Origin of the sequence: Methanobrevibacter sp. (genome assembly GCF_045646205.1) — an archaeon.
Classification (GTDB): Archaea; Methanobacteriota; Methanobacteria; order Methanobacteriales; family Methanobacteriaceae; genus Methanocatella.
Genome location: NZ_JAZRKF010000062.1, coordinates 57,672 through 101,061, shown reverse-complemented (window position 1 = coordinate 101,061; position 43,390 = coordinate 57,672). Strand labels below are relative to the sequence as shown.

General features: G+C 34.3%; 47 protein-coding genes (1 of these 47 running past the window's edge). 23 read left to right on the top strand and 24 right to left on the bottom strand.

Annotated elements, in window-relative coordinates:
• The first annotated feature begins 524 nt into the window (after positions 1–524).
• The gene (gene mmp10 / locus ACKI44_RS10975; RefSeq protein ID WP_407424323.1) at positions 525–1,769 is read left to right on the top strand and encodes a methyl coenzyme M reductase-arginine methyltransferase Mmp10; all 1,245 of its coding nucleotides are present in this window, start codon (positions 525–527) and stop codon (positions 1,767–1,769) included.
• Between the two features lie 12 nt (positions 1,770–1,781).
• Here the strand turns inward: mmp10 and ACKI44_RS10970 are convergent, their stop codons facing one another.
• Both ACKI44_RS10970 and ACKI44_RS10965 read right to left on the bottom strand, forming a co-directional pair.
• Complete coding sequence (locus tag ACKI44_RS10970) at positions 1,782–2,699, bottom strand: methanogenesis marker 7 protein (RefSeq protein WP_407424321.1); 918 nt, start codon at positions 2,697–2,699, stop codon at positions 1,782–1,784.
• A gap of 50 nt (positions 2,700–2,749) precedes the next feature.
• Positions 2,750–3,271: a hypothetical protein gene (locus ACKI44_RS10965; protein WP_407424319.1), complete on the bottom strand. Its 522-nt coding sequence runs from the start codon at positions 3,269–3,271 to the stop codon at positions 2,750–2,752.
• A gap of 39 nt (positions 3,272–3,310) precedes the next feature.
• On the opposite strand from ACKI44_RS10965, the gene comB reads away from it, so the two are divergent.
• The 7 genes from comB (at position 3,311) to ACKI44_RS10930 (ending at position 9,100) form a co-directional block, all read left to right on the top strand.
• A complete protein-coding gene (comB, locus tag ACKI44_RS10960) occupies positions 3,311–4,003 on the top strand; it encodes a 2-phosphosulfolactate phosphatase (protein WP_407424317.1) in 693 nt (230 codons plus the stop codon).
• Positions 4,004–4,053: 50 nt separating this feature from the next.
• Positions 4,054–5,214, top strand: coding sequence for a TraB/GumN family protein (locus ACKI44_RS10955; RefSeq protein ID WP_407424315.1), 1,161 nt, complete (start codon positions 4,054–4,056; stop codon positions 5,212–5,214).
• A gap of 111 nt (positions 5,215–5,325) precedes the next feature.
• Positions 5,326–6,204 (top strand): hypothetical protein, encoded by an 879-nt coding sequence (locus ACKI44_RS10950; protein WP_407424313.1) that lies wholly within the window; start codon positions 5,326–5,328, stop codon positions 6,202–6,204.
• 77 nt (positions 6,205–6,281) lie between these two features.
• Complete coding sequence (locus ACKI44_RS10945; RefSeq protein ID WP_407424311.1) at positions 6,282–6,449, top strand: hypothetical protein; 168 nt, start codon at positions 6,282–6,284, stop codon at positions 6,447–6,449.
• Positions 6,450–6,593: 144 nt separating this feature from the next.
• Complete coding sequence (locus tag ACKI44_RS10940; protein WP_303737240.1) at positions 6,594–6,806, top strand: DUF1922 domain-containing protein; 213 nt, start codon at positions 6,594–6,596, stop codon at positions 6,804–6,806.
• 17 nt (positions 6,807–6,823) lie between these two features.
• Entirely contained in the window at positions 6,824–8,152 is a 1,329-nt protein-coding gene (locus tag ACKI44_RS10935; RefSeq protein WP_407424309.1) for a hemolysin family protein, read from the top strand.
• The gene (locus ACKI44_RS10930; protein ID WP_407424307.1) at positions 8,153–9,100 is read left to right on the top strand and encodes a calcium/sodium antiporter; all 948 of its coding nucleotides are present in this window, start codon (positions 8,153–8,155) and stop codon (positions 9,098–9,100) included.
• On the opposite strand, the gene ACKI44_RS10925 is transcribed toward ACKI44_RS10930, so the two are convergent.
• Both ACKI44_RS10925 and ACKI44_RS10920 read right to left on the bottom strand, forming a co-directional pair.
• Complete coding sequence (locus ACKI44_RS10925; protein ID WP_407424305.1) at positions 9,089–9,937, bottom strand: TIGR00269 family protein; 849 nt, start codon at positions 9,935–9,937, stop codon at positions 9,089–9,091. The genes ACKI44_RS10930 and ACKI44_RS10925 overlap by 12 nt on opposite strands.
• A 123-nt stretch (positions 9,938–10,060) precedes the next feature.
• Complete coding sequence (locus tag ACKI44_RS10920) at positions 10,061–11,167, bottom strand: DegT/DnrJ/EryC1/StrS family aminotransferase (RefSeq protein ID WP_407424303.1); 1,107 nt, start codon at positions 11,165–11,167, stop codon at positions 10,061–10,063.
• Between the two features lie 82 nt (positions 11,168–11,249).
• Here ACKI44_RS10920 and ACKI44_RS10915 point away from each other — a divergent pair, with 82 nt between their 5' ends.
• From ACKI44_RS10915 to cofG, 5 genes are all read left to right on the top strand, one after another.
• A complete protein-coding gene (locus ACKI44_RS10915; RefSeq protein WP_407424301.1) occupies positions 11,250–12,410 on the top strand; it encodes a tRNA (guanine(10)-N(2))-dimethyltransferase in 1,161 nt (386 codons plus the stop codon).
• 224 nt (positions 12,411–12,634) lie between these two features.
• Positions 12,635–13,111: an Lrp/AsnC family transcriptional regulator gene (locus ACKI44_RS10910; RefSeq protein ID WP_407424299.1), complete on the top strand. Its 477-nt coding sequence runs from the start codon at positions 12,635–12,637 to the stop codon at positions 13,109–13,111.
• Positions 13,112–13,249: 138 nt separating this feature from the next.
• Positions 13,250–14,188 carry a GTP cyclohydrolase MptA gene (gene mptA / locus ACKI44_RS10905; protein ID WP_407424297.1) on the top strand — a complete coding sequence of 313 codons (939 nt, stop codon included), beginning with the start codon at positions 13,250–13,252 and terminating at the stop codon, positions 14,186–14,188.
• 12 nt (positions 14,189–14,200) lie between these two features.
• Entirely contained in the window at positions 14,201–14,641 is a 441-nt protein-coding gene (locus ACKI44_RS10900) for a DUF2120 family protein (RefSeq protein WP_407424295.1), read from the top strand.
• 3 nt (positions 14,642–14,644) lie between these two features.
• The gene (gene cofG / locus ACKI44_RS10895) at positions 14,645–15,742 is read left to right on the top strand and encodes a 7,8-didemethyl-8-hydroxy-5-deazariboflavin synthase subunit CofG (protein WP_407424293.1); all 1,098 of its coding nucleotides are present in this window, start codon (positions 14,645–14,647) and stop codon (positions 15,740–15,742) included.
• Here the strand turns inward: cofG and ACKI44_RS10890 are convergent.
• On the bottom strand, positions 15,720–16,442 hold the full coding sequence (locus ACKI44_RS10890) for a class I SAM-dependent methyltransferase (protein ID WP_407424291.1): 723 nt from the start codon (positions 16,440–16,442) through the stop codon (positions 15,720–15,722). The two genes, cofG and ACKI44_RS10890, sit on opposite strands and share 23 nt — an antisense overlap.
• Positions 16,443–16,660: 218 nt before the next feature.
• Here ACKI44_RS10890 and psmB point away from each other — a divergent pair, with 218 nt between their 5' ends.
• The 6 genes from psmB to ACKI44_RS10860 all read left to right on the top strand — a co-directional run bounded on the left by psmB (position 16,661) and on the right by ACKI44_RS10860 (position 22,423).
• The gene (gene psmB, locus ACKI44_RS10885) at positions 16,661–17,275 is read left to right on the top strand and encodes an archaeal proteasome endopeptidase complex subunit beta (protein ID WP_407424289.1); all 615 of its coding nucleotides are present in this window, start codon (positions 16,661–16,663) and stop codon (positions 17,273–17,275) included.
• A gap of 134 nt (positions 17,276–17,409) precedes the next feature.
• Entirely contained in the window at positions 17,410–19,323 is a 1,914-nt protein-coding gene (locus ACKI44_RS10880) for a beta-CASP ribonuclease aCPSF1 (protein ID WP_407424287.1), read from the top strand.
• A gap of 79 nt (positions 19,324–19,402) precedes the next feature.
• The gene (gene purM, locus ACKI44_RS10875) at positions 19,403–20,422 is read left to right on the top strand and encodes a phosphoribosylformylglycinamidine cyclo-ligase (protein ID WP_407424285.1); all 1,020 of its coding nucleotides are present in this window, start codon (positions 19,403–19,405) and stop codon (positions 20,420–20,422) included.
• 10 nt (positions 20,423–20,432) lie between these two features.
• Positions 20,433–21,464 (top strand): L-sulfolactate dehydrogenase, encoded by a 1,032-nt coding sequence (comC, locus tag ACKI44_RS10870; RefSeq protein ID WP_407424283.1) that lies wholly within the window; start codon positions 20,433–20,435, stop codon positions 21,462–21,464.
• Positions 21,465–21,469: 5 nt separating this feature from the next.
• Positions 21,470–21,829 (top strand): hypothetical protein, encoded by a 360-nt coding sequence (locus tag ACKI44_RS10865; RefSeq protein ID WP_407424281.1) that lies wholly within the window; start codon positions 21,470–21,472, stop codon positions 21,827–21,829.
• A gap of 108 nt (positions 21,830–21,937) precedes the next feature.
• A complete protein-coding gene (locus ACKI44_RS10860) occupies positions 21,938–22,423 on the top strand; it encodes a hypothetical protein (protein WP_407424279.1) in 486 nt (161 codons plus the stop codon).
• Between the two features lie 44 nt (positions 22,424–22,467).
• Here ACKI44_RS10860 and ACKI44_RS10855 read toward each other — a convergent pair whose 3' ends face one another.
• From ACKI44_RS10855 to ACKI44_RS10830, 6 genes are all read right to left on the bottom strand, one after another.
• Positions 22,468–23,922, bottom strand: coding sequence for a sodium-dependent transporter (locus tag ACKI44_RS10855; protein WP_407424277.1), 1,455 nt, complete (start codon positions 23,920–23,922; stop codon positions 22,468–22,470).
• Positions 23,923–24,239: 317 nt separating this feature from the next.
• Positions 24,240–26,024: a DNA polymerase domain-containing protein gene (locus tag ACKI44_RS10850; RefSeq protein WP_407424275.1), complete on the bottom strand. Its 1,785-nt coding sequence runs from the start codon at positions 26,022–26,024 to the stop codon at positions 24,240–24,242.
• A complete protein-coding gene (locus tag ACKI44_RS10845) occupies positions 26,024–27,037 on the bottom strand; it encodes an AI-2E family transporter (protein ID WP_407424273.1) in 1,014 nt (337 codons plus the stop codon). The genes ACKI44_RS10850 and ACKI44_RS10845 overlap by 1 nt, the downstream gene beginning before the upstream one ends.
• A gap of 12 nt (positions 27,038–27,049) precedes the next feature.
• Entirely contained in the window at positions 27,050–27,835 is a 786-nt protein-coding gene (locus ACKI44_RS10840; RefSeq protein ID WP_407424271.1) for a dihydroorotate dehydrogenase electron transfer subunit, read from the bottom strand.
• A 1-nt stretch (position 27,836) separates the two neighbouring features.
• A complete protein-coding gene (locus tag ACKI44_RS10835; protein ID WP_407424269.1) occupies positions 27,837–28,748 on the bottom strand; it encodes a dihydroorotate dehydrogenase in 912 nt (303 codons plus the stop codon).
• A gap of 85 nt (positions 28,749–28,833) precedes the next feature.
• The gene (locus ACKI44_RS10830; RefSeq protein WP_407424267.1) at positions 28,834–29,367 is read right to left on the bottom strand and encodes a glycosyl transferase; all 534 of its coding nucleotides are present in this window, start codon (positions 29,365–29,367) and stop codon (positions 28,834–28,836) included.
• Positions 29,368–29,448: 81 nt separating this feature from the next.
• Here ACKI44_RS10830 and ACKI44_RS10825 point away from each other — a divergent pair, with 81 nt between their 5' ends.
• Positions 29,449–30,582 carry an NOP5/NOP56 family protein gene (locus ACKI44_RS10825; protein ID WP_407424265.1) on the top strand — a complete coding sequence of 378 codons (1,134 nt, stop codon included), beginning with the start codon at positions 29,449–29,451 and terminating at the stop codon, positions 30,580–30,582.
• A gap of 2 nt (positions 30,583–30,584) precedes the next feature.
• Positions 30,585–31,226, top strand: a complete 642-nt coding sequence (locus ACKI44_RS10820; RefSeq protein ID WP_407424263.1) for a fibrillarin-like rRNA/tRNA 2'-O-methyltransferase — start codon at positions 30,585–30,587, stop codon at positions 31,224–31,226.
• A gap of 602 nt (positions 31,227–31,828) precedes the next feature.
• Here the strand turns inward: ACKI44_RS10820 and ACKI44_RS10815 are convergent.
• From ACKI44_RS10815 to ACKI44_RS10765, 11 genes are all read right to left on the bottom strand, one after another.
• A complete protein-coding gene (locus ACKI44_RS10815; RefSeq protein ID WP_407424260.1) occupies positions 31,829–32,488 on the bottom strand; it encodes a phosphopantothenoylcysteine decarboxylase in 660 nt (219 codons plus the stop codon).
• Positions 32,485–32,994: a flavoprotein gene (locus tag ACKI44_RS10810; protein WP_407424258.1), complete on the bottom strand. Its 510-nt coding sequence runs from the start codon at positions 32,992–32,994 to the stop codon at positions 32,485–32,487. The genes ACKI44_RS10815 and ACKI44_RS10810 overlap by 4 nt, the downstream gene beginning before the upstream one ends.
• A 25-nt stretch (positions 32,995–33,019) precedes the next feature.
• Entirely contained in the window at positions 33,020–33,601 is a 582-nt protein-coding gene (locus ACKI44_RS10805) for a PsbP-related protein (protein ID WP_407424256.1), read from the bottom strand.
• A 33-nt stretch (positions 33,602–33,634) separates the two neighbouring features.
• Positions 33,635–34,300 (bottom strand): endoglucanase, encoded by a 666-nt coding sequence (locus tag ACKI44_RS10800; protein WP_407424254.1) that lies wholly within the window; start codon positions 34,298–34,300, stop codon positions 33,635–33,637.
• Between the two features lie 59 nt (positions 34,301–34,359).
• Positions 34,360–35,169 (bottom strand): prephenate dehydratase, encoded by an 810-nt coding sequence (gene pheA, locus ACKI44_RS10795; protein WP_407424252.1) that lies wholly within the window; start codon positions 35,167–35,169, stop codon positions 34,360–34,362.
• 50 nt (positions 35,170–35,219) lie between these two features.
• Positions 35,220–36,020, bottom strand: a complete 801-nt coding sequence (locus ACKI44_RS10790; RefSeq protein WP_407424250.1) for a CBS domain-containing protein — start codon at positions 36,018–36,020, stop codon at positions 35,220–35,222.
• Between the two features lie 18 nt (positions 36,021–36,038).
• On the bottom strand, positions 36,039–36,905 hold the full coding sequence (locus ACKI44_RS10785) for a CBS domain-containing protein (RefSeq protein ID WP_407424248.1): 867 nt from the start codon (positions 36,903–36,905) through the stop codon (positions 36,039–36,041).
• A gap of 43 nt (positions 36,906–36,948) precedes the next feature.
• Positions 36,949–37,647 (bottom strand): 7-carboxy-7-deazaguanine synthase QueE, encoded by a 699-nt coding sequence (locus tag ACKI44_RS10780; protein ID WP_407424246.1) that lies wholly within the window; start codon positions 37,645–37,647, stop codon positions 36,949–36,951.
• A gap of 2 nt (positions 37,648–37,649) precedes the next feature.
• Positions 37,650–38,171 (bottom strand): 6-carboxytetrahydropterin synthase, encoded by a 522-nt coding sequence (locus ACKI44_RS10775; RefSeq protein WP_407424244.1) that lies wholly within the window; start codon positions 38,169–38,171, stop codon positions 37,650–37,652.
• Entirely contained in the window at positions 38,168–38,755 is a 588-nt protein-coding gene (locus ACKI44_RS10770) for a DUF366 family protein (RefSeq protein WP_407424242.1), read from the bottom strand. Before ACKI44_RS10770 ends, ACKI44_RS10775 begins: the two co-directional genes overlap by 4 nt.
• A gap of 196 nt (positions 38,756–38,951) precedes the next feature.
• Entirely contained in the window at positions 38,952–40,187 is a 1,236-nt protein-coding gene (locus tag ACKI44_RS10765) for an RNA-guided endonuclease InsQ/TnpB family protein (protein ID WP_407424240.1), read from the bottom strand.
• A gap of 333 nt (positions 40,188–40,520) precedes the next feature.
• Here ACKI44_RS10765 and ACKI44_RS10760 point away from each other — a divergent pair, with 333 nt between their 5' ends.
• Positions 40,521–41,591 (top strand): DNA polymerase subunit beta, encoded by a 1,071-nt coding sequence (locus ACKI44_RS10760; RefSeq protein WP_407424238.1) that lies wholly within the window; start codon positions 40,521–40,523, stop codon positions 41,589–41,591.
• Between the two features lie 157 nt (positions 41,592–41,748).
• On the top strand, positions 41,749–42,543 hold the full coding sequence (locus ACKI44_RS10755) for a Dna2/Cas4 domain-containing protein (protein ID WP_407424236.1): 795 nt from the start codon (positions 41,749–41,751) through the stop codon (positions 42,541–42,543).
• 20 nt (positions 42,544–42,563) lie between these two features.
• On the opposite strand, the gene ACKI44_RS10750 is transcribed toward ACKI44_RS10755, so the two are convergent.
• Together ACKI44_RS10750 and ACKI44_RS10745 are read right to left on the bottom strand one after the other, a co-directional pair.
• Positions 42,564–43,247, bottom strand: a complete 684-nt coding sequence (locus ACKI44_RS10750; RefSeq protein ID WP_407424234.1) for an amino acid ABC transporter ATP-binding protein — start codon at positions 43,245–43,247, stop codon at positions 42,564–42,566.
• A gap of 10 nt (positions 43,248–43,257) precedes the next feature.
• A protein-coding gene (locus tag ACKI44_RS10745) for an amino acid ABC transporter permease (RefSeq protein WP_407424232.1) crosses the window boundary here: on the bottom strand, positions 43,258–43,390 show its final stretch. Its footprint extends 518 nt past the window's final position; the window shows 133 of its 651 coding nt (coding positions 519–651); its start codon lies off the right edge, out of view; the stop codon is at positions 43,258–43,260.

Genomic DNA, 43,390 nt, shown 5'->3' with positions numbered 1-43,390 from the left:
TTGCCTCTATCATCGAATAAATCGATTTTATCATCAAACTTTGCCATTTTTTCCCTCCTAAATAAATAGAGTTTAACTAATATACCACATCAATGGTAAAAACTTTTTTTTACCAAATTGAGTATAAGCTACAAAGCAAGTTTTTGCAAATAGCCAGCCATATGGTATACAAATTTATCTTTAATTAAGATATAATATAAATATTACCCCTAGAAATTTTTAGAAAAGTTTATAAAGAATAATATAATAATTTGTTTTTAAGAAAAAACTACTCGAAAGTAATACTTTTGAAAATAGATTTAAACTAGTTAAACTAAATAAAAAAACTGAATTTAAATTTAATTAATTAAAAATTAATGGTCATAAATAGAATTTAATTTTAAAAAGGAAATTATATTTTTTAGGCAAAACAAATAAATTTAACAAATTAATACTTTTTTCAATTCCAGTAATAAATAATACTTTTTTTAATACTTTTTTTTGACAAATCCATTTATATAATAATAAACACAAAATTTAAAACTATGCATATTGTAGCAGATGTTGGAGGAATACCTGGAAAAGATTGTAACGGTTTTTGCAAATACTGTTACTTCAGAAAGGTAAAGGAGATTAAAGTTTTTGGCTGTGCACACTGTCTTCCAAACAAAATCGGCTGTGAAAGATGCTCAAAAGGAGTGGCTGACGCTCAAAGTGAATTCAAAAGTCCCTTTGAAGTATTGAATACTGTTCAAAATACACTTATGATGAACATGGCAAGGGGAGAAATAATAGCCGATATAAGTGGTGGAGGCGATATTAGCTGCTATCCTCACCTGGAATCACTGACAGCGCAGTTTCACCAGATGTCAATAAAGTCACACCTGGGATACAGCTGCGGAAAGGGAATAACAGACAGTTCAATAGCTTCAAGACTGATTGATAACGGTGTTGAAGAGGCCACATTCACCGTTTTTTCAACAGATGCGAAGCTCAGACAGCAGTGGGTGCGTGACAAATACCCCGAAGAGGCGCTGGCTGCGTGCAGGACATTCTGTGAAAACATCGAGCTTACAGGTGCAAGCGTAATAATTCCCGGCGTTAATGACGGAGACGTTTTGAGAAAAACATGCGACGATTTGGAAAGCTGGGGCGCAAAAGGATTCATTTTAATGAGATTTGCAAATACCTTTAACGAGGGACTGATTCTTGGAAACGAACCGATACTCAAAGGCCATGAATCCCAGCCAGTAGAGGAATTTGCACAAATGGTTAAGGATTTAAACAAGGAATACGGCTTCAGAATAACCGGAACACCACTCTGTGACCCGAAAACCGGAGGTCCATTTGCAATAGCAAAGGATGAAAATGAAATATTTCTCCAGTTCATAAAGCCGGTTACAGGCGAGGCAACGCTCATCACTTCAAAAATAGCTGCACCATTCATACAGAAGATATTCGACAAGCTTGAAGTCGAAAGCGTTAATGTAGTTGCCGTTGAAAAGGAAATAGCCTGCCTTATTACAAAAGAGGACCTGGAAGCACTTGACTTAAGCGAAATCAAAGATGCCGTAATATTACCGGGAAGGTCATTTGTTCACCAGCTTGACGCTGAAAGAATCTTAAGTAGAGACGGCGTTGATCGCATCATCGGACGTGGACCCGACACGTTAACGGTGGATGGAGAATTGAGTATAGATATGACCGATGAAAATGTAATCGAAAGGGAACTGGAAGACTTTAATGACCTGGTGGATGCGATTAATTTCTTCGGAATGAGATTAATTTAAAAAAAAGAGAGTTCAGTTCTCAATAAGAGAACTTTCACTGTTGATTTTAACCAGAATATAATCATACATTTTAGACTTTTTAATATCAGCGATTTCAGACAGTTTTTTACCGTCAATTACGATATTTTCAATCACTTCATGATATTTATCATAATCGAGTTTTACACGAACACCATCAAGCTGAGTTGTGAGAGGGGCTGGAGAGATTGCATCCTTGATTTCAGGAAGCTGATTTTCTATAGCATTTTTAACGACGATTGAAGGAACGAGCGGTGGATCTAAATTCATTTCACGTTTTTTATTTTTCAATATCTCTTCAATGGTTTTAACCAGCCTATCCAATGCCCTGACATCAGGACCTCTTCTTAACCTTCTAGGAATTCTTCCCAAATCTCCAACGTAAGCGTCGGCTCCAGGAAGCTCTTCTACAGGAATGTCAGGAGCTCCGGTTACGATTACAGGAATGTCAATGTCATCATATAGGAATGCCTTGTTTTTAATACAGGTTTCAAAGCTTCCAAGTGCAAAAACGGCAATGTCATGTTCCTCAATGAGTTGCTTTTCCTCTTCGGAAATTCCTGCAGTTCCTTTACCGTCACCTCTTGCAAGACCTATCATGTTGTCCTTTGCACCGAATTCACGTAAATATTCTGATATGTCACATGCAGCGTGTGGCAAGTGATGTCTTGCAAGTGTAGGAGAGACAATAGCTATTTCAGAACCTGCCATAGGCGCTACGGTCAATTCCCCCAAGAGTTCCTTAGATTTTTCTTCAATTTTGTCCATATCATCGAGAGGAACGGCCATGTTCAGTACCAATTCCATCTGTATAATGTTTTCCTGAAAAATGAATCCACCTAAATCTTCAATTAATTCCTTAATCTCTTCACTTTTGTGAACTCCACCAGTAAATGTTAATGTTTCATACATTTTTATCTCTCACAATAAGTCTATAGTAATAATAATTTATCAATTTATATCTATATTAATTTTTCCAAAATCCCGTATCTTGCCTCGATTCTTTCAAAGGGATTTTTAGAAACAAAAGTGTGTGAGGGAATTTCTACGCATTCACAAACTTCATTCAATACATTTTCCTTCAAATAATCAGGATAGATGACATAATCGTAATCCTCATCATTTATTTCAAAGCCTATATTTATTATAATATCCCTTAGGAAATTTGATAAAACACGGACTTTGACGTGGCTGTTATCATGATCTTTCAGGTATTTTAAAGCAAGTTCATATCCTTTAAAAAATTCTAAAATTTCTTCATCATCCAGTTCTCTTTCCGTTAATTTGGAAACCTCCTTAATGCTTTCAAATAACTGTTTTGGAGTATTGAGCTTAATGGCAAGACTGTCCATTTCCACTTTGCTTTCAGACAGAAGTATTGCCAGGTCCCCTTCTTCCAAATCGGGATTCTTATTTACCTTATATTCTTTTATTCCGGCAAGTCTTACGACTTCCTCACACATCAGTGTTGTGACAATTTTCATATATAATATTATATAACTGCCGGCAATATATACTAAACTATGAAAATAACATTGAGTTTTGAGGAAAGTATAAGCGACGACGTTTCGATAATGGTGGATGTCTTAAGGGCAAGCACCACAATAACCGCCGCCTTGGATAAATTTACACAAATCATTCCGTGTTTTACTCCCGAAGATGCATTTAAACTCAGAGACGAAACGGGAGGAGTCATTGCAGGGGAGCGAAAGGGAGCTAAAGTGGAAGGCTTTGACATTGGAAACTCCCCCAACAGTCTAAAGGAATTCGACTGCGATACGGATACATTAATTTTAACTACAAGTAACGGCACGAGAATACTTGAAAATATGAAATCAACCGTGCTGATAGGATGTTTAAACAATGCCGAATCAGTAGCCCAGGCAGGCCTTGATATTGCCACAGAACACATCGATCTTGTAATGGCAGGAGTCTGGGGAAAATTTGCAATTGAGGACTTTCTTGCCGCAGGAGAGATTATATATGAAATATCAAAAAGATGCGAAGACTGTGAAATAAGTGAGTATGCAAAGTCTGCAGTTTTGGCAAGAGGCGATTATGAAGCGGTCAAAAAGGCATTTCATGAATCAACATCCGGAAACAAACTTAAAAATCTCGGCTATGAAAATGACATCGAATACAGTTTATGCAAAAATTCCTCAAAAAATGTCGGACTCTATAGGGATGGCACTATAAATAAGATTAACTTTAAATAATTGTAATTAGTAAACTACATTATAATATATTTTTAACGAGTGTTTTATTAATGAGACGTGAATGCCTAACAATCATTGGAACAGCCCACGTATCTGCTGAAAGTGTTGAAGAAGTAAAAGATGCGATTTATGAAATACAACCGGATAGAGTGGCTATTGAACTTGATTTTGCAAGATATACTAAAATCAAGAATAGAATGAACGGTATAGAAGAAGACGATACCATATCCGTTACAAAAATCATAAAGGAAAACAAGGTCGGCTTATTTTTAGTCACCACAGTATTGAGTTACTTCCAGTCAAAAATCGGTGATGAAGTGGATGTTGCTCCGGGCTCAGAAATGGTCGGCGCAATTGAAGCTGCTGAAGATTTGGGAATTCCAATAGCTTTGATTGACCGTAACATCAACACCACATTAGAGCGCGCATTGAATAAAATGTCTTTCATTGATAAAATCAAATTCCTCTACGGAATACTGGTCACCGATACCGATGATGAGGAAATCGATATTGAAGATTTGAAAAATCCGGACAAGCTTGACGATTTGCTTGAAATGTTTAAGGATGAAGCTCCTGGAATCTATGAAGTACTGGTTCATGAAAGGGACGCTTATCTTGCAGGAAGCCTTTTAAGAATTCCTGAAGACAAGGTTGTTGCAGTTGTAGGTGCAGGCCACCAGCCAGGTATAAACAGATACCTTGATGACCCGCAGTCAATTCCCCCCCTTGAAGAGCTAAATAAAATTGAAGATAAAAAAGGAATTCCATGGACTAAAATAATTCTTGCATTGATTCCGATTCTCTTTGTTGTGATATTTTTTCTGGCTTATTTTAGCGGGATAAACATTACATACAACATTTACCAGTTCATTGGGATAAGTATGCTGATGGGATTTTTAGGTTCAATATTATCAGGATCAAAAATCCAGTCCGCAATCGTCGGAGGACTTGTTGCTCCGTTAACTATCATTCACCCATTGCTTGCTGCAGGATGGTTTTCAGGATTAACCGAAGCCAAATACAGAAAAGTAAGACAAAGCGACATTGCTGGTTTAGCTCACTTTGAAGGATTTAAGGATTTATGGCACAACAACATTTTCAGAATATTGTTGGTTGTTATCGGTACAAATATTGCAGTCAGCATAGCTACACTTGTGATTTTGCCTTCACAGGTATTCATTCCATTATTCATGCAGCTTTTTGGCGGATAACCACATCATCATAAAATTGCTTTAAGCGAGTTATATTGTATGAAAAGGTAAAATTGACCTTGATTTGTAAAAAGAAAAGATTTAAATACTTTATTTTTCAAATTAATTGGCATGAATTCCTTAAGTTACATCTCCAAGCAAAAACGCAACTATTATCAATATAATGATTATATCTTTAAACAAACTGTGCAGAGACGAGCAAATGGTGTTTTAAAGCTACTTGGAATACCCTATACAATCAATAACATCATATTATCCGAAATAACAGATTTGGGACCTAAAATACACAGACTGGATTTTGCAGGAGAAACAGTTAAAAACGGTGAAGACATCTGTTTTGTTCTTGAATGCCAATCTCAGTTACCTACAGACGATGACATATTAAGATTTTTTCAATACGTGTCTTCATTGCTTGTTTTGAAAAAGAAGAAAGTTGAACTCTACATTCTCTGTATGCAAAAGGCACCCTATGACAAAAAGGAGTTTGTATTGAATGATGACTGCACATATACGATGCACGTGATTTCTCTAAAAGACATCAAAGCAAATGATATATTTAAAAGGATGGAAGACAAAAGATATAATCATATAAGTGATGAAGATATCGCTGCATTACAATTGATAGCATACACCGATTATAGTGAAACAACACTGGAAATTCTAAAAAAAGCACACTATACCGTTGAAAAATTAGACATTGCCAATCCTAACGAAAAAGAAGCAATACTTTACATTTTAAACATATTAAGCGTCAACATGCTCGATGAAAATGACTATAATGAATTTATGGAGGAAACAGAAATGATATTAAACCCCAGAGACAGATATCTTACCGAAAAAATTAGAAAAGAAGAAAAAGAAAAATACAAACAAAAACTAAAAGAAGAAACCGAAGACAAAGAAAAATACAAAGAAAAAATAAAAAAATACGAAGAAAAAATAAAAGAATACAAACAAAAACTAAAACAAGAAAATATTCAAACAACATAACCAAAGACTAGAGAAAAAGAAACAGTAATGCAAAAACCCATTAACTAAAATATATTAACACCACGAGGGGGACAAAAATGATATTAAACCCAAGAGACAGATATTTCGCCGAAAAAATTAGAAAAGAAGAAAAAGAAAAATTTATAGAAGAAAAAGAAAAATACGAAGAAAAAATAAAAGAATACAGACAGAAACTAAAAGAATACGAAGAAAAAATAAAAGAGAAAAATATTCAAACAACATAACCAAAAAAACAACAGAAGAAACATGCCGGATTCAAAAAAATTAAAATAAAAAAATTTATTACCATGCACTATAATTTTTAACAAAAAGTTTTTTATACTTCTAATAAATAATGTTTATATAATCTAAATTTTAGGAAAACTATCATGTATTTTATATTTCGTTGCGATTGTGGAAGAGTTTTATATGCTAAAGAAGGCGTTGCCACCAGAAAATGCGTATGTGGTAAAACTTTAAAAGTTAAAGGTCGTAGAATCTTTAAAAAAGTAGAAACAAGAGAAGAAGCCTCTTATGCAGTACAGCAAATGCAAGATGAAATATATGGAAACACTGGTTTCATGAAAGCCAGTGATTTATGATTTAAGGTCTGTTAGAAATGGCTGGCGAAATAATTGAAATAATTATTATATTAGTTTTAATAATACTTACAGGTTACTTATCAATGGCGGAACTTGCTGTTGTGTCGATTAGAAAAGCAAAAATGCAGAAATACTTGGAAGACGGGGACGAAAGAGCCCAAATTGTTTTTGATTTATTGGAAGATCCAAATGAATTCCTATCAACAGTGCAGATTGGAATTTCCCTTATTGGTGTATTAACTGGGGCTTTCGGAGGGGTTACTCTTGCCGAACCGCTTTCAAAGTTAATTTCATTCGTTCCATACAACCAACCAATAAGTGTTGCAATCGTCGTTATCATTACCACTTACCTGACACTGGTTGTCGGAGAAATTGTTCCAAAGGTTATTGCTTTAAACGAACCGGAAAAAGTCTCTCTTAGAGTTGCAAGAAGTATGGTCATTCTTTCCAAAATATCAAAACCTGTCAGTTTTATTCTTGCAAAATCAAGCAGTTTTCTTTTATGGCTGATGAGAATTGAAAACAGGACAGACGACACTGTTACTGAAGAAGAAATTGAACTGATGATTAAGGAAGGAAGAGAAGACGGAACAATCGAACAAGAGGAAGAAGACATCATTAAAAGGGTCTTTAAGCTTGATGACCAGAAAGTCGAATCAATCATGACTCCAAGAAATGAAATTATTTGGATTGACCTGGAAGACCCTAGAGAAGTCAATAAGGTTAAAATCATTGAAAGTAAAAGGTCAATTTTCCCAATAGCTAGTGGAGAGCTGGATGATTTCATTGGTGTTGTTCAGGCAAAGGATATTCTATCCGTAATGTTCACAGATGAGGAATTTGACATCCATAAAATCGTCAAGGAGCCTTTGGTTGTTTCTGAGAATTTGGAAACCCTGGAACTTCTAAAGGAATTTAAAGAAAATCAGGGATATGTCCATATGTCCCTTGTTGTTGATGAATTTGGAAGTGTTGAAGGTTTAATTACCTTAAACGATTTACTTGAAGGAATTGTCGGAGATATTCCGGGCATTGATGAAGACGATGACCCTATAGCTACCCAAAGAGATGACGGAACCTGGTTAATCGACGGAAGATTTGGAATTGACCGGTTTAAAGAACTCTTTGACATTGATGAGACTTTCCCTGATGAGGAGGAAGACGGCTATACAACCCTTGCAGGATTTATTTTAAGCATAAGCGGTACAGTACCTGACGTTAATGACAAATACCAATGGGAAAGATTCTGCTTTGAAATCGTTGATTTGGACGGACATCAGATAGACAAGATTCTTGTCACTGACTTGGGCGAAGATTACAATAAGGATGAAGAAGAGGAAGATTAAATGGATTTCGTTAGTATAGGAATACAATTTGCATTGCTGATTGTCGGTTTTGTCTTATTGATTAAGGGATCAGACTTTTTTGTTGACGGTGCCAGCAGTGTCGCATCACTGTTGAAAATCCCTGCATTAATCGTAGGTCTTACCATTGTCGCTTTCGGTACAAGCGCTCCCGAAGCGGCCGTAAGTATTACATCATCCCTTAGCGGAAGCAATGCATTGGCAGTAAGTAACGTTATCGGAAGTAATCTATTTAACATGATGCTTATTGTAGGTTTATGTGCTCTTTTAAATGAACTTAAAATTGGCCGTGATGTTGTAAATAAGGATTTGCCGTTTTTAGTCGTAATAACCATAATTCTAACTGCAATAATATTGATCGGATGGAACATTTCACAGATTGAAGGTATTATTTTACTTATTATAATCGCAGCTTATATTTCATATCTTGTTTATAATGCCAGAAAATCAAAAGAATCCGAAATTGTTGAAAAACCGAAAATGAGCCTTTTAAGAAGTATTATCTACATTGTTTTAGGTATGGCCGGAATCATAATCGGTGCGGATTTTGTTGTAGACAGTGCATCATATATAGCAATGGCATTCGGAATGAGTGAAACTTTAGTCGGTTTGACCATTGTTGCTATAGGTACCTCTTTACCTGAACTTGTCACTTCACTTACCGCTTTAAAGAAAGATGAAAATCAGATAGTAATAGGAAATGTTATAGGTTCAAACATTTTCAATATTTTATTCGTACTTGGGGCAAGCAGTGCAATAAGTCCAATGATAATCAATCCAAACATGCTAACAGACATCATGTTAATGCTTGGAGTCACAGTATTGTTCTTCATATTCGGTAAAACACAGGACAAATATGATAAAAGAGAAGGAGCAATACTTGTCGGATTATTCATCGCATATATGGCATTTGCAATCCTAAGAAACTAAATCCTTTTTGATTTCACAGGCCTTGCAGATATTTGATGAAGTCGGCTCACCGCAAAGTTCACATTCATTTAAATTAGTGGAAATATCGTTTTCAAAGGTGAGAATCTTTTGAAATGATTCCATGATATTCTTTTTTAAGCCAGGATAGGCATCCTCATTGACATTTAAAAACTCCTTAATTTTAGCTCTTAAAGAGAGATGTGAATAAGGGCATTCATCAAGGTGAATTTCAATATTGTTTAAGATAGCCCACGTTCCCACATCCTTTTCGGGAGTATTCCACAAAGGCTTGATTCTTGGAACGAGTTTCGGATGAATAACGTCAAGTTCCGGACCGAATTTGGAGAATTTAATAGTGTCACCACGAGCAAAACTCATTAAAAAAGACTGGATTTCATCATCAAGATTGTGTCCTGTAGCAATTTTGGATGCTCCCACTTCATAAGCAGTTTTATTTAATATATTTCTTCTAAAAACACCGCAGGGAATGCATGCGCTTTTAAATTCCTGATAAATATCATCCAGAGCAAAACCTTCATCTTCAAGAAATGATTTTTGAATCAGTTCAATTCCCAGTTCACGAGCGTTATTAACGGCAGCGTCAATTCCATGAGCCCTATATCCTTTAATGCCTTCATCTACACTGATAGCTACCAGATCAAAATCCAGAAATTCCTGATATCCCTTTAAAGCGTGCAATGTCAAAACACTGTCCTTTCCGCCGGACAATGCAACGGCTATAAGCTCATTTTCCTTAATTAACTTATGTTCACTTATTAAATTATTGATTCTTGTAAAAATCATCTCATTATATTCATTTACATCAAGTTTTGCCATATCAAATGATTTATAATTAAATTAATAAATAATTTTTTGGTGTATGACATATCAGGTTAAGTTTTTTAACATATCAAAAAGTAATTTTGACAAAAAAAGTATATTAAAAGTCAATAATGACTTTTAAGCTAATTTTTCAGAAGCCTTTTTAACGGCTTCAATGACTAAATCCAAATCATCATCGGTTAATGATGGGTGGACAGGCAGTGAAATAACACCGTTTGCTGCAGTTTCAGCATTCGGACAGCTGCCGGTGAATCCTAATTTTTGATAAATAGGCTGATTGTACAATGGTACCGGGTAGTGAACACCAGTGCCTATTCCTTCTTCAGTTAAAACGTCAATCCAGTCATCACGGCTGCCTTTTTCAACACGGATGGTGTATTGGTGATATACATGTGTTGAGCCTTCTCTTGCATAAGGAGTAATTACTCCGTCAACGTCAGCCAAACCGTCATTTAAGTATGAAGCATTCTCCGCCCTTTTCTTATTGAATTCATCGATTACATTCAATTGTGCAAGACCAATTGCTGCTGAAATGTCAGTCATTCTGAAGTTATATCCAATGTCATCATGATGATACTTCACACGGGATCCGTGAGCCCTGAAAATATGGGCTTCCCCAACAAGCTCTTCGTTACTGGTAGTAATCATACCTCCTTCGGAAGTGGTCATGTTTTTGGTCGGATAGAAACTGAAACAGGCCATATCCCCTAAACTGCCAACTTTTTTTCCGTTGAAAGTGGATCCGTGAGCCTGGGCGGCATCCTCGATTACAATCAAATCATTATCTTCAGCAATGTCACAAATCGCACCCATGTCAGCGGACTGACCATATAACTGCACAGGCATTATTGCTTTTGTATTCTCTGTTATTAATGATTCAATGCATTCGGGATCCAATGTATAAGTTTTTAAATCGATGTCTGCAAAGACCGGCTTTGCTCCGGTATAAACAATTGAATTTCCACTTGCAATGAAAGTGAATGGAGTTGTAATGACCTCATCTCCGGCACCTATTCCTGCCGAAAGCAATGCAACATGCAATGCCGCAGTACCGGAGTTTGTTGCAACACCATAATCTGCATCAACCCATGATGCAAATTCCTTTTCAAATTCTGAAACTTTTGGTCCTTGAGCAATCATTCCAGATTTCAAAACCTCAACTACATTATCTATTTCTTCTTGTCCAATAATCGGTTTTGCTATGGGAACTTTAATATCTGACACAATATCACCTTTTCAAACTATACTAATATTTAAATTTAATAATATTTAAAATAATAGTAAGTACTAATTAAAAGTGATTATTTTGGATGATTATAAACTTAAAACAATTGAAGAAGGATTAACAAAAATAGAATTCCCCGAATATGAAAAAGTTTCATCAGACGCTCCGGTCTTTTATAATCCACACATGGAACTGAACAGGGACATCTCAATTTTGGCTCTTCAGACATATCAAAAGGAACAGGACCGGGAAATTAACATCTGCGATCTGTTTGGAGGAAGCGGCATAAGGGGAGTGCGCTATAAAAACGAAATTGACGGAGTCGGACACGTATCAATAAATGACATAAGCGAACTGGCCAATGAATTTGAAAGGCATAATGTTGAGCTGAACGGTCTTGAAGACATTTCAATCCACAATCATGACGCAAGCATATTCTTAAGGCAGAACCGTGGAGAGTTTGATGTGATTGATATCGATCCGTTTGGAACCCCTTCACCGTTTTTGGACTCTGCCGGATACTGTGCGAGAAGAGAATCCCTTCTGTGCGTAACCGCAACGGATACATCAGCACTATGCGGAACCTATAAGGAGCCATGCATACGCAAATACAATGCAAAACCATATAAAAGCGAATACTGCCATGAAACGGGAATAAGAATTCTTGCAGGTTTTTGCGCACTGACATTATCCAAATATGCAAAATGCATTGAGGTATTAATGTCACACAGTACTGAACATTATATGAGATTATACCTGAAAGTTAAAAAAGGTTCCAAAAGAAGTGACGAATCCCTGAAAAATATCGGTTATATCAGCCACTGCAAAGAATGTCTATACCGAGAATTTAACAAAGGACTGGCTACACCGATTCCAGATATATGTCCCGAATGTGGTGAAAAACTAATTCAGGCAGGACCGTTATGGCTTGGAGAAATCCAAAATAGAGAATTTATTTCCAAAATGATTGAAGAGTCAGAAAACAAGAAATTAAACAGTGAAAAACAGCTGCTGAAACTGTTGAATGCATGCTTGACTGAAGCCGATAGTCCTGCCACATTTTACGATGTACACTCCATATGTCGTTCATTAAAGATTAGCGCACCAAAATTGGACTTGATTTTTGATGAAATTAGAAATAAAGGATTTGAAGCTGAAAAAACCCATTTTACTCCTACCGGAATTAAGACAAATGCACCGATAAATGATGTAAAAAATATATTCATAAGATTAAATGAATAAATGAAAAGTGTTCTTATCTCTAAACATGTACATAAAAAAGCATCAATAAAAACAAACGTTCGGATATATAATAAATAAAACTAAAAAAATAATAGTATAATATGGATACAAGATATGTTTTAATTGAAAAAAATATAATACATTCTAAAAAAGATACAAAATGTTTAAATAATTTATAATACATATTTGTATTAAGGATTAACTTCATAAGGAGGAAAAAATAAATGGTGAAGGAAAAAGATAATATAGTTAAACTAGATGATACAGACGTAAAAATATTAAAAATCATCAATAAAGATGTTAGAACATCTTACAGACAAATATCCAGAGACTTAGATGTATCTGTTGGAACTATCCACAACCGTATCGATAAAATGGTTAAAACTGGAGTTATCAAAAAATTCTCACCTGTTATCGATCACGAAAAATTAGGATTTGTTCTTACAACAATCATCGGAGTTAGAGTCAAAGGGGGAAAACTCAAAAACTGGGAAGAAAAAACATTCTTCAATAAAAATGTTGTTGGAATATACGACGTTACTGGAGAATATGATGCATTTTTAATTGCTAAGTTTAGAAATACGAATGAGTTAAACTCATTTATTAAAGAATTACTAAAAGACCCAATTATTGAAAGAACATACACACAAACCGTTCTTGACGTAATTAAAGAAGATATGGGTTCTTCTAATATTTTATAATACGGTAGTTATCTACTGTATACTTATTTTTATTTTATTGCCTAAAATTACATATCAAAAAATTGCTTTTTTTACTACCTATTTAAATATCTTAAAAACAATAGGTATATTATTAAAAATTAATTAGAGGTTATGAAATTGGCAATTTGTTTACCTGATACTCAAGATGATGCGCCAAATATTCCTATTAAATTAACTAGAGTAGGAGTAACCGGTGTTAAAAAACTCTTGCAACTGGAAAGACCAAATAAAAGGCCTATTATTCTATTACCAACATTTGACGCATTTGTGGATTTACCAAATAATCAGAAAGGAGTCCACATGTCAAGAAATCCTGAAGCTATCAGTGAAGTATTGGAAACTGTATCTCAGGACAATACCGTTGGTGTAGAATCATTATGTGCTCGGATTGTTGAAAAGATGATGGACAAACACGAATATGCCAGACGTGTTGAAATTTCCATGACAACTGACTATATGTTCATGCATGAGTCTCCTGTAACCAAACATCAAACTCAGGAGATGGCAAACCTTAAAGCAAAAGCTGTTGGTTTGAGAGATGAAGAAGGAAACGTGGAAATCAGAAAAAGTATAGGGGCAGAATTAATTGGAATGACCGTTTGTCCATGTGCACAGGAATCCGTGAGAGAATCCGATAAAATCAAATTATTAGAATTCTTAGATGAAGAAACTACACAAAAAGTGATTGATACCGTTACATTTGCATCCCACAACCAAAGAGGTGTTGGGACATTATTAATTGAAGTTCCAGAAGGATGGGAAGTGAAAGGAGAAGATATAATTGACATTATAGAAAAATCAATGTCCTCACCGGTATGCGAACTTCTCAAAAGACCTGATGAAAATGCGACTGTAATGAACGCACACAGAAATCCTGTTTTCGTTGAAGATTGTGTTAGAAACATGATGGAAATGATTGCAGAAAAATACTCAGATTTACCTGATGACACATTAATTACTTCACGTCAAGAAAATCAAGAAAGTATTCACAGACACAACGCATTTGCAGAAAAAGTAACTACAATGGGCGAATTAAAATCAGAATTAAACTTATAAGGACTTGATGTAATGCAAAAGAAATATGAAATAGCAGGAAGTGTTATGGGCTTTTTTGATTCATTCAAAGGATCCCGTCCAGCTATTGACAATGATAAGATATTGATTGTCAGAAGCCGTACAAGAAAAATCATTCCTATAAATGAACTTGAAGATAAAGTCTTGGAAATTGGAGAGGAGCTCGGCGGTGTTGAAGTACCTGCAACCTCCAGTAAAATAGAAGACATCTTAAAATCAGGCGATAAGCACATTAAAGAAACTGAATTGACCACCGACCCTATTGATGGAAAAGGTTTCATTAGAGTTAAAGAAGAACTGGAATCAATGGGACTTGTAGTGGCCTATAAAGTCTTTGAACTTCCAAGTTTTGATGTGATTATTGCAATCTGGGAAGACAAAAACGAACTTCCACCATTATACGTTGAAGTTACAGTTTCTCAAAAAGAAGATTAAAAAATGACAAAATATTCAAAAGAAGATATTCTTTCAGTATTGGGCGCGAAAGGTTCAGATATAATAAAAAACATGTCTGAAACTACACAATATAGAAAGAATAATCTTATTACTTATTCTAAAAACGTTTTTATTCCACTGACTGAAATCTGCAGAAACGATTGCGGATATTGCAATTTTAAAAAAGACCCTTCAGACAGCGAAGCCATCATTTTAAAAACCAAAGAAGAAGTTTTGAATGAGTTAAAAATCGCTGAAAAACAGGGGTGTAAGGAAGCTCTTTTTACTTTTGGTGAAGATGCAGATGAAGAAGAGGCAGTTTTAAAAAGATTGAATGAATTCGGCTATGATAATATGGTCGATTATGTTGTTGACATCTGTCAGATGACACTTGATGAAACCGCCCTGCTTCCACATACAAACGGAGGCAATTTTTCATACGATGCATTGAAAAAGCTTAAGGAAGTTAACGTGTCAATGGGAATGATGCTTGAAAATTCATCAAAAAGACTGATGGAATTGCCTGCACATAAAAAAAGTCCAGGTAAAGATCCTGAATTGAGACTTGAAAGCATTTCAAATGCAGGAAAATTAAAAATCCCATATACTACAGGAATATTGATAGGCATTGGCGAGACACATGAAGAAATTGTTGATTCCCTTTTTGACATTCGTGAAATCTATGATAAATACGGACACATTCAGGAAATCATCATACAGAACTTTACCTCAACGCCTGAAATCGAAATGAAGGATTCCCCGGAGCCTAGCCTTTTGGACATGATCCGTACAGTGACTGCTGCAACATTATTGTTCGGCGATACTGATGTAAGCATTCAGGTTCCTCCGAATTTAAACTATGATACTGCACAGGTCTTTTTATTGTGCGGAGCCGATGACTGGGGCGGAGTTTCACCTGTAAGTCATGACTATGTAAATCCGACATCCCCGTGGCCGACAATAGACACGTTAAATGATTTGACCCGGGACAGCGGTTTTGAGCTGGTTGAAAGATTATGCATTTATGAAAAGTACATTAATGATGAATGGTTAAACGAGACTCTTTTAGAAAAGTCCCTTAATCTATTAAAGCATCTATAACAACATGCTCTACGCCGGGAGCATATTTTTTAATTTTATTTATTTTCAATAATTCAACATCCCTATCCCCTGCAGCCTGCCTTATTCGAGAAATCGGTCTTTCACCAATAAGTTTTTCGGGAACGGTTTCATGATAATGAATTATTCCTCCGGAGTTCAAGCTGTTAACGGCGGCTTTCAAATAATGATGAGTTGTTTTAACGTAACCCATCAAAATCCTGTCTGCTTTAAAATTTGGTGCTTCAACAAGACAGTCCCCCAAAACGGGAGTGATATTGTCGCATTTGTTTAGTTTTATATTTTCACATAAATAATGATATGAATTTGGATTGATTTCAATTGAGATTACCTCACGGGCATTCGAATGAACTCCTATAGGGATGGAAAAATAGCCGATTCCAGCAAACATGTCCATGACAGTCTCGCCATCACCAACCAGCTTCGCTATTCTTAAACGTTCATTAACGTTACCCTTTGACCACATCACCTTTGACAAATCCAGTTTAAACAGGCATTTGTTCTCCTTATTTATGGTTTCAGTTTCCTCACCATATAAAAGCCTGTAAACAGGTTCTCTTTTTGTTCCCTGAATATGGTCAATCAGCATTATCGTTTTAACGTTATGTTTTTTAGCTAAATTATCCAAATCTCCAGTATTATCATTTAAAATTAAGATATCTCCAATTTTTTTATATTTCATTACAAAAATATATGGATTGAATTATATTTAAAAATTGCCTTAAAATCAAAATATTAAAAATATAAAGAAAACTTTATATACTTAGAATCATTAATAATTAATTGTTAGTTTAAACTGACATATTGATTCTGATTTTAAATAAAATTAAATAATATTTTATTAATGATAACCTAAAAGTGTTGAAATAATATTTTAAATACTTATAGAGGTGTTTTTAAATGGATGACAAAATTTTAGAAGGTACAACAACAGTAGGTATTACCTGTAAAGATGGCGTTGTATTTGCAAGCGAAAGAAGAGCTAGTATGGGTAACTTAGTAGCTCACAAAGTCGCAGAAAAAATATTTAAAATTGATGATCACATAGTAACAACCATAGCGGGTTCAGTTGGAGATGCACAAAGTCTCATGAAAATAATTGAAGCAGAAGTTTCCTTATATCAAATGAGAAACAACGATGCTATCAGCGTTAAAGCTGCCGCATCATTAACTGCAAACATTTTACGTTCAGGACCTATGTATGTTCAAACATTACTCGGCGGTATGGATGGAGACAAACCTTCCTTATACTCACTTGACCCGGCTGGCGGTATGATTGAAGATACTTATATCTCAACTGGATCTGGTTCCATCGTAGCATACGGTGTTTTAGAAGACAGATACAGTGATGACCTTACAACTGACGAAGGAATTGAAATAGCCATAAGAGCTATAAGAGCTGCTGCTGAACGTGACACATATTCTGGAAACGGATATTTAGTCGCTAAAGTAGATAAAGACGGCTTTGAAATGTTAGATAATGAAAAAATTAATGATATTCTAGAGAAAATTTAAGCGATAACTGATTTTTCATAAACTAACTATTTTTTTATATAATAGGTGTACATAGTTTGTGAAGTTTAACTGATTATAGCTGAAAGCTTTTCACAGACTATTATATTACACTAAACTTTTTTTGAAGGGATTATATGACTTCAGATATTTTAGAGGATATTAAAAAAGAGATTTTATCTAAATTACCGAAAGATACACAGGTTACAAAAGTTGAATTTGAAGGACCTGAAGTGGTGGTTTATACTAAAAATCCACAAGTTATTACTGAAAACGGTGATTTGGTAAGATCACTAGCAAAAGAGCTTAGAAAAAGAATTATTATTAGATCTGACAAAAGTGCATTACTTGAACAGGAAGAAACAATCAATAAAATTCATGAAATTGTTCCAGACGGTGCAGAAATTACTGACATTTACTTTGATACAGTAACCGGAGAAGTTGTAATTACTGCCAAAAAACCGGGACTTGTTATCGGTAAATACGGAGCAACTTCAAGAAATATTGTTAAAAATACCGGTTGGGCACCTAAAATATTGAGAACCCCACCGATCAGTTCAGATGTTATTGGAAAAATTAGAACTACTTTAAAAAACAGTAGTAAAGACAGAAAAAAATTATTACAAAGACTTGGACGTCAAATTCACCAGGGAAGTAAATACCCGAATGACTGGGCTAGAGTAACTTCCATGGGGGGATTCAAAGAAGTAGGACGTTCATCCATGCTTTTACAAACACCAAACAGTCGTGTTTTATTGGATTGCGGTGTTAATGTGGCAGCACCAGATAACAAAACTGCATTTCCTTACTTGACCGCTCCGGAATTTTCAATTGAAGAATTGGATGCAGTTATTATTTCTCACGCTCACTTAGATCACTGTGGATTTGTACCATACCTTTATCATTACGGATATGAAGGACCGGTTTACTGTACAACTCCAACCAGAGATTTAACTACATTATTACAATTGGATCATATTGATATTGCTCAAAGAGAAGGTAATCCCTTACCTTTCAGCGTGAAAGATATTCACAAGGCAATTAAAAATACTCTCACCCTTGATTACGGTGAAGTAACTGACATATCTCCAGATATCAGATTGACCCTGCACAATGCAGGACACATCTTAGGTTCAGCAATTTCACACATGCACATTGGAGACGGTGCATACAACCTTGTTTACACTGGAGACTTCAAATATGAACCATCAAGATTACTTGAACCTGCAACCATAAGATTCCCACGTGCCGAAACAGTAATTATGGAAAGTACTTACGGAGGTAAGGAAGACGTGCAGCCATCAAGAAATTCCGCTGAAAAAGAAATGATGAAAACCATCTATAAAACTTTAAAACGTGGCGGAAAAGTATTGGTTCCTGTATTTGCTGTGGGAAGGGCACAGGAACTTATGGTAGTGCTTGAAGAGTACATGAGACACGGAATGATTGATGAAGTACCAATTTACATTGACGGTATGATTTGGGAAGCTACTGCAATCCACACAGCAAGACCTGAATACCTAAGTAAAGATTTAAGAGATCAAATATTCCACATGGGTAGAAATCCATTTGTCTCAGACATGTTTGAAAAAGTTCAAAACTACAATCAGAGAAAAGACATTGTCGAAAGTCCGCAGCCTGCAATCATTCTCTCAACTTCAGGTATGTTAACCGGAGGTAATTCAGTGGAATACTTCAAATGGTTATGTGAAGATGAAAGAAACACATTGATATTTGTAGGTTATCAGTCTGAAGGATCACTCGGTAGAAGAATCCAGAAAGGAAGAAAAGAAGTGCCTCTTGAAGATGACGACGGAAGAACCAAAGAATTCCACGTTAATATGGAGACTAAAACCATTCATGGATTCAGTGGTCACTCCAACAGAAGACAATTAATGGAATATGTCAAAAGACTTAATCCAAGACCTGAAAAGGTCATTACCTGTCACGGAGACCCTAAAAAAGCAGTCGACTTAGCTTCATCAATCCATAGAAGTTATAAGATTGAAACAAGGACTCCGATTAATTTAGATTGTGTTAGAATTCATTAAAAAAAATTATATACTAATCGATACAAATATTTAAATGATATAAATTGATTTTCAATAAAAAAATGCAATTGGTGAATATATGGTTACTTATTCAGAATCCGGTGTTGACATAGATTTAGAAGCAAAAACTGTTTCAGAAATTGCTGCTAAACTTCAATCAACATTAGAATGTAGAGATATTATTACCGATAGCGGCCATTATGCTGCATTGGTCAAATTAGGTGATAAAGCTATTGCAATGAGTACCGACGGTGTCGGAAGTAAAATTTTAATAGCTGAAATGATGAACAAATACGATACTGTTGGAATTGACTGTATTGCAATGGTTGTAAACGATATTTTATGTGTCGGTGCCGAACCGATAGCATTAGTTGATTATCTTGCTGTTGAAAAACCGGACCCTCAAAGAGCAGCTGAAATTGCAGAAGGTCTTGTTAAAGGAGCAAATGAATCCAAAATAGCAATCATTGGTGGAGAAACCGCTTCACTTCCAGGAATCATTAAAGACTTTGATCTGGCAGGTACAGGTATCGGATTTGTAGATATCGACAAAATAATTACCGGTGAAAATATCCAACCTGGAAACGTTTTAATCGGTATTAACAGTAACGGTATCCATTCAAACGGTTACAGTCTGGCTAGAAAAGCATTGTTTGATGATGCAGGATTAAGCGTTGACGATAAAATGCCTAATGGTGAAACTACTGTCGGTGAAGAATTAATAAGACCAACTGAATTATATGTTAAACCTATTGTAGCATTATTCGAAAAAGAGTATGAAATTAATGGATTGGCTCATATTACCGGTGGAGGATTTACAAACCTCAGACGTTTGAAAAAAGGAGTAGGCTATGAAATTACAGACCTTCCTGAAACACCGGAAATATTCAAATTAATCTATGAACAGAATGTAGACATCAAAGAAATGTACAAAGTATTCAACATGGGAATTGGTTTTGTCGTAATAGCTGATGAAGCTGAAGCGGCAAAAATAATGGATACTTTAAAAGAATACTGTGAATGTCAAATAATTGGAAAAGTAACTGACGATGAAAAAATTGTTGTCAAAGCATTTGAAGGCTCAACAATAGAATACTGAGAGGGATATAATGAAGATAATGAAAGACAGTGAAATGACATTAGTAAAGGAAATACTAAAGAAATTGGGAGCAAGTGAAGAAGACTGTCAATTAGTTGCGGAAGCTACAATTGATGCAGACTTGAAAGGATTTACATCACACGGACTCGGAAGATTCCCACAATATTTAATAAGCATTAAAGCAGGAACAATCAACCTGGAAGACAATATTACCATAGAAAAAGAAACACCTGCTATCGCATTAATTAACGGTAACAGTGGATTTGGACAGGCAGTATCCTACAAAGCAATGCAGCTTGCAATTAAAAAAGCAAAAGAAGTAGGTATCGGCTGTGTTGGAGTTCACAATACAAATCACTTTGGAGTAACTGGATTTTATTCTGATTTAGCATTAAGAGAAAACGTTATTGGAATGGTTATTGCAAATACTGACCCTGCAATTGCACCGTTAGGCGGAAAAGATGCATTAATCGGTACCAACCCAATAGCTATCGGTATTCCTTCAGAAACTTACATCACTGTTGACATGGCAACATCAGTTACTGCACGTGGAAAAATCATTGAATCAAAAAGAAAAGGCTTGGATTTACCTGAAGGCTGGGCATTGGATAAGGACGGAAACCCGACAACTGACCCTGATGCTGCACTTGACGGAGGATCAATTTTACCGTTCGGCGGATTTAAAGGATATGCTCTTGCATTAATGGTTGAAATATTAACCGGACCATTAGTACAGGCAGGATATGGTATGGGTGTTACCGGAACCGCTTCACCAGAAAAAGACTGTACTAAAGGAGATTTATACTTAGCTATTGATCCATCCAAATTTGGAGATTTCGGAGACTTTGTAGCAAATACCGAAGACTTTGTATCACAAGTAAGAGCAACAGGTGAAACTGTTGCAATTCCAGGTGATTTGGAAGTTAAAAGGATCGCTGAAGCAGAAGAAAACGGAATTGAAATCGATGCTAAATTATACGAACAGTTAAAAGGAATCTGTGACGATTTAGATATTGATTTAGATTCATACCTTGAAGAATAGATAATATGTTTGAAAACAGAAGCAGAGGAAGGGCTTTAGCCAAAAGAACTTCCTATGTTTATATTATTTTTGCAATCTTATTAACAGCAGTTGCTTTAATGCTGAATTCTGAAATGGGTGCTCTTGCACTGGCTCAAAGAGGTGCTGATTTAACCACATTATTCTTCGGAATAATATTATATGTTATTTTTGCAGCAGTTATCTATCTGCTTTCAACCAAATATGAAAATGATGAAATTTTATGGAAATTATACATTGTTATCGCTATATTAAATTTCATAGTCATCGGATTCAGCATAATACTAATCGTATTATCCCTTTTACTTATCGTTGCCGGAGACGATATCAGAAAAGAATTGCAATAATTATTTTTTTAATTGATATATCCACCATTTACCATTTTTTCATAACCAAATTTAAATAACCTTATTAATAGAAATAATTATTACCAAATTATTAAATTAGATGAAATTATGAAAAGAAAGATATTAATGATAGGACTGCTTTTATTAGTAGTTTGTGTTTCAATCAGTGCTGTAAGTGCTGACTTTAATTTTAGCTTTTCTTCAAGTGAAAGCAGCAATTCCAATGGGGATTCAATAAAATTTGACAATGGTAAATTAGTAATCCAAGGTATTGAATTTGCAATTCCTGACGGATACAAAGAAGTAGATAATGCAAAAGTTTTAGGCAATGACAGTAAAATATACAACGGTTTCAAAGAATCTTCAGACACCTTCGCTAAAGGTAATGACAAAATTATTGTAAAAGTTTCATACAGTGATACAACTGGAGGAGAATACACTCCATCCAATAATACTGTAGAAAAAACACTCAATAATCAAACTGGATGGTTTGCTCAAGATAATACTGGTGCATTCTTTATATTCATCAAAGATAAAAAAATTGTTGAAATAGATGCTCCTGATGAACAAACCATTGCTTCAATAATCAAATAGAATATTTGTATAACTTACAAATATTCCCCTTTTATTTTTTAAAATTAGATTTTTAATGATTTTCTTTTGTAGAATATTATAGAAAGACCTAAAACCAAAACAATAATCGCAACATCAACCATTAACTCGAATTGAGAGGCATTTGAAAATAACTCAATTATTCCAATCCCCCATATTATTATCAAAAATATAGGGAGAATGTATTTAATTACTGCTGTCCAAATTGATCCCACTTTAATTCTTGATTTTTCGTTTAAAACAGGAACGACCTTTTCAGCACCATAATACCACCCAAATATAATGCATTGAACTGCAATTAAAAGTAAAATACCGAATTTGTTAATAAAACCGTCAACAACACCGACAAGATAACTACTTATTCCACAGGTAAACAAAAGAGAGCATAAACAGCCAATAATGCTTAAAATAGTTGCAAGTTTTTTACGGCTCATGTTAGTTTTTGATGAAATCGAACCAATAATCGGCTCGAAGAATGCAAATGCTGAACTTATTCCCGCAAATAATACTGCCAAAAAGAACAGCGGTGCTAAAATACGCCCAAGAATTCCCATTATACTAAAAATCATTGGAAATACAACAAATATCAGCCCAGTACCTTCACTAACCAATTGGACCAGAGGCGTTCCGGCAGTTGCAGACATATAACCAAGTATTGAAAATACTCCAAATGCAGTAAATATTTCAAAACTTGAGTTTGACAGAACAACAAAGAATACATTATCCGTTAAATTTTCATTATCCGGCAAATAAGTTGCATAAGTAAGAGCTAAGGCCTCACCTATCCCAAGTGAGAATATAATCTGTGAAAAAGCAACAATCCACAGGTTTACATCAAATAAAAGATTCCAGTTTGGATTGATTAATGCATTTATTCCTATGCTTGCACCAGGCAACATCAATGCAAAAACAACAATAATTGCCATTATTACAAAAACGGCAGGTATTAAAATCTTTGAAGCCAACCCTATTCCCTTATCAATTGACCTGTGGGATATGAACCACAGTATAAACCATGAAACAATAACACCTCCGGCAACAGGAATGAAAAAATTACCTATTTTGGATAGATTTTCACCACCACCAACATTCTGTACAAAATAAGCTGCAGGATCACTTCCCCAGCCAAAGGATAAACTTTGAACCAGATAAATCAAATCCCAACTGATAATAACCATGTAATAAATCAGCACTATCGATATTGAAAAAATAAGTATCCATGCTACGAATTCAAATTTGGGATTAATCGATTTAAAAATTTCAGTAAAGGATTTTTTAAATGAAAAACCAATACCATATTCCAAAATTAAAAATGGAATCCCCATAATAGCTATTGCAAAAAAGTATGGGATAAAAAATGCTCCCCCACCATTGGAGTAGACTATATAGCTGAATCTCCAGATGTTTCCAAGACCTATTGCAACACCAATCATTGCAAAGATAAATGTAAGGGTCGAATCCCACTGTGCATACTCACTCATAATATAATGATTTGTTTGATTGCCTATTTAATGATTATATTGGTGTTATTCAAAGCTATTAAAAATTGCTGAATTAAGATGGAATATACTACTCCCATTATTCAAATATGAAACATAATCATCAACCTTAATCATCAACCAACCGACTTTTTTTATTTTTAATTAAAATCGTTTAAATCATAAAAGAAGTAATTTAAAGAATTTAAAAAAATTAATCATCAACCAAAAAATATGTTAATCATCAACTAACAAATATCAAATTTTGCGTTTGCAAATTGCAAACACCATTTGATATTAATAACATCATCATTGTAATGTTATTTTTTAACATATTTTGCATAGAACCCATCAGTATCTGCATAAATAGCTTTAAATCCATATTTTTCAGATTCTTTCATTGCATGCTTAATATATTGCCTTCCCCAGGAAGTAATAGCTTTTGCACATTCAAATGAATACCACCTGAAGCGAGGAAATCCATAAATACCATACATTGTATTTGCCAGACGTTTAATGGCCTGCTGCTGTACATCAAGGGACTTTCTCTCTGTCGGGTCTTCACAAGCTTTCATTTCCCTTTTGATTCTGAAACGTTCCTGTAAAATCTTATCAATAACTGAAGGAATGAACCCTTGAGGAGTCTTTTTAAACTTTAATTCATGTTCAGGTGCAAAATTATAATCGTCAGGATTATCTACATCGCCATCCACCAGAACGTCAGGAGAAATGTTTTTGGAAATGATAATACTAGGATACAGACTCCTGAAATCGAACTGAACCAGGTTTTCATGAAGTCCCTTATCGGGCTCAAGTACGAATCCCCCTTCGTTATCTTCCGCATTTGCACGGTCTGTAAAATTTGACCCCTGTTTATTAGGTACAACTTCACCATCAAAGTATGCCTGTTTTACTAAAAACCATTCTGCCTGCTGACCTGTTGCCATACGGCTTACGTCAAATAAAGGCTGACCTATTATACGGGTCAATTCCAGGTTAAGAGGCAAGGTCTGTTCTGCAATTTTTAAAGTGGATATAACATCATCAAGTGAATAATCAAAGAGATTATCCAATTCTTCACCGCCATTGTCCCAGAATTCCCAGATTCTGTCTCCCGGAACGTCAATTTTTTCCTCACCGAAGAGTTCATAATAGACCCTTTCAAGAGTATATCTTTCCAAAGTCATGTATCTTCTCATGACAAGATACAAATCAACGTGAATTAATCCTTTCATTGATGCAGCATTGGTAAATCCTCTTTTAATAAAGCGGATATCTGATCCGTCCATTCCCAAGTCCAAATCAACGCCGTGAATCTTTGCACGGTCAATCAGGTATGGAAAATCAAAATTGTCTGAGTTGTATCCCACAATGATATCAACATTATTTTCCTTAATGATATCTGCAAATGTCTGTATCATGTCTTTTTCAGTTGCTACCTGGTTTACAAAATCATCACGGTCAGCAGAATTGGTTTTTGTTGAAATTACTTCATTTATTCCAAAGTTACTTGCAACCCCAATCATGATTATCTCATCATCCTGTGAGTCGGGCATTCCATGAGGATTTCTGACTTCCAAATCGAAACTGAGTATTCTAAAGTCATTTACATTGTCATCAATTCTTTCAAGAGGCTTGTCAAGCTTGATGATTTCAACATCATGGGTTTTGCTGTCAAGAGCTGAAAATGAATCTATTTTTTCACCGGATGCCCTTACCTTGGTCATAGGTATTACATCCCTGTCCATCAGGTATCTTCTATAGAATGGAATATCGAATTCCCTTATCTGCAATACACTGTCCAAATCCCTTATTTCATCCCTGTGTTTGGACAGCTCCTGAGGGTGCGTGAATGTTAATTTGATGAATGTTTTTTCAATCTGGAAATCTTTTTTAGTTACTTTTTCGATTTCCACATCCTCCAGCAATTCATCCAAATCTTTCATACATTCATCAGGTTTATTGCTGTAAACGTAAAGGTATGGCGTAAATGAATCGTCTATCAAAACGACATTTTTATCACCGTCTTTTGAAAATAAACGTATTACCGGCTTATCTTCATAGGATATATAGTCAATATCTAAAATAACAACATCTTTTTCCATTATTCAGACTCCTTTAATTCCTTTCTAAAACTATCCAGAACCGCATAGGTAATACCCAATATCAACGGCCCTATAATGAAACCAACGATACCGTAAACCAAAGGTCCGGATAAAAATCCAACGAGCAGTATCAGCGGATGAATATCTGCATGATGTGAGGATATTGCGGGTCTGATATACATATCCACCAGACTTAAGAAAAATCCAAACAAGAGAACAACAATCACCCTTGGATAATTACCGTTCAATGCATCCATAATAGCCAATGCCCAGTAAATTGGCCATGGCCCGAATATTGGAATCAACTGTAGAATTCCGGTTATTACACCCAGAAATATACCATAAGGATAACCCAGTAATGAATAGCCTATAGCACCGAATATTCCGATTATTACGGAAGTTAAAAAGTGACCATAGAAAATGCTTTTTAAAACATCCTCCACAGATTCAACTGTTCTGTCAAAAAAGTCGAGGTGTTCATCGGGAATGAAGGATTTGACAAAATTAATGCAATTTTCCCCATCCTTAACAAAGTAATAGACAGAACAGACCAATATGAACAAGTCCAGAGTAATATTTGCAATAGACCCTACTTTTCCAGCCAGATAGGATAATACATATTTTCCGGCACTTTGAATAGTCGGGACAATATTGTTTCCATCGAAAAATGGATTTTGCGGGACATATGTGGATAATTGAGACAATGTATAGTTAATGTCCAAATTAGGGTTTGCAGCAAAAAAGTCCGTTAAAACTCCAGATATCACAAATACAATATACGCTATCAGAAGTATTAACGGTATTAAAACCAATATCATCGAAATCAATATGGAAATAGATTGGAATCTCAGTTTAGACTGGATTTTTAAAGCAACAGGCCTTATACCATAAGCCAAGATTGCCCCAAGTATTATCATGTTCAAAACAGGAAATATGAACATTAATGAAATTGCCAAAAGAAATAATATTAACATTACTGGAGGCGTAATATACTCTTTTAAATCTTTTTCCATATAAATCACTAGCTAATATTTAACACCAGATGCGTCACGTCTGTATTTTCCAAATTCGTCTATTAATTTAATCTGTTCATTGTCGAAAACCGGCCCTTCGACACATATTCTCCAGCCGGTATTGTCTACACAGCACTGTCCGCAGACTCCCAGTGCGCATTTCATATATCTTTCAAGAGAATAATCTGCAGGTATGTTGGCATCTTCAAGGATATCGAATATTCCTATCATCATTATCTCAGGCCCGCAGACAAATGCATAATCGTAAGTCGATTCTTCAAGTAAACTGCTAAGACAATTTGAGGCGTAACCTTCAAATCCGTATGACCCGTCATCGGTACATGGATGGAGGTTAACATCAAGATTTTCAAACTTCTCCAAAAATAGGAGTTCGTCCTTTGTGGTTGCGGCAAGCAAAACATCAACTTCATTATTTTCAATTAATTTATGGGTTAATGCGGTTACCGGAGCCATACCTACTCCTCCGCCAATAACAAGCAATTTTTTATCTTTAAAGTCTGTTTTAAATCCATTACCGTAACTGCCTCTAACACCAATCATGTCTCCGACTTCAAGTTCATGGAGCTTTGAGGTAAAGTCTCCAATATTTTTAACGGTGATTGACAATTCCCCATCACCAATATTTGAAATGGACATAGGTTTTTCATCAGTCACGTTCCAAACCATTAAAAATTCACCAGGATTGGCCTCAATGTCTGTATCAAATTTAAAAGTTTTGATTGTAGGAGTCTCATCAATGATTTCCTTGATTGTGACTGCTTCAGGAGCTCTAATCATATTAGTCACCTCCATGAGCAAGGCCAACCATCTCATCAATGGATGAATAACCTTTTTCTTTCATGAATGCTTCCAAATCATTGTTGATTTTGCCAAATACTTCAACGCCTTCGTCCATGATTGCAGTACCTATCTGGACAGCTCTTGCACCTGCAAAAATGAATTCAACAACGTCTTCAAAGGTATAAACACCACCGACACCAATGATAGGAACATCAACAGCTTCATAAACAGAATAAACATTACTGATAGCTATAGGCTTGATGGCCTTACCGCTCATTCCCCCAAACTTGTTAAATAATACAGGCCTTGCAAGATCAATATTGATTTTCATTCCCGGCCCCAAGGTATTAATTAGACTTAAGGCGTCAGCACCTGCATCCTCACAGGTTTTTGCAATTTCTGTAATGTCAGTTACATTTGGAGTGAGCTTAGCTATTACAGGAACTTCACTTGCATCTTTTGAAGCTGCAACTATAGTGTGGCTTAAATTACAGTCCTGACCGATTGAAGCTCCATAGCCTTCCATAGCGTGAGGACATGAAATATTCAGCTCGATCATATCCACCAAAGGATTAATCTCTTCAACCAAACTGCTGAATTCATCAGGAGTGGCACCGTAAATTGATGCGATTACAACATTATCGTCTCTGTCAATCTGTTTTAATTCCTCTTTAAAATTTTCAACACCAGGATTTGATAAACCGATAGCGTTAATTATTCCGCCATCAACACCGACAGTGGTGGGATTTTTATATCCTGGATGAGGATTTAAAGAAAAGGATTTACTAATAACACCTGCTGCACCGGATTTTAAAATCCAATTCATGGAAGAAGCAGTACTTCCCATGATTCCGGCAGCCAGCATTAAAGGATTTCTAAAATGAACTCCACAAACATCTGTTTTTAACATGATTTTCCACCAAATTTTTATTATAATTTAATATTTGTATTACAAATAATTTAAAACTAGTGGAAATTAAAAAAAGAAATGAAAATTATTTTTCATAATTTTCAAGCAATTGGCGATAATTGTCATTCTGGCGTTTTAAAGAAATGATTGAAGTCTTATGGGTTTTCATCATCTCTTCCTTTTCTTTTATTAACAGTTTAATCTGTTCATCCTGATTTTCAATGATTTTGTCTTTCTGATTAAGCAAACCTTCATAAGTTTTAGAAATCTTTCTAAGCTGAATCTCGAGATTTTCGGTATTGGAATTAATCTGGGCCTTATAGTCATCAATCAATGATCTGAGATACTTGACCTGGTCCTGCTTATCATCAATGATGTCTTCTTTTTCCTTAATCTTTTTATCCAGGTCATCGAGCTCTTTGATTTTAGCCTTTTCATTGCTTATTTCGTTATCCAATTTATCTTCAAGATTTTCCTTTTGATACTTTAATTTGGTTGAATATAATTTTAATTTGTTGATTTCTTCTTTTTTACTTTCAAGTTCCATGGTGAGCTCATCGATTTCACCATCTTTCAATTCTATTGTTTCTTTTAAATCTCTAAAACTTTGCTTTGACATCAATTGAAATATTTGATTTTAAATAATTAAAAACTTTTTGAAAGCCAAAATATATTAAAAATAAAAAGAAAATCTAAACACATGGAATGTTATGTTACTTACAGTGTTAAAGGATTTTACGCATTTAATGAAAACAATGAATTGATTGGGCAAAGATTATTTAAAGAAGATGAAATGCTTGAAAAACTTATTGAAATTGACAATAAAGAGATTCCTACAGAAGAAAGTGAACTGATAGAGGAATTGTTAAAGGATTATGATTCAGTAATTGTCGAATCCAACAAGCGTTCATCCGATTATGCTTCTGACAGGGTTAAAGTGAAAAACCCCAATCCTGCAGGAGAATATCTAAGAAGCCATTCTGATTTGGATGTTGATAATGAAATATACCAGAAACTGGCAATTTACAGGATGAAAAAGGCTCAGGCAGGAGACGATAAACATTTAATTCAGGCAATCAATTCCATAGATGAGATTGACGAGTCCATTTCCAAATTAATTGAAAGAATTCGTGAATGGTACGCACTGTACTTCCCAGAAATGGATTTAATCAAAAATAATGAGACTTACATCAAACTGATTTATGAAAATAAAACCAAAGAAGAAATCATTAACGCCAAAAGTGACGCATTTCCAGAGGACATGTTAGATATTGAAGATGATATCAACCCACAGGATTTGGATATCATGAACAATTACGCCAAATCAATTTATGAACTTCAGCAAACCAGAAAAAATATTATTGATTATATTGATGCGAAAATGGAATCCGTTGCACCTAATTTAAGACTGCTTGTAGGTGCATCACTCGGTGCAAAGTTAATATCCCACGCAGGAGGACTTAAAAGACTTGCAAGTTATCCTTCAAGCACCGTTCAGATAATGGGTGCTGAAAAGGCATTGTTCAGACACCTGAAAAGTGGAGATCGTCCTCCAAAATACGGATTAATATACCAGCATCCCCAGGTTCGTGGAGCTAAATGGTGGAATCGTGGAAAGATTGCCAGAATGCTTGCAGGAAGAATATCACTTGCCGCAAGAAAAGACGTTTTTACTCATGACTTTAACCCAGAAATATTTAATGAATTTACAGCTAAAGCTGAAGAAATAGAAAAAAATAATCCATTTCCAACAAAAACCACTAAAAAAAGAAAAGAAGAAAAACAGAAATCAAAAAAGAAGCATAAAAAAGGTAAAAAAAGAAGGAGGAAATGAAAATGGATGTTTTTTTAAAGGGCGATGAAGTTGCAACACGTAACTTGACACCAGGAATCAGCGTTTACGGCGAAGAGTTAATTGCAGAAGATGTCGAATACAGATTATGGAATCCAAGAAGGTCAAAATTATCAGCAGCCATTTTAAACGGACTGGAAAATTTAGACATCAAAAATGATGACAAGGTCTTATATCTTGGTGCATCTACCGGTACGACAGTTTCACATATTTCAGACATAGCTTATGACGGAAGAATATATGCAGTTGAATTTTCACCTGTAACTGCTAAAAAGTTAACCAGACTATCACGTCAAAGGCCTAATATTTATCCTATACTCGGCGATGCAACAAAACCTAAGGAGTATATGAATATAGTTGAAAAGGTTGACTTTTTATACTGCGATGTTGCTCAGCCTACACAGTCAGAATTATTTATGAAAAATATGAATTTATTCTCAAAGGACAATACTTTAGGAATGATAACAATTAAAGCCAGAAGTATTGACGTAGTACAAAAACCTAAAAAGATTTTCAAGCAAGAAGAGAAGAAATTCAAAGAGAAAGGTTTTAAAATTATTGAAAAAGTAAAACTGGAACCTTACGAAAAAGACCATATAGCTTTTTTAATAGAAAAAAATTTTTAATGAAAATAAGTGAATTTTCATAGCATATTTGAGAAAAAACTTCTTTAAAATTTTATTAAAAAATGTTAAAAAATACCCAAAAAAGTATTACTTCAATAGCTTTATATACCATAAAATTAAATATAATATATGCTAATGCAAATAAAATAAAAGTTCACTTTATAATCCTTTAGGTAAATTCACTCTACTAATCACTTCATTTAAATAAATCCTAAAGGATTGAACTTATTTTATCATATAACTCGTTTTTATGAATTTTAATTTTTAACCTAAAATAATGTCTTTTTATCAAAAAAGTATTACTCATTACTTATTTTTCCCAATATAAAAAACCGCATCAAAGCAATATTGACATTAACTTAGCAGAGAAAAAATTTTTGAAAAATCACCACCAATTACTTAAATACTATTTAAATAAAGAACATAGAAATAAGAAAATCAGTATTAAAAAATATCATCCAAAAAATAGGTGGAAAAAATCCTGCAATTTAATTGATTTTGTGACTAATTAAAATAGTACTTTAAAAAAATAAATTAAAAATATTGGATGCTAAATTAATTATTTAACATATACCAATGAACAAATAATAAAATACTTTGTGCTATCTACATGAAGTCTTCTCAGAAATCACATTCATAATAGTTTTAGCGATTTCATCCTTGCTTGCAAGAGGAACGGATAAAACATCATCATCGATAATAAGAACTTCATTTTTATCGGATCCGAAGTTACAGTTCTCGTTAGAAACGTCATTTGCAACCACAATATCAGTTCCTGCATTATCAATCTGTTTTCTAGCACAATAAATTATCTCATCACGAGATATATTGAATTCAGCCTTAAATCCGACAAGAAAAATGTCCGGATTGATCTTTTTAATCTGGCGAATAATCTTCATGGTAGGCTTTAAATTAATGGACAGTGAAGATTCAGAGTCAATCTTTTTATTTTTTGGCTTTGCAACCTCAAAATCAGAAACTGCAGCGGTTGAAATGAAAATATCAAAATCGTGGACCACTTCAAAAATAGCATCGGCCATCTCCTTGGATGTTTCAACAGGAATGACCTCAAAAAGAGGAGAGATTTCAACACTTACATTGGCAACAATCAATGTGACATCAGCCCCAAGAATATAGGCCTGCTTAGCAAGAGCCAAACCCATTTTTCCAGAGGATTTATTTGTAATTCCCCTTACAGAGTCAATTGGTTCAAAAGTTCCACCAAGACTTATTAAAACTTTTTTTCCACGAATAAAAATCACTTCTTAGCCAAATTAATGCATCTTAAAGATTCAAGAACAATATCCTCATTGGAAGGGAATTTTGCCTTACCCTCATCCATTACAGGAGGCATGAATGAAGCTGAACCCTCAGATTTAATCTTTTCAATGTTTTCTTCAATAGCCTTAAACATTGAATCATGCATGGACGGAACAAATAAAATCGGAGTGTCATGTCCATAGGCAGTTATTAATAAAGTAGAAATAGGATTATCAGCTATTTTATAAGCGAATTTGCTTATTGTATTTGCAGTGGCCGGAGCAACAAGAATCAAATCTTCCTGAGAATATCTGACATGCTCAATATTACCTGTTAATTCAGTGATAACCTCATTTCCTGTTGCAAATTCCATAGAGTTTGGATGGATGATTTTACAAGCGGCTTCGCTCATAAAACATTTTACTTCCATACCCTGTCTTTTAAATTCTCTTGCTAGTTTAATACATTGGCTGGCCGCTACACTGCCAGTAACACATAATATAATCATAAAATACCTCAAAAAAATAAAAAAATTAGTTAATTTTAATTTGTCCTATGATATAATCGGCAGCAGGCAAGTTTGCCTCATATTTATCTATAGGAGCACTGTACATTATAACATAAGCCTGATTGCCTCTTTCAAACCATAGCGCCTTATGCTGTTTGACAACACCGGTATTTGCACTTGAAGTGTAAATGTATTCCAAAGCTTTTTCATCGTTGATTGAAACCTCACCGGAAGACACTAAATCAAATGCACTGTCAGCCCGAATATTGGTGTAGGACTTATTGACAAAGGATTCAAAGTCTCCTGAGAATTCTTTCTTCTCAACATGAATGTTTACTTGACCGACCTCAAGATTATCAACAGCGCTTTCTTTAGAAATTGCAATTACAGAGTTATTTGAAGTTGCCTGAGACAATACCCAATTTGATGGATAATTAACTGTAACTCCACCTTTAGACATTGTTAACATAGTAACAGATTCATTGGAATTAGCGTTGCTACCGTTACTGCTTCCAGTATTGAAAGTAATATCGTTAACAACAATATAGCCGAAAACTGCTATGACAATTAAAAGTATTGCAACTCCAATTATTGTAAGTTTATTCATAAATTCACCATTAAATAAGAATTATAGTGAGGATTAGCCCACAGTTTGGACATTTCCTCCACCGCCTTGGGAGCCGCCGCCTTCAGAGCCTCCACCTTCGGAGCTACCTCCTCCTTCGGAACTGCCTCCTCCTTCAGAACTGCCTCCGGAATCAGGAATATAACCTGTATCTGAAGTAGTTTCTATTTGAACATCACTTGCATTGTATGATGTTGTAACATTAGAAGTAGTATTTACGTGAATATCGGCCACATCAGGAAATGCTGTGTCCGTGACAATAGCCGAAGCATTTGTATCTGAAAAAGATGCAAAATCAAAACTAAATACACCAAAACCAGCACCTACAGTAAACCCTATAGCCAAAATTAAAATAGCTAAAAGTTTAAAGGTACCTGAATCCATAGGGGTTTTTTCTTTAGTTTTTTTGTCCCCTTTCTTCGGATTAATAATATATTTTTGAACTAAATCTTCTTCTTCTTTTCTTTCATTTCTAACATGTTTTTGTTTTTTAGGAGAATTGGAAGGCTTACCTTGCATAGATCTAATTCTATTAGTAGCTTCCCTAGCATCTAAAGCATTTAATCTATCTTCATATTTTGAACGGAAATAAATATATTTTTCTCTAGATATTTTTCCATGAGCATAATCAGACTCTAAACTTGCCATAATTTCTAGAAGTTTATCCTTATCATTAGACATACTAACCCTCCCTAAATTTAGTTAACATTAATAATTATATTAAAACATTAATTTATAGTTTACTTAAATTCGGGATAGGAACCTAGGACTTTAAAAAAATAGGTATTATCATCAATGTCCATTATAATTTTTTTAATTACATCCTCTTTATAATGGCCATAGAAATCTACGAAAAACAGGTATTTGCCCAAACCCTGCTTGGATGGTCTTGATTCGATTTTAGTTAAGTTAATATGGTATTTCTGAAAGATTCCGAGTATATTATATAGGGAACCAGGGCGATCTTCATATATTGAAAAGATTATTGATGTCTTATCGTTGCCGGTAGGTTCAGTTTCCTCTTTTGACAATACTACAAAGCGGGTTGCATTATTGTCAACGTCCTGAATGTTACTTTCAAGGATTTCCAGATCATATAATTCTGCGCTTTTAATATGGCCGATAGCCGCCTTTGACTTGTCACCGACAATGCTTTTTGCTGCGCTGGCCGTGCTTACTGCATAATGAGGCTGAACATCATGTTTTCGGATGAAATTCTGACACTGGGAAATTGCCTGCTGATGTGAATATACATCCTTAATATCTTCCATTTGAGAACCTGGATTGACGATAAGATTCTGATTAATGGAAATTACAATCTCACCAACGACATTTAAATCAAATTCATGGGCAAGACAGTCAAGAGTAATTCCTACAGGACCTTCAATAGAGTTTTCAATCGGGACAATTCCTTTCATGCATTGTCCGGAGTCAATACTTTCCATGACTGCAGGAATGGTACAGAAAGGAACCAGATCATCTCCCAATAATGATGCGGCTTCATGAGAAAATGTCCCCATAGGACCTAAAAAAGAAATCAGTTCATCCATTGAATCACCTTTAAAAAAAAAGTTTAGAAAGTATAGCTAAAATAGCTACACTATGCTTCTAATTTTGAAATTAATCTTAAGATATCAGTTTGAGTTATTATACCAATAACATTATCATTTTCTACAACAGGTAACCCATTATAACCGGTTTTCATCATGATTTTAGAAACCTCACAAATAGGAGTGTCTTTTGAGACAACACAAGGGTTTGTAGACATGATATCTTCAATTAATACTTCTTTGATTTGAGATTTTTGATATTTTTCCGGAACATTTTTCCTAAAGTCAATGAAAGCTCTCATTAAATCTTTAGAAGTAATCATTCCAACTAATTCTTCATCATCCATGACAGGAAGTCTTCCGACTTTATTGTCTATGCTGACTCTTCTTGCATGAACTAATCTTTCGGATGGTGAAACAGAAATGATGTCTTTAGTCATTATTTCTTTAGTACATATTTTTTCATATTCCCCATCAATTGCTAAAGTTACAAAATCAGCTTTTGAAACAATACCTACCATTTTATCATCTTCCATGACAGGCACGGATCCAATTCCGTTTTCAAGCATGATATTAGCTACTTCTGCTAAACGCATGGATTGTGGAACTGAAATGATGTCTTTTACCATTACGGATGAAACATGAAGCCTTGAAGCAGGCATGCTTTCATATTTTGAAGAACCTAGCTTTTTAGCAATATCTCTTTCAGAAATAATACCTACTAATTCTTTATTGTTAAGAACTGGTAGACGAGAAATTCTATTTTTTCTAAGTAACTTTAATGCATCGCTAAGATTTTGGTCTTTGTCGATTGTGATTAAAGATGTAGACATTAAATTTTTAATTTGCATTGGTCTACCTCCATTTTTTTATAATTTTTTAACAGCTCTTAAAATATCTCTTTCAGTGATAATACCGACTACAGTATCATCTTTAATTACTGGTACACCACCAATATTGCTTATTTTAAATAATTCGCAGATTTCACCAATGGTGTCTTCCGGTTCAACGACAATTGCGTCTTCAACCATAATATCAGATAATTTTGTTTTTTCTAAAATTTCACTAGCTGCATTTGAATTTAAGTTATCGAAAAATTCTTTTGCATTAAAGAAGCGGATAAGGTCAGTTGAAGTTACAATACCTAATAATTTTTTAGCTGCTTTGGAAATGTCAGCTTCTCCTCCAACGATAGGAATTCTTCTTAATCCGTTTCTAACCATGATTTTACATGCACTTTCAACAGGAGTACCTGGGGTGGTATTAAAGACTTTTGTAGTCATATAATCTTGTGCAGTTCTATCATCAATTCCTTCTGCACGGGTTAATGCGATATCTCTTTCGGTTACGATTCCGACGAGTTTATCATCGCCGTCAACAAGAGGAAGAGCTCCAATTTGATTTGAGAGCATAGTTTCGACAACATCATTAACGGAAGCTTTTTCAGATAAGCAAATGACGTCACGAGACATGATTTCACGTACAGGTTCATTGATAGCTGCTAAAAAGTTGTCTTGATATTTTTTCTCAATAATGTTGAATTTATTTCCTCCACCAAAGAAATCTAAAATATCCATTACGGTTACAATACCCAATACTTTTCCAGAACCTGGATCAGTGATTGGTAATCTTCTAAATTGGTGTTCCATCATAACTTTCGCAGTATCTTTAATACTTTTACTTGGGGGAATTGATATAACATCTTTAGATGCTATTTTCATTATATTTTCGTTCATTTATTCACCTCAAAATTATAATTATCGCCTAAACAGAATCATTTTACTCAATATTCAAAATCTTATGAATTTGAGGAATGGTGGATACTTCAAAATACTCTCCAACAATCTCGGAAAATTCAAATAAAGAATCAGAAAGATTTTTCCATTCATTTAAAGGACTGGAAGGTTGAATAATAACTTGAAGATTATTTTTATAAATTATCTCTTTATCAATTTTTTTAATTACCTCTTCAAATGATTCAATTTTTAAGCTTGGCAAAATAACTACTTTACAATATACATTTATAGATTTTTCTATTAATAAATTTAGTGATTTAATTTCATTTAAAAAAATATCTTCTTTATAATCGCCATTAAATTGTTCTTTTAGCTTAATATCAAGCGAAACAATATCTAAATTATCAATTAAATCAATATTATCCGGCAGAGTCCCATTAGTCTCAAGCATAATATTAAGGTCGGTAAGCTTGGAAACTTCGTTAATAAATTCTGGGTATAACGATGGCTCACCACCGGTAAAAGATATAGTATGACAGTCAGGGGTTAAAATACTTTCGATTTTTTCAACAACTTCAGCAGGTGTCATAAGTGTTCCCTGATTTTTGGAAATACTATTTTTAGTGTCACAGTAAGCGCAATTTAAATTGCAGCCTGCAAATCTAACAAAAATTTGTCTCTGACCGATTAAAACTCCTTCTCCCTGAAAAGAAGAAAATATTTCAATTATTGGTGCTTTCATATTTATTCCACAAATTCCTTTTTAAACTGGGCACCCTGACCGATTCCTTCATTAACACAAACTGAAATATATTCCAAATTATCATATGTTTCTGACAATTTGCGGGCCAATGTTTCTGCAAAAAATTTAGATAACTCTTCTGCAGAAGTATATGGGAGAGGCAAGAATACACAATCTTCAGAAGGAATTGAATAACCTTTACCGTCAACCTTGAAAAAGACGGTTTTTTCCTTTTTCAAATCAAAAATTGAATTAGACTCCTTGTCAAAATCCTTAAATTCGATTAAAGTATTGTAAACAGGAATTAAAAGCCTGTGATCCAGTTCATCACATAAAGCCTTAGTATATTTTTTAACGTCTTTAAAGTCAACGACAAATTCAAAATTCCCTGCTCTTTCACCTTCGATTTCCACATCAACAAAATATGAGTGGCCATGTATGAATCCGCATGATTCGTGGCCCGGAATAATGTGGGCAGATGAAAATCTCAAATTGGATTGTATACCGTTTACCAGAATTTTCATAATAACACCTTTGTTTTGCTAATATCTTTTTCAATTGTTTCCAGCTCATCAATATAGCGATTAACAACTTCAAAAATCAGGTCTTTTAAGTTCTCTTCATTAAAGACCTTTCCATCATCAATATCATATAAACCGATAGTTTCAACGTCATCGGGAGTTCCCTTATCTTCCAGATTAAGTGCAAAGTGAATTTTTGCAGAACTTAAAGAAACACTGGCAATTGAAATGCTGAGTTTTCTTCCGTCAACGAAAATGTCATCACCTTCACGGGTCGTTTTAACTCCCTTTTCAGTTAAAATTTCTCTAAAAATCATTACAAGAAGCCTTTGGCGAAGATATGCAATCCTCATGTTGGTTGGCTGCTGGTCAAAGAATTCACAAATGAAATTCACCATATAATTGGACTTAATTTCCAAACCAACATCAGCAAAATCCTTTAAGTTGTCAGGAGTGATATTTACAGGCCCAATCCAAGTGATTATGGAAGAACCGTAAATTCCAAACTCTTGAAAAGCCCATGAAGGATTAATCTGGCTTCCATCATATTCAAAAATTTCTTCAATATGTTTATGAGTAATGTTCATATTAAAACCTATAATGTAATTTGCAAAAATGCATATTTTTTCATTTAAAAATCAATATTAAAATTGACAATAATAATTTGTAATCAATGTTATTTAAAAATTAATATAACATAAAATTTAATTTAATAGTTTAATTGAACTTCCCCGTCCTTTTGAGGACGGGGATTCGCAACCCAAAAAATTATATTTTGGAATTTTACTGCCCCGCCGCCCCGGCGAGTTCTAAACCTCTTCTGAGGATATTAATACTGGAGTTGACATCCCTATCATGATGTGTATTGCAATATGGGCAGTCCCATTCACGTATTCCTAAGTTTTCCTGTCCTTTTATTTTTTTATTCTGTTTTTTGCATTTGCTGCAGATTTGGGTGGATGGGAAGTTTTTAGGTACTTTGATGAATTCGATGTCGTTCCAGTCACATTTGTATTCTATTTGGTCCATGAAGGTACGTGGCGCATTTAGTTGTATGCCTCGGCTTAAATATTTATTGTGTTTCCATGCAATGATATTTTCGTTTTGAACTGCTATAAAACAGCTGTTTTTTACAATATCTGCTGTTTGTTTGTTATAATAGTCATTGCGTTTGTTTATTAGTTTTTTATACCATTTGTTGTATTGTTTTTGTGCTTTTTTGTATCTTATGGACTTTGGGTTGTGGTGGCTCATTATTTTTTGATAGTGGATGATTTTTTCTGTTTCCTCTGTTAGATTAAGATTGGGTATCTCTTTTTCGTTGGAGAGAACGGCTAGTTTGCTGCATCCGATGTCTATTCCGATTTGTTGGCGTGGACCGATTATTCTATCTGGTGTGTGTATGCATTCGATGTTGAAAACGGCATAGTATTTGGTATTTTCTTTTTTGATTGTTACATGTTTTATTTTTGCTGTGGAATCATTGGTGTTGCTGGCTTTTCGTAGTAATTCTCGATATTCTTTGCTGGTTTTGAATTTTATTAATCCTAGTTTAGCCAGTTTGATTTGTTCGAATCCATACCTGTTTTTTTGAATTCTTACGTTGTTATTATTGTTTATTATTCTGAAATTATCTTTTACATTTCTTTTGTGTTTAAATACAGGATAATTGGATTTTAAATTAGGATTATAATATCTTTTGAATGCTTGTATGAGATTTCTTTGTGACTGTTGGCGACTACTTGATTCTGCTTTTTCTAAAAAAGAATTTTCCGCACGTAACATCTTTAAAAGCATATTACAAGAAGAATCATTAACAATAACCTTATCCCCATAACCATGTTGCACCAATAATGATTTAAAATAATTTATTAAAGCCAATTCATGATTATAGATAAAACGGTGAATACCTATATTGGACTCAATTTTGTTAATACTAACAATATTTTCGCCTTTATCATTCTTATCCGCTTTTGAAGGATAAATCCTAACTTTAATATTCTTATTAACAACTTTCATTTAATTATAACCACCATTTATTAATAAAACCCAAATAAAATATGTATTAACTACAATTATATAATATAAACGACATACATATATAAAGAAATACCGAGAGAGCATTTGATGACTATTGTGCAAACATATAAATTATAAAAAAAATCAAAAAAAATAGTATACTGAATGAAAAATTCAATACAAATACCATGAAAAAATAGCCTATTTTAGAAAATCAACAAGGAAAATTAGCAAAAATAAAAGTACCCCCAACAATGTGATTCATCCCCAACTCTGAGAAGTTGAGGTATTCTCGCTAAATTATGATAAATTAAGATTAAAGGAGTTATATTTATGCAAGTAAGAACAAGAGATTTTATTTACACGACTGATGGAATGTATTTCGCATCAACAAATTATATCCATCCTGAAGATAGATACATCTCATTTTTAAGATATATACCTGATGAAAATGGAGACCGTGAAAAAGACGGTATTAGATATAGAAAAGTAGGTTCTGAGGAAGCTTATTCATATTTACGTGAAAATTATCCGGATTATTTATACTTCTGTGACGTAACTAATGTTGAAATGATGGGAGTGCCGCTGGACAAGGTTGAAAGAGTCATAAAGCCTGAAAACAGATTACTAGGCCTTAAAAAGACCTTTGAATCCGGTGGTGAAGTCAAAAATCCAGAAATCATTTCCAAATTAATGGACGTTTGTGACTTTTTCCATTACATTGCAGGCATTGACTATGAAGATATGGGTATTTCAGGATCAATTTTACCTGGACTTCAAAAAGATGACGTTTCCGATTTGGATTATGTTATTTATGGTCTTGATAATCACAGAAAAGCTATTGAAGCATTTAAAAAACATAGGAACGAAGAAGTCTACATTGAAGAGGTTGACAAGCATATTACCCTTAATGGAATTACAGACGATTACTGGGACTTTGTTTACAATAAAAGAATGAGCGATTCAAGCCTTACTCCTGAAGAATTCAGATGGTATGAAAACAGAAAGGCAAATCGTGGAACAATAAACGGTACATTATTCGATATTTTAGCAACCAAAGGCTATGAGGAAATTGAAGGCAGCTGGGGAGATACCAGATATGAACCTCAGGGAATAGCCAAGATAGAATGTGATATCGTTAGTGCTCTTGGAGCCTTTGACAATCCGTCATTATACACAGTAGAAAACGTTGAAATTCTTGACGGGGTTGAAAAAGACATTGTTGAAGTCGTATCATTTACACACACCTACGCAGGTGAAGTGGTTGATGGAGAACATGTCATTGCCAAGGGTAAAGTTGAAAAGGTAATAAGCGAAGGAAAAGACGATTATTACAGACTTGTTGTTGGAACCACACGTGAAGCAATAGATGAATATCTTAAGCTAAAAATTTCCCCAGCATGAAAATATTGCCTTAAGAGATAAAAATTCACATAAAACGATATTATTCACCAAACATCACCACAATTACTTATTTTATAAAAATTGAAGGCATTTAAAACCTCTATTTATTTATACTAGGACAAACAATGTATTATTACAAAAATAAAGAGGTTAAAATATGATAAGCATTTCTTCAATAAGATCACACATGTATTGTCCAATGAAATTATATCTGCAGACCCATGTGGATACAGCAGAAAGCAAAGATATAGAATTGAATATTGAATTAAAAAAGATTAAAATAGATACACAGGATTTGGTACAGAAAAATATGCGTAAACTAAAAAAAGACATGAGTCTGACAGAAATTGAAGACACATTATCAGAAAACATTGCAAATTATCTTGAAAGTACATTTTCTTCAATCCAGAATATGAATTTAGGCCTAACAACAGAGCAGATTATTGAAATAAACAACGAAACATACTTCAATATTAAAAATTATGCAATAAAAGCCAAACAGGCAATGGAACTTTTAGGAAGAAACGGATTTGCAATCGTAGATATGTTCTTTCCAAACTGCATGTACTCATATCACCTGAAAGACATGAAATTAGAAGTAACCGGATTGTGCGACAAGATTGAAATCGTTGACGGGAAATATTTTCCGATATCAATTAAACATTCAACTCCCCCTCTTAAAGGCGTTTGGGACCAGGACGCAATAGACCTTGCGGCAAATGCTGTATTGATTGAAGAGGAATTTGAAACAGAAGTCTTTGTAGGTTTTGTCGATTATACCAAAATTAACGAAAGGCGACCGGTAGTGATGGACGTTAATATCAGAAAAGCGTTATTTGATATAATTAACGAAGTAAAGGAAATTGAATACAATAAAAAAGTACCGACAGTAAAAATAAACGATAGAAAATGTGGAAATTGCGAATATAAAAATATATGTTTAAAAGAATAGGGATTAACCCCTAATTCTTTTTAATCATAGAATTTACCAAGGAATTCCTTCATTCTTTCATTATCTGAAGAGAATACTTCTTCAGGAGTTCCTTCTTCAATAATATATCCATCATCCATGAAAATAATTTTATCAGCAACATTACGTGCAAAGGTCATCTCGTGAGTAACGATTACCATAGTCATATTCTCAGCAGCCAGATTTCTGATAACAACAAGAATTTCACTTGTTAATTCAGGATCCAAAGCTGAAGTAGGTTCATCGAAAAATAATATGTCCGGATTCATTGCAAGAGCACGGGCAATTGAAACCCTTTGCTGTTGACCGCCAGATAATTCGTGAGGATAAGCATCCTCCTTATCTTCCAGACCCATTTTCTTAAGCAAATCACGAGTTGTTTTTAAAACTTCATTCTTATCTCTTTTCTGAACTTTAATTGGAGCATTTGTAATATTTTTTAAAACATTATGATGTGGGAATAAATTAAAATCCTGAAATACCAGACCGAAGGTACCGTCAAAATTTATTTCACCACTATCCTCATGGTCTAATTTAGTAATGCAACGAAGTAATGTAGATTTACCTGAACCTGAAGGTCCGATTATACATAATACTTCACCTTTCTCAACATTAAGGGAAATATCTTTAAGTACAACATTGTCATCAAAACTTTTTTTAAGATTCTTAACTTCTAATAAACTCATAATAATCCCCTTAACTTAAATAATTGAAACGGTTTTCAAGACGTGCCATTACAAATGCAACAATTATATTGAATATGTAATAGAATATACCTGCAACCAATAGCGCCGCAATTGAAGCGTCTGCAGCTGCAATCTGTTTAGCT

Coding starts and splice junctions, on each gene's coding strand:
- mmp10 (WP_407424323.1), top strand. CDS start 525: ATGCATATTGTAGCAGATGTTGGAGGAATACCTGGAAAAGATTGTAAC.
- ACKI44_RS10970 (WP_407424321.1), bottom strand. CDS start 2,699: ATGTATGAAACATTAACATTTACTGGTGGAGTTCACAAAAGTGAAGAG.
- ACKI44_RS10965 (WP_407424319.1), bottom strand. CDS start 3,271: ATGAAAATTGTCACAACACTGATGTGTGAGGAAGTCGTAAGACTTGCC.
- comB (WP_407424317.1), top strand. CDS start 3,311: ATGAAAATAACATTGAGTTTTGAGGAAAGTATAAGCGACGACGTTTCG.
- ACKI44_RS10955 (WP_407424315.1), top strand. CDS start 4,054: ATGAGACGTGAATGCCTAACAATCATTGGAACAGCCCACGTATCTGCT.
- ACKI44_RS10950 (WP_407424313.1), top strand. CDS start 5,326: ATGAATTCCTTAAGTTACATCTCCAAGCAAAAACGCAACTATTATCAA.
- ACKI44_RS10945 (WP_407424311.1), top strand. CDS start 6,282: ATGATATTAAACCCAAGAGACAGATATTTCGCCGAAAAAATTAGAAAA.
- ACKI44_RS10940 (WP_303737240.1), top strand. CDS start 6,594: ATGTATTTTATATTTCGTTGCGATTGTGGAAGAGTTTTATATGCTAAA.
- ACKI44_RS10935 (WP_407424309.1), top strand. CDS start 6,824: ATGGCTGGCGAAATAATTGAAATAATTATTATATTAGTTTTAATAATA.
- ACKI44_RS10930 (WP_407424307.1), top strand. CDS start 8,153: ATGGATTTCGTTAGTATAGGAATACAATTTGCATTGCTGATTGTCGGT.
- ACKI44_RS10925 (WP_407424305.1), bottom strand. CDS start 9,937: ATGGCAAAACTTGATGTAAATGAATATAATGAGATGATTTTTACAAGA.
- ACKI44_RS10910 (WP_407424299.1), top strand. CDS start 12,635: ATGGTGAAGGAAAAAGATAATATAGTTAAACTAGATGATACAGACGTA.
- ACKI44_RS10900 (WP_407424295.1), top strand. CDS start 14,201: ATGCAAAAGAAATATGAAATAGCAGGAAGTGTTATGGGCTTTTTTGAT.
- cofG (WP_407424293.1), top strand. CDS start 14,645: ATGACAAAATATTCAAAAGAAGATATTCTTTCAGTATTGGGCGCGAAA.
- ACKI44_RS10890 (WP_407424291.1), bottom strand. CDS start 16,442: ATGAAATATAAAAAAATTGGAGATATCTTAATTTTAAATGATAATACT.
- psmB (WP_407424289.1), top strand. CDS start 16,661: ATGGATGACAAAATTTTAGAAGGTACAACAACAGTAGGTATTACCTGT.
- ACKI44_RS10880 (WP_407424287.1), top strand. CDS start 17,410: ATGACTTCAGATATTTTAGAGGATATTAAAAAAGAGATTTTATCTAAA.
- purM (WP_407424285.1), top strand. CDS start 19,403: ATGGTTACTTATTCAGAATCCGGTGTTGACATAGATTTAGAAGCAAAA.
- comC (WP_407424283.1), top strand. CDS start 20,433: ATGAAGATAATGAAAGACAGTGAAATGACATTAGTAAAGGAAATACTA.
- ACKI44_RS10865 (WP_407424281.1), top strand. CDS start 21,470: ATGTTTGAAAACAGAAGCAGAGGAAGGGCTTTAGCCAAAAGAACTTCC.
- ACKI44_RS10860 (WP_407424279.1), top strand. CDS start 21,938: ATGAAAAGAAAGATATTAATGATAGGACTGCTTTTATTAGTAGTTTGT.
- ACKI44_RS10855 (WP_407424277.1), bottom strand. CDS start 23,922: ATGAGTGAGTATGCACAGTGGGATTCGACCCTTACATTTATCTTTGCA.
- ACKI44_RS10850 (WP_407424275.1), bottom strand. CDS start 26,024: ATGGAAAAAGATGTTGTTATTTTAGATATTGACTATATATCCTATGAA.
- ACKI44_RS10845 (WP_407424273.1), bottom strand. CDS start 27,037: ATGGAAAAAGATTTAAAAGAGTATATTACGCCTCCAGTAATGTTAATA.
- ACKI44_RS10840 (WP_407424271.1), bottom strand. CDS start 27,835: ATGATTAGAGCTCCTGAAGCAGTCACAATCAAGGAAATCATTGATGAG.
- ACKI44_RS10835 (WP_407424269.1), bottom strand. CDS start 28,748: ATGTTAAAAACAGATGTTTGTGGAGTTCATTTTAGAAATCCTTTAATG.
- ACKI44_RS10830 (WP_407424267.1), bottom strand. CDS start 29,367: ATGTCAAAGCAAAGTTTTAGAGATTTAAAAGAAACAATAGAATTGAAA.
- ACKI44_RS10825 (WP_407424265.1), top strand. CDS start 29,449: ATGGAATGTTATGTTACTTACAGTGTTAAAGGATTTTACGCATTTAAT.
- ACKI44_RS10820 (WP_407424263.1), top strand. CDS start 30,585: ATGGATGTTTTTTTAAAGGGCGATGAAGTTGCAACACGTAACTTGACA.
- ACKI44_RS10810 (WP_407424258.1), bottom strand. CDS start 32,994: ATGATTATATTATGTGTTACTGGCAGTGTAGCGGCCAGCCAATGTATT.
- ACKI44_RS10805 (WP_407424256.1), bottom strand. CDS start 33,601: ATGAATAAACTTACAATAATTGGAGTTGCAATACTTTTAATTGTCATA.
- ACKI44_RS10800 (WP_407424254.1), bottom strand. CDS start 34,300: ATGTCTAATGATAAGGATAAACTTCTAGAAATTATGGCAAGTTTAGAG.
- pheA (WP_407424252.1), bottom strand. CDS start 35,169: ATGGATGAACTGATTTCTTTTTTAGGTCCTATGGGGACATTTTCTCAT.
- ACKI44_RS10790 (WP_407424250.1), bottom strand. CDS start 36,020: ATGCAAATTAAAAATTTAATGTCTACATCTTTAATCACAATCGACAAA.
- ACKI44_RS10785 (WP_407424248.1), bottom strand. CDS start 36,905: ATGAACGAAAATATAATGAAAATAGCATCTAAAGATGTTATATCAATT.
- ACKI44_RS10780 (WP_407424246.1), bottom strand. CDS start 37,647: ATGAAAGCACCAATAATTGAAATATTTTCTTCTTTTCAGGGAGAAGGA.
- ACKI44_RS10775 (WP_407424244.1), bottom strand. CDS start 38,171: ATGAAAATTCTGGTAAACGGTATACAATCCAATTTGAGATTTTCATCT.
- ACKI44_RS10770 (WP_407424242.1), bottom strand. CDS start 38,755: ATGAACATTACTCATAAACATATTGAAGAAATTTTTGAATATGATGGA.
- ACKI44_RS10765 (WP_407424240.1), bottom strand. CDS start 40,187: ATGAAAGTTGTTAATAAGAATATTAAAGTTAGGATTTATCCTTCAAAA.
- ACKI44_RS10760 (WP_407424238.1), top strand. CDS start 40,521: ATGCAAGTAAGAACAAGAGATTTTATTTACACGACTGATGGAATGTAT.
- ACKI44_RS10755 (WP_407424236.1), top strand. CDS start 41,749: ATGATAAGCATTTCTTCAATAAGATCACACATGTATTGTCCAATGAAA.
- ACKI44_RS10750 (WP_407424234.1), bottom strand. CDS start 43,247: ATGAGTTTATTAGAAGTTAAGAATCTTAAAAAAAGTTTTGATGACAAT.